We start from the raw sequence: 57671 nt of genomic DNA, 5'->3' as shown, positions 1-57671 counted from the left end.
CGGAAGAGACGCTGCAGGTGCTCAAGGAATATGTTGTCTCGATCAAGGGCCCGCTCACCACGCCGGTGGGCGGCGGCATCCGTTCGCTGAACGTCGCGCTGCGTCAGGAGTTGGACCTCTACGTGTGTTTGCGTCCGGTGCAGTATTTCAAGGGCGTGCCTTCGCCGGTGCGTGAGCCGGAGAAGACCAACATGGTGATCTTCCGCGAGAACTCAGAAGACATCTACGCGGGTATCGAATGGCCGGCTGAATCGGAGCAGGCGAAGAAGGTCATCAAGTTCCTGCGCGAAGAGATGGGCGTGAAGAAGATCCGCTTCCCGGATACGTCGGGGATCGGCATCAAGCCGGTGTCGCGTGAAGGTACGGAGCGTCTGGTGCGCAAGGCGATCCAGTACGCGATCGACAACGAACGCCGCTCGGTCACGCTGGTGCACAAGGGCAACATCATGAAGTTCACCGAAGGCGCGTTCCGCGACTACGGTTATGCGCTGGCGCAAAAGGAGTTCGCCGCGGAGCTGATCGACGGCGGCCCGTGGATGAAGATCAAGAATCCGAAGACCGGTGGCGACATCGTCCTGAAGGATGTGATCGCTGACGCGTTCCTGCAGCAGATCCTGCTGCGTCCGGCCGAGTACGACGTGATCGCCACGCTCAACCTGAACGGCGACTATGTGTCGGATGCCTTGGCCGCGCAGGTCGGCGGTATCGGCATCGCGCCGGGTGCGAACATGTCGGATTCGGTCGCGATGTTCGAAGCCACGCACGGCACCGCACCGAAGTACGCCGGCAAGGACTACGTGAACCCGGGTTCGGAAATTCTCTCGGCGGAAATGATGCTGCGCCACCTCGGCTGGACCGAGGCGGCGGATTTGATCATCAAGTCGATGGAAAAGTCGATTCTGCAAAAACGCGTTACGTACGACTTCGCGCGCTTGATGGAAGGCGCGACGCAGGTGTCGTGTTCGGGCTTTGGGCAGGTGCTGATCGAGAATATGTGAGCGGTTCGCGTTACGCTGATCCCGTTCATCTCTACAACCCCGGCGCCACGAGGCGGCCGGGGTTGTTTGTTTTTGGCTCGCAATGCTGCAAAAAGCCCAACCGCTGCCCGTTATATGGGATGTGCACCTGGTGAGCGCTACTAGCGGCCGACGTCCAAAAAAAGAAACCCGGCACGAAGCCGGGTTTCAAAGGACGGGTATCGACCAGTTTCAGGCAGGTGCCTGGATGTTCGATGCCTGTTTGCCTTTCGGGCCTTGCACGACCTCGAAGGTCACCTTTTGGCCTTCCTTGAGGGTCTTGAACCCATTCATCTGGATGGCCGAGAAGTGTGCAAACAGATCCTCACCACCTTCATCAGGCGTGATGAATCCGAAACCTTTTGCGTCATTGAACCATTTGACCGTACCAGTTGCCATTCCAACTTCCCCTGTAACTCATGTCACTACCACGAGCCCTCGAAAAGCTCGACGACCGCGCGAGCAGCCGCTCCCTCCTCACAAGCTCACCATCGGCATTTTTTCGAAATTATCGCGCAGTGAAAAAAGTGCCAGCTTGATTGTTGAGGCTCTTTATTCGAGTGTCAAGAAAATTTTGAGACGCCGTTGTCGCGTTGCAAACAGGCACTTTCCAGGGTTTTTCCCGCTTTCGTTATGTGCGGTTGCGCAAGCGGGCTGTCTTGAAAAGTCGCATAATCGACTCACATGCTGTTCTGCGGGTCGCACCGCCGGCAATGAGGCCGGGCGAGCCGTCAGCCAGCTACGGCAGGTTGTGCGATACTCGATCCGACTGCGGTGCAACACGACCGCAATGCATCACAGGATGGGGGCCGGCTCCGCAATCGGCTCGTCGATTTAACGCACGCATGACGGGGTAATCACCCATCAGGCGGTAGCGAACGGGCTCACCGGCCGGTCGGCCGGGTTTTGACAGGATTGCGGGCCTGTCCTAGTTGTTTAGAATGGGTGTATGGCGATTATCCCGGACAAGCAGGACGGCACCGTACTGGAGCGGCAGGAGAAAAAGCTCAAGCCGCCATCCATGTACAAGGTGGTGCTGCTGAATGACGACTTCACGCCAATGGAATTTGTCGTGATGGTCGTGCAGGAATATTTCAATAAAGATCGTGAAACCGCAACACAGGTCATGTTGAAGGTGCATCGCGAGGGCAGGGGAGTTTGTGGGGTCTATACGCGGGACATCGCGTCGACCAAAGTCGAGCAAGTCGTTACCCACGCACGGCAGGCCGGGCATCCGCTGCAGTGTGTGATGGAGGAAGCATGATTGCCCAGGAACTGGAAGTCAGCCTGCACATGGCGTTCATGGAAGCACGCCAGGCGCGGCACGAGTTCATAACGGTCGAACACCTCTTGCTGGCACTGTTGGACAATCCAACAGCGGCGGAAGTGTTGCGTGCATGCGCGGCCAATATCGAGGATCTGCGCCAGAACCTGCGCAACTTCATTCATGACAACACGCCGACCGTGCCTGGCACGGACGACGTCGACACGCAGCCCACGCTGGGTTTCCAGCGTGTGATCCAGCGCGCGATCATGCATGTGCAGTCCACCTCGAATGGCAAGAAGGAAGTGACCGGCGCGAACGTGCTGGTCGCGATCTTCGGCGAGAAGGATTCGCACGCGGTGTACTACCTGCAGCAGCAGGGCGTGACGCGCCTGGACGTGGTGAATTTCATCTCGCACGGCATCGCCAAGACGAGCAGCACGGACGCCGCGAAAGCGAGCGACGCGAATGCCGAGTCCGACGAAGCCGCCGCGCAGAAGGAAACCCCACTCGCGCAGTTCACCCAGAATCTGAACCAGATGGCGAAAGACGGCCGCATCGATCCGCTGATCGGGCGCGAGTCGGAAGTCGAGCGTGTGGTCCAGGTGCTGTGCCGCCGCCGCAAGAACAATCCGCTGCTAGTCGGTGAGGCCGGCGTCGGCAAGACGGCGATCGCCGAGGGTCTCGCGTGGCGCATTACGCGCGGCGAAGTGCCGGACATTCTCGCGGATGCGCAGGTGTATTCGCTCGACATGGGCGCATTGCTCGCCGGCACCAAGTATCGCGGCGACTTCGAACAGCGCCTGAAGACTGTCCTCAAGGAATTGAAGGAACGTCCGCACGCAATCCTGTTCATCGACGAAATTCATACGCTGATCGGCGCAGGCGCTGCGTCGGGCGGCACGCTGGACGCGTCGAACCTGCTCAAGCCGGCGTTGTCGTCGGGTACGCTCAAGTGCATCGGCGCGACCACGTTCACGGAATATCGCGGCATCTTCGAAAAAGACGCGGCATTGTCGCGCCGTTTCCAGAAGGTCGATGTGACCGAACCGACCGTCGAACAGACGGTGGCGATCCTGCGTGGCCTGAAGTCGCGTTTCGAAGAGCATCACGGCGTGAAGTATTCGTCGGGCGCGCTGTCGGCGGCGGCTGAGTTGTCGGCACGCTTCATCACGGATCGTCATCTGCCGGACAAGGCGATCGACGTGATCGACGAAGCAGGCGCAGCGCAACGCATCCTGCCGAAGTCGAAGCAGAAGAAGACTATCGGCAAGAACGAGATCGAGGAAATCATCTCGAAGATCGCCCGCGTCCCGCCGCAAAGCGTGTCGCAAGACGATCGCAGCAAGCTGCAAACGCTGGATCGCGATCTGAAGAGCGTAGTGTTCGGGCAAGACCCGGCGATCGACGCGCTGTCGGCCGCGATCAAGATGGCGCGTGCGGGTCTCGGCAAGCTGGACAAGCCGATCGGCGCGTTCCTGTTCTCCGGCCCCACGGGCGTCGGCAAAACGGAAGTGGCGAAGCAGCTGGCGTTCACGCTGGGCATCGAGCTGATCCGCTTCGACATGTCGGAATACATGGAGCGTCATGCGGTCAGCCGTTTGATCGGCGCGCCGCCGGGCTATGTCGGTTTTGACCAGGGCGGCCTGCTGACCGAAGCTGTCACGAAGAAGCCGCATTGCGTGCTGCTGCTCGACGAAATCGAGAAGGCGCATCCGGACATCTACAACGTGCTGCTGCAGGTCATGGACCACGGCACGCTGACGGACAACAACGGCCGCAAGGCGGATTTCCGCAACGTCATCATCATCATGACGACGAACGCGGGCGCCGAGGCGATGGGCAAGTCGGTGATCGGCTTCACGAATCGTCGGGAAACCGGCGACGAAATGGTCGACATCAAGCGCATGTTCACGCCTGAGTTCCGTAACCGTCTGGACGCAACGATCAGCTTCCGCTCGCTCGATGAGGAAATCATCATGCGCGTGGTCGACAAGTTCCTGATGCAGCTGGAAGATCAGTTGCACGAGAAGAAGGTCGATGCGCTCTTCACCGACGCGCTGCGCAAGCATCTCGCCAAGCACGGTTTCGATCCGTTGATGGGCGCGCGGCCGATGCAGCGTCTGATTCAGGACACGATCCGTCGTGCACTGGCCGACGAGTTGCTGTTCGGCAAGCTGATGAACGGCGGCCGCGTGTCGGTCGACGTGGATGCGGAAGACAAGGTGCAGTTGACCTTCGACGAACATCCGGCGCCGCGCAATCCGAATCCGGAAGCGGTGGAAATCGAGTAAGCGTACGCGGTAGTACTGACAAAAAACGGCGTGGACGAAGAGTCCACGCCGTTTTTTTTGCCGGCGTTATTGATCAAACGTGATCGGATTGTCCATGTAGGCATTCAGCTTTTGTCTTGCCCAAGGTTCCGGATTACCGATCGCGGAAACGATACCCGTCGTCGCGCCGCCGCCGAGTAGCACGGTGAAGATACCTCGCAACGGGAAGTCGCCGTACAAAGGGTTCGAAATGTCGAATGGTTCGGACCGGATGAACATGTCCTCAGCGGTGGCGCCCATGTATTGCTGAAACGCCGCTGGAAACTGCAACGCGAGAATGGTGGAATGCACGTTCTCGTAGTTAGAGCCGATTGCGGGATCGCCCAGCAGGCAACTGCCACCCGTTCCCCAGTGTTGGGAGTCGAAATTCGTCGCGACCGGATCGGTCGTGTTCGGAATGCGGCTCGCGGGCATCTGCCATGGCATCACCGGCAATTTGAGCGCGCGGCTCACTGCCTTGCAGAAATCGAAGTAGCGATTCCATTCGCGAGGACCGTAGCAGTAACCGTTCGCGTAGGCGCGTTCCGTGAAATCGTCGGCTTCGAAACGGTCGATCGCCAGGAAGTCGGGCGCATAAGGTGCGTTGTAGACGCCGAGGCTTGTCACAAAGTCCGCGGTCTGCTGCGCCATTTGCGCCGGATCGACGTCTTCCTGGTAGATCCATTCCGAGTAGCCGACACCCCAGAGATTGATCTGCCAGCCGAATGTCACGCTGGGCGCGACCGTGCGTGTCAGCCAATTCACCGCAAGGACGTAGCCGGCAATGGTCTCGGTGATGGCGCTGGGAATGACGGCGGTGATCGACCAGTGATCGAGCGCTTCCTGTAGCGGCTCGCGCACCGGCATCGGGTAGGTTGCTCCGTAGTTGGCCTGCTGGCACGCGCCGAGAAAATCAGGATTGACAATGAAACCTGCCGGGACCGGGTGATCGCTGTCGAGGGCCTCCGTCGCGATGTTGAGCGCCAGAATATAGTTGGCGAAACTGTGTGCGTGAGCGTCGGCATTGGCGAGGATCGTGGGCGTGTCACCGAGCGACAGATTGCAGGTGTACGAAACCATGACGGGCAGCACGGGCTGGATCCCGGCCAGCTGCGTTTCGACATTGCGAGCGAGCGTGATCGTCGCTCGCGTTTGCGGGTCGTCGGTCAGATAGACGGTCGAATCGCCGGCGCCGTCCGTGCCGGCGTAATCGAAGACCGAGGTCGCGCGTGCCGCGGCGAAGTCCGCCTGATTGCTCGGCGTCAGATCCGCGCAGCCACCGAAACACAGATAGGCGGGGAAGCCGCGCACATTGAGATTCGCTGATGCCTCGATCGTCACGTCAAGTTCAGCGCTCCCGCTGCCTGGCACGCTCAAGCGCGACGGTGCCTCGACCGCGTAGACGACGCCGGCAGACAGAAAATCGCTTGCGACCACCGTGTAGTCGCCCGGCTGGACCAAGGCCGAAAATGCAGTCTGTTGCGATTCTGCACTGACAGTCTGCAGATAGTTCATGCTGCCGCCAATCAGACGCAACTGGAGTTGCTGGTCGACTGACTGGGCAGCGGTGATACTGATCGCGACCTTGGTGTATCCCGTCGTATCGACATTCTTTGTCACCACCATGGAATTGCCGACGGATACCGTCTGCAGTGCGTTCGTCAGCGTGATGGCGGGCACGTTGAACGAATAGTCGACATTGTCGAGTGCGATGTTCTGAATCGACACGAGTGCCGTGCCCGATGGCGGCAGCATGCGCAGGGACGTGACGTAATTGGTGGGAGTGGTGAATAGAGCCAGGGTTTCGCCCGTTGCGCTGTCGGTCAATTCGACGTTAAGCGTCTCGGTTGATAAGCCCGACAGTGACCCGATCGAGATATCAAGCGCGCAATAGCGCTCGACGGGCGCGAACGTCACGCCGAGCGTGGCCGTTGCGCCAGCCACGACATCGATCGTGCTGCGGTCGATGACCAGCGGCGCGACGACGGTCTCATCACTTGTGCTCACACTGTCGCCCGTCACCACGTAGGTCCCTTGTTTGGCGGTGATGCTGCAAGTGGTCCCATAACAGAGGGACATTGTGCAGACCGCGTCCCCTTGTGTGAGGGTAACGATGGGCGGGATGTCGGCAAGCGCCGGATCTGGCGCAGGTGCGCACGTCACGGATACCGTGCCGCTGATGGCCGGTGCCTGGTCGGCGGCGAACACGAACGAGTCTAGCCAGGTCTCCGTGTCCGTTAATAGATCACCGTTCACGTCGATGGTGATCTGATCGGTCGGCTGCATCGTGTAGCTCGTCGTGTAGGCGATCGAAGCGTCGACGTCGAAGGTGCCGTCACCGATCTGCGAAGTGTCCGCGGTGATGTCGCCGATGACCCACGTGCCGTACGCTGGCTGGATAGCTGTGGCGTCAACATTGGCCGGCGAGTGAAAGTTGAACGCGAGGAACTGGTTGACAGTGACCGCACTACCGTCTTCATAGCGCAAGTTGGAAACGACGATCGTGCCATACCATTCATTAGCGCCCGGTCCAACGATTGCATCATATTCGATCTGCATGCTAGCTCCATTCAGTGTTAGTCCGGTGAACATCGATCGCCCGTGTGAGCAAGAAAAGAGTTCTAACCGGATTGATGGACCATCTAATTAATCTGGATGCCTAATTAAATCATTGAAAATGACGATAGGCTTTCAGTCTTTGGCCTCCTGCTCTTGCGTTGAAAGGATTGAAAACTGGAGTGGTAAGGCGGCCTATGTCAATTCGCTGCTGAGGCCGGTGAGATCGTTAGTGCTATTGATTGATTTATAAGTGCGGGGTATCAATGGCCAAATCGGATAACTCCGAATTTGATTTTGCCGCTCGCAAAGAGCGCGAGGGATGGTTGATTTGCAGAAGTGGGCCGTGCTGGATTGGGCTAATCCAGCACGGTTTCAGGCAAACGTATCTGCTTAATGCCTGCCCGTGCTGCCGAACCCACCAGCGCCGCGCTCGCTGGTTTCGAAGTCGTCGACGATATTGAACTCCGCCTGCACGACCGGCACGATCACCAGTTGCGCGAGGCGTTCCATCGGGTTCAGCACGAAGGTGGTCTCGCCACGGTTCCACGTCGAAATCATCAGTTGACCCTGGTAATCCGAATCTATCAGGCCGACCAGGTTGCCCAGTACGATCCCGTGCTTATGTCCCAAGCCCGAGCGCGGCAGGATCAACGCGGCATAGCCCGGATCGCCGACGTGAATCGCCAGACCCGTCGGCACCAAAGCGGTTTCGCCGGGTTTCAGCGTCAACGGTTCGTCGAGACACGCGCGCAGGTCGAGGCCCGCGCTGCCGGTGGTGGCGTAAGCCGGGAGCTGCTCGCGTATACGCGCGTCGAGGATCTTCAGGTCGAGTTTCATGCAGATTCGAAGGTTAAGAAATGGAGGCCGGGCGTTCGAGCTGGAACGCTTCGGCAAGAAGTTCATAGGAGCGCAAGCGGGCGCGGTAGCTGCCCGCCACGGTGAGCACGATCAGCTCGTCGGCGTCGAACTGTTCCTGCAGGGCATGCAGGCGCTCCGTGACCGCTTCCGGCGTACCGATGATGCTGCGCGGCTTTTCGCGATCGATCACCAGACGCTCGCGCTCGCCGTACTCCTGCGCGACGCCCTGTTCGATCGTCGGGATCGGTTCGTTCAGGCCATAGGCCATTTGCACGCGGCGCAGATCGACGGCTTTTTCCAGATCCGCCGCTTCCTGTTCAGTGTCCGCGCAAATCACGAACACGGCGGCCGCCAGATACGCTTGCTGCATATCCTGGCCGGCCTTGAAGCGCTCACGATACGCATGCGCGACCTGATGCCCGAAATGCGCGTTGATGAAGTGCGCAAACGCAAAGGGAATGCCGAGTTGCGCCGCCAGCAAGCCGCCGAATTCGCTCGACCCGAGCATCCACACTTGCGGACGCGTATCGATTTGCGGCTGCAGCAGCAAGCCGCTCGCAAGGTGATCGGCGGGCAAAGTGCCGTGCATCAGGCCGAGCAGATCGGCGACCTGCTGCGGGAAAATATCGCCGCGATTGTAGTCGCCGACAGCGACCGCTTGCGCCGTGCGCATGTCGCCGCCCGGCGCGCGCCCCACGCCCAGATCGATGCGCTTGGGGAACAGCGCTTCGAGCATCATGAATTGCTCGGCGACCTTGAACGGGCTGTAGTACGGCAGCATTACGCCGCCGGAGCCCAGTCGAATGTGTTGGGTCACGCTGCCGAGCCGCGCCAGCATCACCTCGGGGCAAGGGTTCGACACGCCGCGCAGGCCGTGATGCTCGGCGCACCAGTAACGCGTGTAGCCGAGGTCGTCGGCGAGCTGCGCGAGTTCGACCGTGGCGGCAATCGCGTCCGCCACCGAGTGCCCGGCGATCACGGGCGTTTGATCGAGTACGGATAGTCGCGTCATGTCAGTACCGCTCCAGATGATTCCATTCGCTAGTGCGACGCGCGGCGGCCGCAACGACGCGCCGCCCGCATGGCTCAGCGAATCAGACTTGTGTCGGGCAGACGCCTGGCGATCTCCGCGATCAGCGCGTGCGCGAGCGCCTGCTTGTCAGCGCGTGGCAACTTCGTCGCGCCGCTTGCTTCGAACAGAATCACTTCGTTGTCGTCGAGGCCGAAGGTTAGCGGCCCGAGATTGCCGATCAGAAGCGGCACATTTTTGCGCACACGCTTTTCTTCGCCGTGGATTTCGAGGTCGCCGCTTTCCGCCGCGAAGCCGACCGCGAACGGCGGATGCGGCAGTTTCGCCACCGAGGCGAGAATATCCGGATTTTCCACGAAGCTAAACGTGGGCAGCGCGCGCTCAGCGGTCTTCTTGATCTTGTGTTCGCTGGCGTGATCGACGCGCCAGTCGGCTACCGCGGCCACGCCGATGAAAATATCGGCGTCCGCGACCGAGCGCATCACGGCGTCATGCATCTGCTGGGCGGTTTGCACGTCCTGGCGGAATACGCCCCACGGCGTTTCCAGCGCGACGGGGCCGGCGATCAGATGCACCTCGGCGCCGGCCTGTTGCGCGGCGCGCGCCAGCGCGAAACCCATCTTGCCGCTGGAGCGGTTGGTGATGCCGCGTACCGGATCGAGCGGCTCGAACGTCGGCCCGGCGGTCAGCAGCACGCGCTTGCCGGCGAGGATTTTCGGCGCGAAGAACGAAGCGACGGCTTCGTAAGTGGCGGCGGCTTCGAGCATACGGCCGTCGCCGACTTCTCCACACGCTTGCGGACCCGAATCGGGTCCGAGCACTTCGATGCCGTCCGCGCGCAATTGCACGACGTTGCGCTGTGTCGCCGGGTTCTGCCACATTTGCCGGTTCATGGCCGGCACGACCAGCAGCGGACAATCGCGGGCGACGCACAGCGTCGACAACAGGTCGTCGGCCATGCCGTGCGCGAGTTTGGCGAGGAAATCGGTCGAGGCGGGCGCGATCACGATCGCATCCGCTTCACGCGACAGGTCGATATGCGCCATGTTGTTCGGCACGCGTCCGTCCCACTGGCTCGTGTAGACCGGACGGCCCGAGAGCGCTTGCATGGTGACGGGAGTGATGAACTGCGTGGCCGCTTCGGTCATGACGACCTGCACGGTCGCGCCGGCCTTGGTCAACAGACGCGTGAGTTCGGCGATCTTGTAGCAGGCAATGCCGCCCGTCATGCCGAGGACGAGGTGCTTTCCTGCGAGTTCTGCGGTTGCCAACGAAAGCCTCCGACAAAGCGTGGTGGCGGGCAGCGAGGCGGGGCATTGCATCTCCGCCGCCGCGCCTTTCAAACCGTGGTTGATGCGCGACCCTGAGCGCGAGCGCCTGCCGCCTTAGCGCGCGCTGCCGCGCACGCGCCGCAGCTCGTCGAGCACGAGCAGGACCGCGCCGATCGTGATCGCGCTGTCGGCGAGATTGAACGCCGGCCAGTGCCACGTGCGCACATGGAAATCGAGGAAGTCGATCACGTGGCCATAAGCGAGCCGGTCGATCACGTTGCCGAGCGCGCCACCGAGAATCAGCGCGAGCGCCGTGCAGAACATTTTCTGCCCGCCATGACGCTTGAGCAGGTAGCAGATCACCAGCGCGGCTACCACGCCGAGCGCGGTGAACGCCCAGCGTTGCCAGCCGCCCGCCATCGCGAGGAAACTGAATGCCGCACCGCGGTTGTACACGAGGATCAGGTTGAAAAACGACGTGACCTCATGCGCGACACCGTAGGCGAACACTTTCTGGACCGCGATTTTCGTCAGCTGATCGAACAGGATGACGATCAGCGCAACGCCGAGCCAGGGCGCCAGCGAACCGTTTGCAACAGATGTTTTCGACGCGGTTTTCGACATGGTTCTCGCCATTATGCCGCGCTCCTGATTTCACCGTTGCCGAACAGATTGCTGAAGCAGCGGCCGCACACCGTGGGATGTTCGGCGTTCGCGCCGACGTCCGCGCGGTAGTGCCAGCAGCGTTCGCACTTCAGATACTTCGAGGCGATGACTTCGACGCCTTCTTCCGCTTCGCTGTCGACCTTCACCACGCCCGCCGCCGACGTGATCAGCACGAACTTCAGGTCGTCGCCGAGGCTCGTGAGCGCGTCGTAGCGCGCGCCACTCGCGCGGATTTCGACTTCCGCCTGCAAGGACGAACCGATCAGGTTCGCCACGCGCGCTTCTTCCAGCGCCTTGGTCACGTCGCTGCGCGCGGCGCGCAGAAGCGTCCATTTGTCGAGCAGCGCGCCGGCGTCCGGCACGGCCGGGAATGCGTGATACGTCTCGGTGAAGATCGTTTCGCTGTTCGGCTGGAAGATCTTCCACGCTTCTTCGGCGGTGAACGACAGGAACGGCGCCATCAGACGCAGCAGGCCGTGCGCGATGTGATACAGCGCGGTCTGTGCCGAGCGGCGCGCGACAGAATCCGCGGCGGTCGTGTACAGACGGTCTTTCAGCACGTCCAGATAGAAACCACCGAGGTCTTCCGAGCAGAACGTCTGCAGCTTGGCGACCACCGGATGGAATTCGTACTTGTCGTAGTGCGAGAGGATGTCGTTTTGCAGATTCGCCGACAGCGCCACCGCATAGCGGTCGATCTCGAGCCAGTCTTCGACCGGACGCGCGTGTTGCGCGAAGTCGAAGTCCGACAGATTCGCGAGCAGGAAGCGCAGCGTGTTGCGGATACGGCGATAGCCTTCCGTCACACGCTTCAGGATTTCCTCCGAGATCGCCAGTTCGCCGGAATAGTCGGTCGACGCGATCCAAAGGCGGATGATTTCCGCGCCGAGGCGGTTCGCCACTTCATGCGGATCGATACCGTTGCCGAGCGACTTGCTCATCTTGCGGCCTTCGCCGTCCACGGTGAAACCGTGCGTGAGCAGCGCGTTATACGGCGGACGGCCGTCGAGCATCGAGGCGGTCAACAGCGACGAATGGAACCAGCCGCGATGCTGGTCCGAGCCTTCCAGATACAGGTCGGCCGGGAATTGCAGTTCGTCTTTATGCGAGCCGCGCAGCACGTGCCAGTGCGTGGTGCCCGAATCGAACCACACGTCCAGCGTGTCGCGGTTCTTCTCGTACATGTTGGCGTCGTCGCCGAGCAACTCGCGTGGGTCGAGTGTTTGCCAGGCTTCGATGCCGGCCTTTTCCACACGTTGGGCGACTTCCTCGAGCAACTCCAGCGTACGCGGATGCAGTTCGCCCGTTTCCTTGTGCACGAAGAAGGCCATCGGCACGCCCCATTGGCGTTGGCGCGACAGCGTCCAGTCCGGGCGGTTGGCGATCATGCTGAAGAGGCGCTGCTTGCCCCACGCCGGATAGAAGGCGGTGTTCTCGATGCCTTCGAGCGCGGTTTCGCGCAGCGTCTTGTCGGTATCGTTCGGCTTCACGTCCATGCCGGCGAACCATTGCGACGTCGCGCGGTAGATGATCGGCGTCTTGTGGCGCCAGCAGTGCATGTAGCTGTGCGTGTACTTCTCGGTGCGCATCAGCGAGCCGGCGCCTTGCAGCGCTTCGACGATCTGCGGGTTGGCCGCCCAGATCGACAGGCCGCCGAACAGCGCGAGCGATTCGATATAACGGCCGTCGCCCATCACCGGATTGATGATGTCCGAGTCCGCCATGCCGTGCGCCTTGCACGACACGAAGTCTTCCACGCCGTATGCCGGCGACGAGTGCACGATACCCGTACCCGTTTCGGTCGTGACGTAGTCGCCAAGATAGACCGGCGCCGTGCGCTTGTAGCCCGGATGCGCGGACGCGAGCGGGTGGTTGAAGCGCAGGTTGACGAGCTTTGCGCCCGGCGTGGTGGCGACGATCGTGCCTTCCAGGCCGTACAGCTTCAGGCAGGCCTCAACGCGCTCTTCGGCGAGGATAAGCAGGCCGCGCGGCGTGTCGACCAGCGCGTAGACGATCTCCGGATGCAGGTTCAGCGCCTGGTTGGCGGGGATGGTCCACGGCGTGGTCGTCCAGATGACGATGCCGCCTTCGTTGCGCGGCAGCGCATTCAAACCGAACGCCTGGGCGGTCTTTTCCGGCTCGGCGAAGCTGAACAGCACGTCGATGGTTGGATCGGTCTTGTCCTTGTATTCGACTTCCGCTTCGGCAAGCGCCGAGCCGCAGTCGAAACACCAGTTCACCGGCTTCAGGCCGCGGAACACGTAGCCTTTTTCCATGATCTTCGCGAGCGCGCGGATTTCGCCGGCTTCGTTCGTGAAGTTCATGGTCTTGTACGGATTGTCCCAGTCGCCGAGCACGCCCAGCCGGCGGAAGCCGACCTTCTGCTTCTCGATCTGCTCGGTTGCGTAGGCGCGCGCCTTCTGCATGACTTCAGCGGCCGGCAGCGACTTGCCGAACTGCTTTTCGATCTGGATTTCGATCGGCATGCCGTGGCAATCCCAGCCCGGCACGTAGACCGCGTCGAAGCCCGCCAGATTGCGCGCCTTGACGATCATGTCCTTCAGGATCTTGTTCACCGCGTGGCCGAGGTGGATGTCGCCGTTCGCATACGGCGGGCCGTCGTGCAGGATGAACTTCTTGCGGCCCTTGGAGGCAGCGCGGATCGTCTCGTAGACCTTGCGTTCCTGCCATTCCTTGACCCATTGCGGCTCGCGCTTGGGCAGGTCGCCGCGCATCGGGAACGGCGTGTCGAGCAGGTTGACCGGGTAACGTGACTGCGGTTTCGAATCGGCTTTCTTGTTGCTCATGATGAGGTCGCGGTGAATTCTTTCTATGCGCAGCAGGGCGCGGAATGCGCACGATGCGCGAGGGCGTTGAGCGCGCCCGGCAGGCATGTCGCGTGATCCACGGACGCCCTTCGATGCGCGCGGCGAGGGTCCACACACACGGCGCTTGAGCGCCTGCATGGACCACGGCGTTATCTAATTCGGTCGGTGGCCGAGGTGGCGAAGCCCGTGGAACGGCTGCCCGGCGTGCCGGCGCCGACGGCCGCGAACCACGCGCGCGCGTTGGCGACGTCGCGCGCAATGGCGGCGGTCAGCGTTTCGAGGTCGATGTACTTTTCCTCGTCGCGCAGCTTCTTCAGGAATTCGACGCGCACGAGTTTGCCATACGCGTCGCCGTGCCAGTCGAGCAGGTGAACTTCGAGCAGCACGCGGCCGGAATCGTCCACCGTGGGACGCAGGCCGAGGCTCGCGACGCCCGGCAACGGTTCGTCCGCCACGCCGTGCACGCGCACCACGAAAATGCCCGCGAGCGCCGGACGCTTGTGGGCGATCGGCAGATTGAGCGTGGGAAAGCCTAGATCGCGGCCGAGCTTCATGCCGTGCACGACGTGCCCGCTGATCAGATAATCGCGGCCCAGCGCGGCGCGCGCCGAATCGAGGTCGCCCGCCACCAGCGCGGCGCGCACGCCCGAGCTGGAAATGCGCGCGCCCGACGGATCGGCCACCGTGGCCATCTGCTCGACTTCGAAACCGTGTTGCTGCCCCGCAGCCTTGAGCGACGCGAAGTCGCCTGCGCGCTTCGAGCCGTAGCGGAAGTCGTCGCCGATCATCACCCAGCGCGCGTGCAGCCCGTTGACGATGATCCGCTCGACGAACGCGTCCGGCGACTGGCTCGCGAACGTGTGATTGAAGTGCTCGACCACCACCCGGTCGACGCCGTTGGTGCGCAGCGCCTCGAGCTTGTCGCGCAGCATGGCGATGCGCGGCGGCGCGCCCGCCGGGTTGAAGAACTCGCGCGGGTGCGGCTCGAAGGTCATCACGCAGACGGGCAGGCCGCGTGCATCGGCGGCCGCGCGCACGTGGGCGAGCAAAGCCTGATGGCCGCGGTGGACACCGTCGAAGTTGCCGATGGTCAGTGCGCAGGGCGCACGGCTTTCAGCATTGGGAAGACCGCGGAAGACTCTCACGATAGCGGGTTTGAGGTGGAGCGGGCGGGGTGCCGCAAAACAAACGATTATAAACGTTCAGCGCACTGGACGGCGGCGCGTCGCGGTTTCGATGTCCCCGAATGATAAAATCCGCGGATGAAAAAACTCGTCATCCTGATTTCCGGACGGGGAAGCAACATGGAAGCCATCGTTCGAGCCTGCTCGAACGAGGCCTGGCCGGCGCAAGTCGCCGCCGTGATTGCCAACCGTCCTGACGCCGCGGGCCTTGCGTTCGCGGCGTCGTACGGTATTGCCACGGCGGTGGTCGACCACCGCCAGTTTCCGGACCGCGACAGCTTCGACGCCGCGCTCGCCAGAGAAATCGATAGTTTCGCACCCGACCTGGTGGCGCTCGCTGGATTCATGCGGGTGCTGACAGCCGGTTTCGTCGATCATTACGCCGGGCGCATGCTGAACGTGCATCCGTCGCTGCTGCCGAGCTTTCCTGGCCTGAAAACCCATCAGCAGGCGCTCGACGCGGGCGTGCGGCTGCACGGTGCCTCCGTGCATTTTGTCACGTCGCAACTGGATCACGGGCCGATCGTCGCGCAATCGGCGGTTCCCGTGGAGACAGGCGACACCCCTGCCATGCTCGCCGAACGCGTGCTGGCAACCGAACACATCATTTATCCACGCGCGGTGCGCTGGTTCGTCGAAGGGCGTCTTGCTCTGGATGGCCTGCGTGTCACGCTTACGCCGCCGGAGCCGCAATGGCTCTTTGCCGGTCACACCGCCGGAGAGGGCGCATGAGATTGCATGGTTTTCTGATTGGACAAACTGAGACTTTGCTGGCTGAAGTCTTGAAACTGAATGGCCCGGCCGACGCCACCACGAGCCGGTTCTTCCGCGCGCACCCGAAGCTCGGGCACGGCGAACGCGGCGTGATCGCGGAGGCCGTCTTTGCGGTGCTGCGTCGCCGGATGGAATTCGCCCATCTGGCCGAAGGCGGCGCCGGCAGCCCGGCACGCCGCATGGCGTTGCTCGGCCTGATGCAGACGGCGGGGCGTAACGCGCTCAAGCCGTTCGTGTCGGAACAGGAGTTGAGCTGGCTCGAACACGTGTCGAAGATCGACCCGGAAAGCCTGCCGCTGCGGATTCGCCTGAATCTGCCCGACTGGATCTATCAGGCGCTCTCCAAGCGCTTCGAACCCGCCGAACTGGCGCAACTGGCCGCGGCGCTGAACTACCCGGCGCCGCTGGATCTGCGCGCGAACCCGATCAAGGCAAGCCGCGACGACGTGCTGAACGCGCTGTCGAAGGCCGGCATCGAGGGCGGCGCGACGCCGTTCGCGCCGTTCGGCGTGCGCGTGGTCGGCAAGCCGCCGCTCACCAAGCTCGACGCGTTCCAGCACGGCTGGGTCGAAGTACAGGACGAAGGCAGCCAGTTGTTGTGCTCGCTAGTCGCGCCCAAACGCGGCGAGATGATCGTCGATTTCTGCGCGGGCGCGGGCGGCAAGACGCTGGCGCTGGGCGCCGCGATGCGCTCCACCGGCCGGCTCTACGCTTTCGACATCTCCGAGCGGCGTCTCGCCAAGCTCAAGCCGCGCCTCGCGCGCAGCGGTTTGTCGAATGTGAATCCGGTGCTGATCGACAGTGAACACGACGCCAAGATCAAGCGCCTCGCGGGCAAGATCGACCGCGTGCTGGTCGACGCGCCTTGCAGCGGCTTGGGTACGCTGCGCCGTAACCCGGATCTGAAGTGGCGCCAGTCGCCGGAATCCGTCGCCGAACTGGCGCCGAAGCAGACGTCGATTCTGGCTAGCGCGGCGCGTCTGGTGAAGAAGGGCGGCCGCCTCGTGTACGCCACCTGCTCGATTCTGGAAGCCGAAAACGAAGCCGTGGTACAGAAGTTCCTCGCGGACCATCCGGATTTTGCTCTGGTGCCCGCGCGCGACGTGCTGGCCGAGCAGCGCATCGATCTGGAGATGGGCGATTACCTTTCGCTGTGGCCACACCGCCACGCAACCGACGGCTTCTTCGCCGCCGTGCTGGAACGCCAGAGCTAAGCGCAACAGGCTTTTGCCGGCGCGCGCGGGTTCGATTCGTGAACCCGCGGTGCGCCGGCGATTTCAGCGACATCATGCAAAACCGTCTTTTTCCTCATATGTTCAGCGACCTGGCGCGCGACTTCGGCCAGCCCGTAATGCTGTGGCAGGTCGGCGTGCTGCTCGGGACGCTCGCGATCGCGTGGCTGCTCGCGCGCGTGTTGCGCCGGGCGCTGGATCTGCGTCGCCAGACGCGTTACCAGACGCTGCGCTTTGGCGCGGAAAGCCTGAACCGCGCGTTCTTTCCGCTGATCGGCGCGACCCTCGTGTGGCTTGCGCGGTCGATCACCGGCCAGTTCATGCACACCGCGCTGCTCGATCTGGCTTTGGTGCCGCTCTTCGGCATCGGCTTGATTTACATCGTGTTTTTCTTCGCGCGACGGGTGTTCAGCCACGACGGCGAGACTCACCCGTTGCTGTTCCTCGTCGAGCGGATCGTCTCAACGGTGGTCTGGATCGGCATGGTGCTCACGGTAATGGGCATTCAGGACGATGTGATCACGTGGATGGCCGGCGTCCATTTCAGCGTCGCCAACGCGCATCTGACGCTGCTCTCGCTCATCTCGGGCCTGTTGTGGGTGTGCGTGACGATGATCGTCGCAATGTGGCTCGGTTCCACCTTCGAAGACCGCCTGATGCGCTCGAAGACGCTCGACGCCAACCTGAAGGTGGTGGTGGCGCGCGTCGGCCGGGCGGCGTTCGTGCTGGCGGCGATACTGATCAGCCTGTCGCTGGTCGGTATCGATATCACGGTGCTGGGCGTGTTCGGCGGCGCGCTGGGCGTCGGTCTCGGCTTCGGGCTGCAGAAGATCGCCAGCAACTACGTGTCGGGCTTCATCATCCTGATCGACCGGTCGCTGCGTATCGGCGACACGATCAACGTGGGCGGCCTGCAGGGCATGGTCACGCAGATCCGCACGCGCTACACGGTGGTGCGCGGGCTGGACGGCATCGAAACGCTGATTCCGAACGAAAAACTGATCACGGACGTGGTGCAGAACCAGTCGTCGTACCTGACGCGCGGCCATGCGAAGGCGGCCGTGCAGGTCGCGTACACGTCCGACATCGAGCAGGCCATGGCGCTGCTTGCCCAGGCCGCTCAGGACGTGCCGCGCGTGCTGCAGGAGCCGGCGCCGACAGCGTATCTGGCGAGTTTCGGCTCGGACGGCATCAACCTTGAACTGGGCTTCTGGATCGAGGACGCAGCTACCGGAACCTCGGGCGTGCGCTCGGCCGTCAATCGCAATATCTGGCGTCTGTTCTCCGAGCACGACATCTCGATTCCGGTCGCGCAACGCGAAGTGCGAATCGTCGGCAATATGGGCGACGCAATGCCGCAGCCGGTAACAATGACCTTCCCGGCTGCCAATCAGTCCGACAGCGCGCGCTGACGGGCACTTTAAGCGCGCCAGTGGGTCTCAAAACGACCTTCGGCGCGTTTCCTTCTATTGATGCCGCACAAAAAAACCCTATTTGTTACAAACACTTGGAACGGTTCAAGTAGAATGTCGTCCAATCCCGCTGTATGCTTTCACTTTCTTGACACGCGCATTTTGCGTGTGTCTCGTGTCTCTCGTTCTACAGGTAAATTGCCTTGTTGAATTCTTTGCTCGATTTCCTTGCCCACGGTCTGTTGCACTTCTCGTGGTGGCAACTTGTGCTGTACACGGCGATCGCGACGCACATCACGATCATTGGCGTGACGGTCTATCTGCATCGCTGCCAGGCGCACCGCGCGCTGGAGTTGCATCCGGTCGTCAGTCATTTTTTCCGTTTCTGGCTGTGGATGACCACGGGCATGTTGACCGGCCAGTGGGCCGCGATTCACCGTAAGCACCACGCCAAGTGCGAGACGGAAGAAGATCCGCACAGCCCGCAAACGCGCGGCATCTGGAAGGTGCTGCTCGAAGGCGCGGAACTCTATCGCGTTGAAGCAAAAAACGAAGAAACCATGCGCAAGTTCAGTCACGGTACGCCGAACGACTGGATGGAACGCAACGTCTACACCAAGTACCCGATCCTCGGCGTGAGCCTGATGATGGTGCTGAACGTCGCGCTGTTCGGCGTCGTCGGCCTGACGATCTGGGCCGTGCAGATGGTGTGGATCCCGTTCTGGGCTGCCGGCGTGGTCAACGGTCTCGCGCACTTCTGGGGCTACCGCAACTTCAACTCGTCGGATGCCAGCACCAACATCTTCCCGTGGGGCATCATCATCGGCGGCGAAGAGCTGCACAACAATCACCACACGTATGCGACGTCGGCCAAGCTGTCGAACAAGTGGTATGAGTTCGATATCGGCTGGATGTACATCCGCATCATGTCGGCATTCCGTCTCGCCAAGGTGAAGAAGGTGGCGCCCACGCCGCGTCTGACCACCGGCAAGATGGTGCTCGATCAGGATACGCTGCAAGCGGTGCTGGCCAACCGGTACGAAGTGATGGCGCGTTACGGCAAGGCGCTCAAGCGTGCCTATCGTCAGGAACTGGCGCATTTGAAGGAAGTCGGCGCGCGCGAGAAGTATCAGGTTATGCGCGGCGCGCGTAGCTGGTTCCACAAGGAAGAAGCGGGTCTTGACGAGCCGCAGAAACGCCAACTGCCGCAAATCTTCGCCAACAGCCAGAAGCTCAAGACTTATATCGACATGCGCAATGAGCTGGCGGCCATGTGGGAGCGCTCCAATGCATCGCGCGATCAGTTGCTGATCCAGTTGCAGGACTGGTGTCATCGCGCTGAGCAGAGCGGTATTAAAGCGCTGCAAGAGTTTGCGATGCGACTGCGTCGCTATGCCTGATAGCGAAATCCATTAAAATCTCAGTACGTCACAAAACCCCGCGTTGGCGGGGTTTTGCTTTTTGGGCCGCGGAAACTGCAACGACACGCGATTGACAGTCCGCCGCGGCAGAGCGAAGGCAGAGGAGATCATGGATCAGCAGGCGATCAGGACCGTCGAATACGACCGGCCGCAGGCGCAGGGCACGACCTGCGGGATCGGGCAGGCATGGGCGAAGGTGCCCGACATGCCGTCGGCGGAAGAGAAGGTGGCGCTGAAGGCACGTATCCGCGCATTGCTCGAGCGCGAGAAAGCGGTGCTCGTCGCGCACTATTATGTCGACGCGGAATTGCAGGAGCTAGCCGACGAGACCGGCGGCTGCGTGGCCGACTCGCTGGAGATGGCGCGCTTCGGGCGTGATCACGCGGCGCAAACGCTGGTCGTCGCGGGCGTGCGCTTCATGGGCGAGACAGCGAAAATCCTGAGTCCGGACAAGCGCATTCTGATGCCGGATCTCGACGCGACCTGTTCGCTCGATCTCGGCTGTCCGGTCGACGAATTCTCGGCTTTCTGCGACGCGCATCCGGATCGGACGGTGGTCGTGTATGCGAACACGAGCGCGGCGGTGAAGGCGCGCGCGGACTGGATGGTGACGTCGTCGATCGGGCTGGAGATCGTTGCCGATCTGCACGCACGCGGCGAAAAGATCATCTGGGCGCCGGACCGGCACCTCGGCAGCTATATCCAGAACAAGACCGGCGCGGACATGCTGCTATGGCAGGGTTCGTGTCTGGTGCACGACGAGTTCAAAGGCATCGAACTCGATCTGCTGCGCGCCGAATATCCGGGCGCGAAGGTGTTGGTGCATCCGGAGTCGCCTGCCAACGTGGTCGCGCAAGCGGACGTGGTGGGCTCGACCACGCAGTTGATCGACGCGGCGCAAAAACTCGACGCGACGCATTTCATCGTGGCGACCGATCTTGGCATTCTGCACAAGATGCAGCTCGCCGCACCCGGCAAGACCTTGATTGCCGCGCCTACAGCCGGCAATAGCGCCACCTGCAAGAGTTGCGCGCATTGCCCGTGGATGGCGATGAACGGCCTCGCGAATCTGGCCGATGTGCTCGAGCGCGGCCACAACGAAATTTTCGTCGATCGTGCGATCGGCGAGCGGGCGCGTCTGCCGATCGACCGGATGCTGGACTTCGCGGCGCGCCACAAGAAACGCGTGCAAGCGAGCGGCGATCTCGCGCGCGACACGCAACTGTATTCGAACGTGGGGGCAGCCTGATGAGCGTGGTAGAAAGCAACAAGCTCGAAGCGGTGTCGCCGCTGTTCGCTGAAATTCACGCGCAGTACGGCACGGCATTCGACGCCGCGTTGGCACGCAACGTATCCGATGCATTAGCCGAAGACGTTGGCGCGGGCGACCAGACAGGCCGCCTCGTGCCTGAAAACGACGTGCGCGACGCACGCATCATCGTGCGCGAAGATGCGGTGCTGTGCGGCGTGCCGTGGTTTGAAGCAGTGATGCGCCAGGTCGACCCGCGTATCGAAGTCCAGTGGCGCTATCGCGAAGGCGCGTTGATGACGGCCGACACAACAGTTTGCGAAATGCGCGGACCCGTTCGCGCGCTGTTGACCGCGGAACGCAACGCGCTGAACTTCTTGCAATTGCTGTCGGGTGTGGCGAGCGCAACGCGCCGCTATGTCGATGCCGTCGCGCATACGCGAACGCGCATTCTCGACACGCGCAAGACCTTGCCGGGCTTGCGGCTCGCGCAGAAGTACGCGGTGCGCGTAGGTGGTGGGGCGAATCAACGGCTCGCGCTGTACGACGGCATTCTCATCAAAGAAAACCACATTGCCGCGGCCGGCGGCGTGGGCGCAGCCATGGACGCGGCGTTGGCGTTGAATGCGGGCGTCTCGATCCAGATCGAAGTCGAGACGCTCGAGCAGTTGGAAACCGCGCTGGCTCATCGTGCGCAATCCATTCTGCTGGACAATTTTTCGTTCGATGCCATGCGCGAAGCGGTGCGCATCACAGCGGGGCGAGCGGTGCTGGAGGTATCGGGCGGCGTGAACTTCGATACGGTGCGTACGATTGCGGAAACCGGTGTCGATCGCGTGTCGATCGGCGCGCTGACCAAAGACGTGCGCGCAACGGATTACTCGATGCGGATCGTCTGACGCTCAAGCTCGCAATCAGTTGCATCCAATCGGACAAAAGGCCATCGCCGGATTATTTCGGCGATGGCCTTTTCGTTTCAGCTCGTCTCGATCACACGTTGCGGTTGCGCACGTGCTCCGGCGAGAGCACAGTCGGCAGCGCCTTGGGCAAGGTCGCCGGCCAGTCACGGCTGAAGTGCAGGCCGCGGCTCTCACGCCGCGAACGCGCGCCCTCGACGATCAGCGACGCCACGTCGACCAGATTGCGCAATTCGAGCAGGTCGCGGCTCACCTTGAAGTTCGCGTAGTACTCGTGGATCTCATCGCGCAGCAGGGCGAGCCGGTGCTTCGCTCGCGCGAGCCGCTTGTCGGTTCGTACGATACCGACGTAATTCCACATCAGCCGGCGCAGTTCGTCCCAGTTGTGGGCGACCACGACTTCTTCGTCCGGATCGGACACGCGGCTTTCGTCCCAATCGGGCAGCGGTGCGTGGACGGCGGCGCTAAACCCCTCTTCTTCGATAGCCTGCGCCGCGGAGCGTCCGATCACGAGGCACTCGAGCAGGGAGTTGCTGGCGAGCCGGTTCGCGCCGTGCAGGCCGGTGCAAGACGTTTCGCCCACCGCATAGAGGCCCGCGAGATCCGTGCGCCCCGCCAGATCGGTTACGACGCCACCACACGTGTAGTGCGCGGCCGGCACGACCGGAATCGCTTCCCTGGTGATGTCGATGCCGAATTCCTGGCAGCGCGCCAGAATCGTCGGAAAGTGTTCACGCAGGAATTCAGGCGGCTGATGGCTGATGTCGAGGTATACACAATCGATGCCGCGCTTCTTGATTTCGAAGTCGATCGCGCGCGCGACGATGTCGCGCGGTGCGAGTTCGGCGCGTTCGTCGTGGTTCGGCATGAAGCGGGTGCCGTCCGGCAGTTTGAGAATGCCACCTTCGCCGCGCACCGCTTCCGAAATCAGAAAGGACTTCGCGTACGGATGGAACAGGCAGGTCGGATGGAACTGGATGAACTCCATATTCGACACGCGGCAGCCGGCCCGCCATGCCATCGCGATGCCGTCGCCCGTCGCGGTGTCGGGATTCGTGGTGTAGAGATAGACTTTGCCCGCGCCGCCGGTGGCGAGCACGGTGTGAGGCGCCTCGATCGTCACGGTGCGCCCGCTTTGCAGATCGAGCGCGTACAGGCCGTGACAACGACGTCCCGGCAAGCCGAGGCGGTCGGACGTGATCAAGTCGATGGCGTAGTGATCTTCGAGCAGCGTGATGTTTGGGTGACGGCGCACCCGCTCGCTCAGCGTGGCGACCACGGCATGGCCCGTCGCATCGGCAGCATGAATGATCCGGCGATGGCTATGGCCGCCTTCGCGCGTCAGGTGGAAGCCGAGCTCGGCGGCGTCGTCTTTGGTGAACGGCACGCCTTGCGCGATCAGCCATTCGATCGCGGCACGCCCGTGTTCGACGATAAAGCGCGTTGCCGCTTCGTCGCACAGCCCGCCGCCGGCGATCAGTGTATCGCGCACGTGATTTTCGATGCTGTCTGCCGAATCCAGAACCGCGGCGATGCCGCCTTGCGCCCAGTCGCTCGCGCCTTCGGTCATCGATCGCTTGGCGACCACTGCCACCCGCCGGGTCTCCGCCAGATTGAGCGCGACGCTCAAACCAGCCAGACCGCTACCGACAATCGCCACATCGAATTCCATTGCCTACATCTCCGTCTTTTCGTTTTGCGGTGACGGCGTGCCATTCGCTCGCCGCTGAAACGAGAAAGGATACGCGCCGCGACGGATGAGGGAAAGCTGGCCGAACGACATAAGACTGTTCGCGTTGGCGAATAAGCAGAAGCAGAAACTCAAAAGTCGAAACAAAGGCGCAGTGAAAACAAAAAAGCCTCGCATGAATGCGAGGCTTTTTTGCATGTCTTTTGCCTTCGTCAGGCAGGAGCCAAGATTTATTTAATCTTGGTTTCCTTGTACTCAACGTGCTTACGGACGACCGGATCAAACTTCTTGATCAGCATCTTTTCCGGCATGTTGCGTTTGTTCTTCGTGGTCGTGTAGAAGTGACCCGTGCCTGCGGTCGATTCCAACTTGATCTTGTCGCGTGCGCCTTTCGCCATGATTTACTCCTTAGGCTTCACCGCGTGCGCGCAGATCTGCGAGCACAGCGTCGATACCGTTCTTGTCGATCAGGCGCAGGCCGGCGTTCGAAACGCGCAGACGCACCCAACGGTTTTCGCTTTCCACCCAAATGCGGCGGTTTTGCAGGTTCGGCAGGAACCGGCGCTTGGTTTTGTTGTTCGCGTGGGAAACGTTGTTGCCGCTCATCGGCGCTTTCCCAGTTACTTGGCATACGCGTGCCATGAGAGCACTCCTAATACGCTAATTCTGAGTTCGAACGCCGTGAAAGTTTCCCGAAAAGAGCCGCGCTGAAATTCAGGCACGTTTCCTTTCCGGAACGCCTTGGTGGCTTCGGAACAGGGGGGTTGGAAATAGGCAAACCGGAATTCTAGCAGAAAAAAAGCCGCAAAATCAAACCTTATTTGCGATGCCGGACACGGCGCAACGTCTGCGTGACCCTGGTTCATGCCGTGTCACGGCCAGCCGGCGCGGGCGAAGGAGTAGACGCTGTCGGCGCCGATCACCAGATGATCGACCAGTTGCACGTCAATCAGCGTAAGAGCGTCGCGCAGCGTGTGCGTCAAGCGGCAGTCACTTGCACTCGGCTGGACGGCGCCGGAGGGGTGATTATGCGCGACGATCAGGCTGGCCGCATTCAGGCTCAGCGCGCGCCGCACGATCTCGCGTGGATACACGGCCATGCGCGTGAGGGTGCCCTGCGCGCTTTCTTCGCAGCGTATCAGCCGATGCCGGGCGTCGAGGAAAAGCGACACGAAAACCTCCTGCGGACGGCCGCCGATCCGCAGGCGCAGGTAGTTTTCCACCGCTTCGGGCGAATTCATCAGCGAGCGTGAGCGCATTTTTTCGACCAGCGAGCGCCGCGCCATTTCCATGATGGCGAGCAGTTGCGCCTTTTTCGCCGGGCCGATGCCGCGCAGGCCGTCGAAATCCGTGTAGGTCGCGTCGAGCATCGCGCGCAGCGAGCCGAAACGGTCGAGCAACCCGCGCGCGACACTGAATACGTCGTGGTCGGGCAGGCCGGAGCCGAGAATCAGCACGATCATCTCGGTATCCGATAGCACGCCGGGCCCCTGTTCGAGCAGCCGCTCGCGCGGCATGTCGTTTTTAAGCCATTTGCCTCGCACGAGCGGCCGGGGCGCAAGCACGCTGCCGGCCGTTGCACTGGGCGTAGGCGGCTCAAATGAGGCCGCTTCAAAGGGCGGCTCGTCAAACATGGTGGCGTCATTTGCCATATATAGAGTGTCCTCCGCTTCGGGTTGGGGGCGCCACGGACGCAAGCCGCTGCCCGCTATGTGGCTTACAATAGACGCTTTGCGCACGGCACCCCGACGGTTTGCCACACGCGTCGACTGCGCCAGCGGCGCACGCGTGCAGCGCGCTTCGACTGAGCGAGCATTGCATGAGCATCATCGACATTTCCGAAGTGAAACCCGGTTCACACGTGACGCTTCACTACCGGCTTTCTCTCGCCGATGGCGCCGAAGTCATCAATACGTTTAACGACAAACCTGCCACGCTGCTGCTTGGCGCCGGCCAACTGGCGCCGCCGCTGGAAGATATTTTGCTGGGTTTGAAGGTCGGCCACCATTCGACCTTTCAGCTAGCGCCGGGCCAGGCATTCGGTCCCCGCAATCCGGAATTGATCCAGCGCGTGTCGCTGGCCACGCTGCGAGAAAACAGCATGATCGGCGAGGATTTTTCGCCGGGCGACCTGGTCGAATTCAACGCGCCAGGTGGCGGCCGCTACGCCGGCGTTCTGAAAGAAGTCGGCGAAACGTCGGCCCTGTTCGATTTCAACCACCCGCTTGCCGGCCAGGCGCTGGCGTTTGAAGTGAAAATCATCGGGATTCTGTAAACATGAGCATCACGGATACGACTCTTGCTGAAACCGAGATCCTGCTGGCGCAGCCGCGCGGGTTCTGCGCCGGTGTCGACCGGGCGATCGAGATCGTCGAGCGGGCTATCAAGCTGCACGGCTCGCCGATCTATGTGCGTCACGAAATCGTCCATAACGCATACGTCGTCGAGGATCTGCGCAAGAAGGGTGCGATCTTCATCGAGCGGCTGGAAGAAGTGCCGGCCGGCAATACGGTCATTTTCAGCGCGCATGGTGTGTCGAAGGCCGTGCGTTCGGAAGCGGAGTCGCGCGGGCTGCGCGTGTACGACGCCACGTGTCCGCTCGTGACCAAGGTGCATATCGAAGTCGCGAAGATGCGCCAGGACGGCTTCGACATCGTGATGATCGGTCACAAAGGCCATCCTGAAGTCGAAGGCACGATGGGCCAGGCGGGCGAGGGCATGCATCTGGTGGAAGACATCGAAGACGTGCAGGCCTTGCAACTGGCCGACCCCGAGCGGATCGCCTTCGTCACGCAAACCACGCTGTCGGTCGACGACGCCGCCGAGATCATCGGCGCGTTGAAGGCCAAATACCCGTCCATCCGCGAACCGAAGAAGCAGGACATCTGCTACGCCACGCAAAACCGCCAGGACGCGGTGAAGTTCATGGCGCCGCAGTGCGACGTCGTGATCGTGGTCGGCAGCCCGAATAGTTCGAACTCCAACCGGCTACGCGAGTTGGCCGAAAAACTCGGCGTGCCTGCCTATATGGTGGACTCGCCCGATCAGATCGATCCGGTCTGGGTCGCGGGCAAACGCCGCATCGGCGTGACGGCCGGCGCCTCGGCGCCAGAGGTGCTGGCGCAGGCGGTGATCGCCCGGCTGCGTGAGCTTGGCGTGCGCAACGTGCGCGCGCTGGACGGCATCGAGGAAAACATCGCGTTTCCGTTGCCGCGCGGGCTAGGTTTGCCCGCCTGACGATCCGCCGACTGCTGAAAGAAAAGCGCGCCTGAGGGCGCGCTTTTTTTATCTTCCAACTTCGGCAAGCTCCCGTGAAATAAAGTGCCAGATCACAAAAAAGCGCCGATTTTGGTGTCCTCTCGCACAAATATCTTTGAAATGTGATCCGGTTTTTTATAGATTTATAACTGATGCGTCCCCGTTTTATAAGACCTGAACGGGCTGCGCGGTTTTTTGACGCACTAAGATAGTGCGTGCGTCTCGATATTGCCGGAAACGTAATACTTAACGTGAAGCGCGGTGCAATCGGGCGTCACGGGAATTCGTCGCAACACTTGATGCCATTGGGTGCAACGCTGGTGCAACTGATGCACGAAAAATAATCGCAACCGGGTTGCGCCTGTCAGCGGATTTCGCTCTCAAAATAAGGTTGCAATGCAGGAAAACCCTGCCGGTTCAACAATATTGCCCGTCGCAAAATTGGAGTTACAATGCGCGCGTTCTCAAGGCCTTAGGGCCCCGAACAATAGTTTTTGGAAGGCGCAGGAGACCTACTTAATGCGAGTCAAATTTGCTTACGCCGTGTCCATCGCGGCCGCGGTTGCGATGTTGACCGCGTGCGGCAAGAAACAGGATGGCGAGGCGGGAGCGGGTGCGTCGGCGGCTACAGCTGCGGCGGCACCGGCGAGCGAAGCGACTATCGTCAAGATCGGTCATGCGGCCCCATTGACGGGACCCATTGCTCATCTCGGTAAAGACAATGAAAACGGCGCGCGTTTGGCGGTTGACGAAATCAACACGCAGGGTTTGACCATCGACGGCCACAAGATCCAGTTGGAGCTCGACGCCCAAGACGACGCCGCGGACCCGAAAACGGGAACGGCGGTCGCTGAAAAATTCGTCGACGATCATGTCGTCGCCGTGGTCGGCCACTTGAATTCGGGCGTTTCGATTCCGGCGTCCAAGATATATAGCGATGCCGGTATCGTGCAAATCTCGCCGTCGTCGACGAACCCGGGGTACACGCAACAAGGTTTCAAGACGACTTATCGTGTGGTCGCGACCGATGCCCAGCAGGGGCCGGCGCTTGCCAACTACGCAACGAAAGTGCTTAACGCGAAACGCATCGCGATCGTCGACGACTCGAGCGTCTACGGCAAAGGCTTGGCCGACGAGTTTGCGAAGGCGGCACAGGCGAGCGGGGCGAAGATCGTCGAGCGCGAAAGCACGAATGACAGGGCTACGGAGTTTCAAGCCGTCCTTAGAAAGATCAAGCGTGTTCAGCCGGACGTGATCATGTTCGGCGGCATGGACGCGACGGGCGGGCCGTTTACCAAACAGGCGGCGGCGCTCGGTATCAGGGCAAAAATCCTTGGCGGCGACGGTGTGTGTACCGACAAGGTGGGTGAGCTGGCGGGAACCGCCGTGCAAAACCTGGTCTGTTCGGAGGCAGGACTTGCGCTTTCGAAAATGGACAAGGGAGCGGACTTCGAAAAGAAGTACGTGGACCGCTTCCACACACCGGTGCAGATTTACGCGCCGTTCACGTATGACGCTGTGTACGTGATTGTCGATGCAATGAAGCGCGCTAATTCGATCGAGGCGCCCAAGGTGCTGGCTGCGATGCCGTCGACAGATTACAACGGGGTAATCGGTCACATCGCGTTCGACGACAAGGGTGATTTGAAAGAGGGCGCCATTACGCTTTACGACTTCAAGGACGGCAAAAAAGCAGTTCTCGACGTCGTGAAGATGTGATGACGGGACGTTCAGCCTGACGGCACCGAAACCACCCAACGGTGCCGTTTTTGCATCCGCTCAAGGCAAGCCCGCGACTGTCATCCAGTCGCCAAGGCGAACCGGCGGCGGATAACCCTTACCGGTCTTTTACATCAGTACCCGCAGTGCCGTTGAGATTGGCGTACCGCATCACCGCCCACCGGCTGATGAAGAACGCGAATCCAGTCGCACGGGCTAAGGAGCATTAAATGGATATTTTCATCCAGCAGGTCCTCAACGGGCTGGTGCTTGGCAGCGTTTACGCCATCATCGCACTGGGCTATACGATGGTTTACGGCATCTTGGGCATCATCAACTTCGCTCACGGCGATGTGTTGATGGTGGGCGCGATGGTTGCGCTCTCAGCCATAGGCGTGCTTCAGAACCACTTCCCCGGCCTCGGCAATGTGCCGACGCTCATCATCGCGCTGATCATTGCGGCCATTGTGTGCGCGGCGGTCGGCTACACGATCGAGCGCGTGGCCTACCGGCCGTTGCGTAAAGCGCCGCGTCTCGCGCCGCTGATCACCGCCATCGGCGTGTCGATCCTGCTGCAGACGCTGGCCATGATGATCTGGTCGCGCAACCCGCTGCCGTTCCCGCAGCTGTTGCCCACCGACCCGCTCAACGTGATCAAGGCCACCGACACGACGCCTGGCGCCGTGATTTCGATGACCGAAATCGTGATCATCGTGGTGGCGTTCCTCGTGATGGGCGGCTTGTTGTTGCTGGTGCACAAGACCAAGCTCGGCCGCGCCATGCGGGCAATCGCCGAGAACCCGGGCAATGCTTCGCTGATGGGCGTGAACCCGAACTTCGTGATCTCGGCCACCTTCATGATCGGCTCGGCGCTCGCCGCTCTGGCCGGCGTGATGATCGCGTCGGAATACGGCAACGCACACTTCTATATGGGCTTCATTCCCGGCCTGAAGGCCTTTACCGCGGCGGTGCTGGGCGGGATCGGCAATCTCGGCGGGGCGATGGTCGGCGGCGTGATTCTCGGCCTGATCGAACAGCTGGGCGCCGGCTATATCGGCAACCTCACCGGCGGTGTGTTCGGTAGTAACTATCAGGACGTGTTCGCCTTCATCGTGCTGATCATCGTGCTGGTGTTCCGTCCGTCGGGCCTGCTCGGCGAACGCGTTGCGGATCGCGCCTGATCCCTGGGAGAAAGCAAACATGACCTCAATTCAACCGATCGAGCCGTCCACGACGCTCATCCCTGAAAAGAACCTGACGAAGACGCTTACCGTCGGCATCATCACCGCGATCTTCGTGATCGCCGCGCCGATGATCATCGGCACGGCCGGCGGCAACTACTGGGTCCGCGTGCTCGACTTCGCGATGCTGTACGTGATGCTCGCGCTCGGCCTCAATGTGGTGGTCGGCTTCGCCGGCCTGCTGGATTTGGGCTACATCGCGTTCTACGCGGTCGGCGCCTACACGGCCGCGTTGCTGAGCTCGCCGCACCTCGCGTCGCAGTTCGAGTGGATCGCGCATCTCGCGCCGAATGGCCTGCACGTGCCGTTCCTGATCATCGTGCCCTGCGCGATGGGCGTCGCCGCGTTCTTCGGCGTGATTCTCGGCGCACCGACGCTGCGTCTGCGGGGCGACTACCTCGCCATCGTGACGTTGGGCTTCGGGGAAATCGTGCGGATCTTCCTGAACAACCTTGACCGCCCGGTGAACATCACGAACGGCCCGAAGGGGATCACGGCGATCGACCCGGTGCACGTCGGCGACTTCAGCCTCGCGCAGACGCATTCGCTGTTCGGCTTCCAGTTCCCGTCGGTGTACTCGTACTACTACCTGTTCGTGCTGGCCGCGCTGCTGGTGATCTGGGTGTGTACGCGCTTGCAGCACTCGCGTATCGGCCGTGCATGGGCCGCGATCCGCGAAGACGAAATCGCCGCCAAGGCGATGGGCATCAACACCCGTAACGTGAAGCTGTTGGCGTTCGCGATGGGCGCGTCGTTCGGCGGCCTGTCGGGCGCGATGTTCGGCTCGTTCCAGGGCTTCGTGTCGCCGGAATCGTTCACGCTGCCGGAGTCGATCGTGGTGCTGGCGTGCGTGGTGCTGGGCGGTATGGGCCATATCCCGGGCGTGATTCTCGGCGCGGTGCTGCTCGCGGTGCTGCCGGAATTCCTGCGCTCGACGATGGGTCCGCTGCAGAACATGATCTTCGGCCATGAAATCGTCGACACGGAAGTGATCCGTCAGCTGGTCTATGCACTCGCGATGGTGCTGATCATGCTGTACCGCTCCGAAGGCTTGTGGCCGTCGCCGAAGCACGAAGACAAGATCGCGAAACTGTCGAAGCGTAGCGGCAAGAAGCCGGTACGGGCCTAAAGCACCGAGGGAGAAAAAGATGAGCGATAACATTCGACTGTCGGTGAAGGGCGTCAACAAACGCTTCGGCGGTTTGCAGGCGCTGTCCGATGTCGGGCTTGAGATCAAGTCCGGCCAGATTTACGGATTGATCGGCCCGAACGGCGCCGGCAAGACGACCTTCTTCAACGTGATCACAGGCCTGTACACGCCGGATTCGGGCGAGTTCAAGCTCGACGGTACGCCGTACACGCCGACCGCCGTCTATCAGGTGGCGAAGGCGGGGATCGCGCGCACGTTCCAGAATATTCGTCTTTTTGGCGGCATGACCGCGCTGGAGAACGTGATGGTCGGGCGCCACGTTCGTACGAAGCACGGCCTGATCGGCGCGGTATTCCAGACGCCGGCCGAGCGCAAGGAAGAGCGTGAGATCAAGGAACGCGCGATCGAACTGCTGGAGTACGTCGGCATTGCGCAGTACGCGGACTACACGTCGCGCAACCTGTCGTACGGCCACCAGCGCCGTCTGGAAATCGCCCGCGCACTGGCAACGGATCCGAAGCTGCTCGCGCTCGACGAACCGGCCGCCGGCATGAACGCGACGGAAAAGGTCGAGCTGACCAAGCTGCTCGACAAAATTCGCAGCGACGGCAAGACGATCCTGCTGATCGAACACGACGTGAAACTCGTGATGGGTCTGTGCAACCAGATGACGGTGCTCGACTACGGCAAGGTGATTGCGCAAGGTCTGCCTCACGACGTGCAGAAGGATCCGAAGGTGATCGAAGCTTATCTGGGTGCGGGGGTCCACTAATGGCAACGGCAATGTTGAAAATCAAGGGCCTGCAGGTCAATTACGGCGGCATCCAGGCAGTCAAGGGGATCGACCTCGAGGTCGCACAGGGCGAACTGGTCACGCTGATCGGCGCGAACGGCGCGGGCAAGACCACGACGATGAAGGCGATCACGGGTCTGAAGCCGTACACGATCGGCGACATCGAGTACATGGGTGAGTCGATCAAGGGCGTGCCGCCGCATCTGCTGCTCAAGCGCGGTCTGGCGATGGTGCCGGAAGGCCGCGGCATCTTCGCGCGCATGTCGATCGTCGAGAACATGCAGATGGGCGCCTATCTGCGTACGGATACGGACGGCATCAAGGCAGACGTCGATCGTATGTTCGGCTTCTTCCCGCGTCTGAAGGAGCGCGCGACGCAATACGCGGGCACGCTCTCGGGCGGCGAACAGCAGATGCTGGCGATGGCGCGCGCGATCATCTCGCGTCCCAAGCTGTTGCTGCTGGACGAGCCGTCGATGGGTCTGTCGCCGATCATGGTCGAGAAGATCTTCGAAGTGGTGCGGGCGATTTCGGCTGAAGGCATGACCGTGCTGCTGGTCGAGCAGAACGCGCGTCTGGCGTTGCAGGCGGCGAATCGCGGCTACGTGATGGACTCGGGCCTCGTGACGATGTCGGGTGACGCGAAGCAGATGCTGGATGATCCGAAGGTGCGGGCGGCTTATTTGGGTGAATAAGCCCGAATAGTTTGCTCTGCCTATGAATAAAGGCCGCATGCGTGAACCACGCATGCGGCCTTTTCTATTCGACGTGCCGCTTTAAACAGCGGGCACAGGATCGGCCAACTCACCCAGACGCTTGCCGAGACTGACCACCGCATCGGCGCGATAACCGAGCGCCTCGTAAAACGCGCGGACGTCGGCCTTCGCGGACAACACCTGCAGATTCAGCTTCGGACAGCCACGCTCCGTCAGCGCGTTTTCGACATGCGCGACGAGGCGCGTGCCGATCCCATGACGACGCAGCGACTCATCCACCGCGAGCGAATACAGCCAGCCGCGGTGGCCGTCGTAGCCGCCCATCACCGTGCCGACGATCCGCTCGCCGAGCACCGCGACAAAGAACAGTTCCGGTTGCGTCGCCAGCTTGTTGGCGATCGACAGATGCGGGTTGCGCTGCGGCCTCGTGACGTCCCGATACTCTGGGAAGGCCTCCTGCCACAGTGCGACCACGGCATCGGTGTCGCCCGCTTCGAAGCGGCGGATCGATAGCGTTGCGCTCGTCGTCATACGCGCGGTCCCGTTCGATTACAGCGAGTCGAGAATCGAACGCAGCATCGTCATCATCTGGTCGATTTCTTCGTTCGTCACGTTCAGCGCTGGCATGAAGCGCAGCAGATTCGGGCGCGCCGCGTTCAGCAGCAGGCCGTCGGGCTGCATGTCGCGCGCCTTTTCCACGATCTGGTTGCCGATGTCCTTGCCGAGCAGCAGCGCGCGCAGCAGCCCTTCACCGCGCTCGCCCAGGAAGCCGCGTTCCTCCGACAACTCCAGCAGCTTCGAGCGCAGATACTCGCCGCGCGCCCGCACGCCTTCGAGGAAACCCGGCGCCGTGAGTTGCGAGATCACCGAGTAGCCGACCGCGGTCATCAGCGGATTGCCGTTATAGGTGCCGCCCTGATCGCCCGCTTCGAACACCGCGATATCCGCTTTCGCGAGCAGCGCCGCGAGCGGCACGCCGCCACCGATGCCTTTGCCGAGCGTCATGATGTCCGGCTCGATGCCCGACAGTTCATACGCGAACAGCGTGCCGGCACGGCCGCATCCGCTTTGAACTTCGTCGACGATCAGCAGCAGGTTGTGCTTTTTGGTCAGCTCGCGCAGTTGCTGCATGAACTCGCGCGTGGCGGGTATTACGCCGCCTTCGCCCTGAATCGGTTCGAGCATGACCGCAACGGTCTTCGCGGTGATGAGCTTCTCCACCGACGCGATGTCGTTCAGATCCGCCTTCGGGAAGCCCGGCACTTGTGGTGCGTAGATCGTGTCCCAGCCCGGCTTGCCGCTCGCCGACATGGTGGCGAGCGTGCGGCCGTGGAAGCTGTGATCGAACGTGATGATCTCGAACGCGCCGTCCTTGAACTTCTTGCCCCACTTGCGCGCGAGCTTGATCGCGCCTTCGTTGGCTTCGGCGCCGCTGTTCGCGAAGAACACCTTGTCGAAGCAGCTATGTTGCGTGAGCAGGCCGGCGAGTTGCGCCATCGGCTGGTTGTAGAAGGCCGGCGACGGATTGATCAGCAATTGCGCCTGCTTGTTCAGCGCTTCGATCATGCCGTCGTTGCAATGGCCGAGACTGTTGACCGCCCAGCCCTGGATGAAGTCCAGATATCGCTTGCCGTTATTGTCGTAGAGCCACGAGCCTTTGCCGTGCGTGAAAACGATTTCGGGCCGGTTCGTGATGTACATCAGCGACTCGATCGGATATTCATTGAAATTCATGACGGCAGGCTCCAGACAGCGGGGGTGAAGGGTGGATGAAGATTGGCCAACTACAAAACCAGGGGCCGGAAAAACAGAAAAGCCACGGCATGCCGTGGCTTTCATGATTCGAACAGCTTGCGCCTTTGTATGGCGCGAATCCGTGACGAAGCCAGCGGCGTCCCTAGGGGAGCGGCGAGCGGCGACGTCGAAGTTCGGATTGGATGCGGTTCATGCGCGAAAGAATACGACAAGGAAAGCGCTGGTGTAAACCATGAATTTGCGTTGGAGGGATATTTTTTGTCCGTCCCGCGAGTTCATGTTGCTTGCCGATTATGAGATGTCCGGCTGACTAAAATACGACGGCAGTCCTCTAGACCGCCTGTCCGACGGGCAGGACGGCCCGCAACGAACACCATGAACAGTCGCCGGAAATGCAAATGGGCGCTCAGTTGAGCGCCCATTCTGAATCAGGAAGCCGGGGGTCCGCCCACCCGAAGGTAGCTGCCGACGCTGATCCCGACTTATCGCTGACAATTCTAAAAGCCGAGGAGGCGGACGTCAATGGACCATCTGACAGACCAGGAAATTTCAGCAGTCGCAACGCTGCTTTCCGGAGAACGCCTGGGTACTTTTCACGCGCTGGCGGGCACGACTCGCGCGGCCGTTGCGCTTCATCAACAGATGCTGCAACTCGCCGGGGCGTTGATGAGTGTGACGGCGGTCGTGGAAATCGCACTGCGCAATGCGGTGTGTGACAGGCTGAGCGATCACTTTGGCGTAGACGGCTGGTTGCGTCGTCCGCCAGCGCCTTTTGCCTGGAAAATTGAGGAACGAGGCAAGATCGAAGCGGCGGTTCGTGGTGCACAACGTGCAGCGTATGCAAAGCTGAAACCTGCCGACAAACGCGCACTCGATCAAGCCGCGTTCCGTCGCGGCGTGCCGCCGGCACTGGACCATGAGTATCGGGTCGATGCGCGGCAAAAAGCGATCGCTGTTCGAAGTGGTCAAGTGATTACCCAACTCACGATGTACTTCTGGAAGCGCCTTTTTTCCCGCGATTACGAACAGACGCTATGGAAACCAGCGCTAAAGCCAATTTTCCCGGAACAAGCGGATCGACCGGTCCGCGGTTGCCATTCGACTGGAGCGGATCTATCAGACCCGCAATCGCGTCGCACATCATGAACCGGTGTATGGCCACAGGCTGTTCGACACCCTGGACGCCGTGGATTTTCTGGCTTCGAATCTGGGCACGGCTGGCGGCGATGGCCGCACCGCATTGCATAAAATGCTGCAATCCGAGCATGCCGCGCTTGAGAATCAGGCACACGTGCTTCAGCTCGGAATCGAGACATGCGCCGGTGCGAACCGTCAATGCGCGAAGCGCGGCCATTTGCATAGCCGCGCTTCCAGAAATGCGCATAGCGAACATCGACGCACCCACGCCGATGCCTCTCCCATCAAACCGCGTTCGCCAGATCCGCTGCGCTCGTAAACGAATCCGCGTAGAACTCGTCTTCCGGCAAACCATGGTGCTGCGTGAAATCGCGCTGCGCCGACTCGACCATCACCGGCGCGCCGCACGCATACACCTGGTACGCCGACAGATCCGGCAAGTCCTCAATCACCGCGCGATGCACGAAGCCGACGCGGCCCGTCCATGCGTCGCTCGCGTCCGGCTCCGACAGCACCGGCACGAACTTGAAGTTCGGAATCTCGCGCGCCCATTGCTCGGCCAACTCGAGCAGATACAGATCCTTCTTGCGACGCGCGCCCCAGTAGAGCGTCATCGGCCGGTCCAGGTTCTTGAACACCGCGTGCTCGACAATCGCCTTCAGCGGCGCGAAGCCCGTACCCGAGGCGAGCAGCACGATCGGCTTGTCCGAGTCTTCGCGCAGGAAGAACGTGCCGAGCGGCGCTTCGAAGCGCAGGATGTCGCGCTCCTTCATGGTGTTGAACACGTGATCGGTGAAGGCGCCGCCGGGCATGTGACGGATGTGCAATTCGATCGGCCCTTCCGCGTGCGGCGCATTCGCCATCGAATAGCTGCGGCGCTTGCCATCTTTCAGAATGAATTCGAGGTACTGGCCGGCGAGATATTGCAGACGCTCGTTGGCGGGCAATTGCAGCTTCAGCACGACGACGTCGTCGGCCTTGCGCTCGATCGCGTTCACGCGGCACGGCAGTTTCTTGACCTGCACGTCGCCGACACCGGCCACTTCGCGGATGTCCACTTCGAGATCGGTGCAGGCGGTCGCGCAGCAGAAGAGCGCCATGCCGCGCGTCTTTTCGTCGTTCGACAAAGCCGACGACGAATGCGGACGCTGCTCGATTTCCCCGCTGACCACCGTGCCCTTGCACGAACCGCAAGCGCCATTCTTGCAGCCGTACGGCAGGCCGATGCCCTGGCGCAAGGCGGCGCTCAGTACCGGTTCGTCCTGTTCTACCTGAAACTGCCGGCCGCTTTGCCGGAGCGTGACGTTAAATGCCATAAAGTGTTCGAAATCGAAAAGTCGGTAATCGTTATCGGACCCGCGTTATCGGACCCGCCGTGTCAACTGCGCGGCACCTGCCGCGCGTGACGGCTACAATGCGTCCACCATGAAAGCGACACGAAACTTCCGCCGGCCGCGCGTGTTAATCGTAGGTTGCGGCGATGTCGGCATGCGCTGCGTGCCTTTGCTGCGGCCGCGCGCGCATGTCTTCGCGTTGACCAGCCACGCCGGGCGCTGCGCCGAATTGCGCGCTGCGGGCGTCACGCCGCTGGTCGGCGATCTGGATGTGCGCCGCAGCCTGAAACGGCTCGCGGGCCTCGCGCCGACGGTGCTGCATCTCGCCCCGCCGCAGAAGACCGGCGACGACGACCGCCGTACTCGCGCCTTGCTCGCTACGCTGGGCGCGCGCCGCGATTCAGCGCGAGCCGCCGTGGCGCCTACGGTTCCGCCGATAGGGCGGTTGCGCCACCTTCGTGCCTCGTGGGCGGAATCTGGAACAGCCGATATTGTACCCGACGGGGTGCGCCGGACCGCCGGTTCGCGCGCACCCGTACGCCTCGTGTACGCGAGCACGACGGGCGTCTACGGCGACTGTGGCGGTGCGTGGATCGACGAGACGCGCGTGACGCAAGCAACCAATGCGCGCGCCAAGCGCCGTGTCTCGGCCGAACGGCAATTGCGGCGTGCGACCGCGCGCGGCAGCGTCGCGGCGAGCATCGCGCGGATTCCGGGCATCTATGCGGGCAACCGCCTGCCGCTCGCGCGGCTCGAAAAGCGCACGCCGGCCTTGATCGATGCCGACGACGTCTACACCAACCACATTCACGCCGACGATCTGGCCGCGATCCTGGTGCGCCTCGCCACGCACGGGCGGCCGGGGCGCGTGATTCACGCGTCCGACGACTCGTCGCTGAAAATGGGTCAGTACTTCGACGAGGTCGCCGATGCTTTCGGCCTCGCGCGTGCGCCACGCATTACGCGCGCCGAAGCGGAGTCGCAGATCGACGCGACCTTGCTGTCTTTCATGCGTGAATCGAGGCGGCTCGTGAACCGGCGCCTCAAAGAGGAATTGCGCATGCGCTTGCGGTATCCAAGCGTCGAAGATTTTCTGCGTGAAGGCGTGAAGGCGTGAAGGGCCGCCCACTCGCGGCCCGCTACACGACCAAAGCAGCACCATCAAACCGCTTCGCTTCGACCTTCTCGCGCGGTCAAAAACCCGGTCAAAAGCGCGGCAAAAGGCCGTCTCTCCAGGCCCCGCCCGGAAAATCCCACCCGCGCCGCGCTCCACTGCATCAGCGCGGCGCGGCCTCGCCAGGCCTACGTCAGCGCGGGCAGTGCTTCCAGCAACAGGAAACACAGCATCGCGCCGATCAATGCGCCGATCAGGTTCGGATGATATTTGTGCCGCAGCCGCATCATGACCAGCAACCCGCCGATCAGGACTAGTCCGACGCACACAAAAGCAATCATCACCGCCGAAATCTGGAAACTGTCGTGGATGACCATGGCGCCCCTCCTTGAACCCTTTGTAGTCTTTGTTTAAACGAGTATAGGGCGAGGTGTAAGGAAGATCATGCTGCGACGCAGCGTTCGAGCAGGCGCTGCGCGCGCTATGTGTGCAGCCGCGCATGCGTTTTCCTGCTGCATCAAGAGCTTAAAGGGGCACTACCGGTTTACCCGCACCGTAGAGATCCGAGGCTGGTTTCGTCGAGCCATTGCCACGCGCCTGGCGCAAGCGTTTCGGGCAAAGCAAGTCCGCCGATCCGCTCGCGATGCAGCGCCTCGCAACGGTTGCCGGCTGCGGCGATCATCCGCTTGACCTGGTGATACTTGCCTTCCATCACGGTGAGCGCGAGCGTGTGATCGCCGCGCGCCTCTGCTCCGACTGCTGCAATCGGTTTGGGCTCGCCGTGCAGCAGCACGCCGTCGCGCAGTGCGCTCAATTGCGCGTCGTCGATCGGATGACGCGTGGTCGCCACATAGACCTTCGGCACCTTGCGTTTCGGCGACGTGAACAGATGCACGAATTTGCCGTCGTCGGAGAGCAGCAGCAGGCCGGTCGTGTCCTGATCGAGGCGTCCCACGCATTGCACGCCGCGCTCGGCGAACTGCGGCGGCAACAGGCTGAACACGCTCAGATGATGCTGCGGATCGCGCGAACACTCATAGCCCGCCGGCTTGTTCAGGAGCAGATAAGCGTGCTCGCGATACGGCCAGACGACGCCGTCCACGCTGAAGGAGAAGGTGGTGTCGCTGGTGGGGAAATCGGCGTCGGCATCGGTGCAGACAGCGCCGCCGATGCTCACGCGCGCGTCGGCGATCAGCGCGCGGCATTGACGGCGCGAGCCGAAACCTTGAGTGAAGAGAATGCTTTCGAGATCCATGGCGAGCGAAGAATAACACCGCAAGAAGCGGAGCGCCCCGTGGCGCGAGTCGGACCACGATGAACTCCTTCATATCCCCGTCGCAGGAGCTCATTGATGCGCGCTACATCCTCAACATCGACCGCGCCCCGACTGCCGCCCGCCTTTCAGCGGCTCGCGTGGTCGAACCTCGTCGCGCAATCCGCCGAGCAGATCAGCCTTGCCGCCGCGCCGCTCGTCGCGGTGTTCGCACTCGGCGCCGACGCACGCGACACCGGTCTGCTGCAAACCGCGCAGACGCTGCCGTTCCTGTTGCTGTCGATACCGCTCGGCGTCTGGGCCGACCGTCGCTCGCGCCGCACGTTGATGACACTCGCCGAAAGCGTGCGCGTGATCGCCATGCTGTGCGTGCTGCTGCTCGTCATGACTCATGCGCTGAGCTTGCCACTGCTCGCCGCGCTCGGCTTCATCGCCGCGACCGGTACGGTGGCTTACAACGTCGCGGCGCCCTCGCTGGTGCCCACGCTCGTGCCGCGCGAAGCGTACGCCAGCGCGAACGGCCGGCTGGAACTTGCGCGCAGCGTGGCGTATTCCGCGGGGCCGGCGCTCGGCGGGCTGCTGGTCGGCTGGATCGGCGCGGGGTGGGCGTATGGCTGCGCGGCCGCGCTGTCGGCGTTGGCTGTCGCGTTGCTGGCGGGCTTGCGCGAACCGCCGCGCACTGCAGTGCCGCAACGTCACTTCATGCTGGAGCTGCGCGACGGGACGCGTTTCGTGCTGCGCGACGCGTTGCTGCGCCCGATGCTCGCGACCGCAGTGTTTTTCAACCTCGGCTTCTTCGTGCTGCAGGCGGTGTATGTGCCGTACGCGGTGCATCGGCTGGGTTTGAGCGCGTCGGCAGTCGGCGTGACGCTTGGCGCTTACGGTGTCGGTATGGTATGCGGCGCGCTCTCCGCGCCCGCCATCGCGCGACGCCTCGCATTCGGCCGCGTGCTGATCATCGGGCCGTCGTGCGGACTGCTCGCGTCGCTTGTGATGGTGGCGACACTCGTTGCGCCGTCGTTCTGGCTGGCAATGCTGAGCTTCTTCCTGCTTGGCGCCGGACCGATTCTGTGGGTGGTCGGCTCGACCACGCTGCGCCAGGCCATCACGCCCCAACGGATGATGGGACGCGTCTCCGCGCTCAACAGCACCGCCACCTACGGCGCGCGGCCGCTCGGCGCATTGCTCGGCGCGGCGATCAGCGCGCGGTGGGGCATGGACGCGTGTCTGGTCGCGGCGGCGGCCGCCTTCCTCGTGCAGGCGCTGATCATCGTCATGTCGCCGGCGGCGCGGCTTGCTGGCATTCCGGAGCAAAGCGCAGCGGCTTGCTGAAAACAGATTTTCACGAAGCCGCGCCCGTGAGCGATTGAGATGCGTCGTCTAAACGCGGTTCGTCAGTGAAAACCCTCGAAAATGAAAATGAATTTTTTTCTGCGAGATTTCCGTGTAAATATACTTTCATTCATTTTCATTACGCCCAAGCACCGCGTCCTCGCTCGCATGATTCATCAACCGTCCGTTGCTTCCGATTCCGCCGAGCAGGCCATCGCCGCGCGTATCGCCGCGGCCATGCCAACCCTCACGCCGATTCATCGGCGCATGGGCGACTACGTGCTGGCCAATCTGTTTCGCGCGGCGACCATGCGTATCGACGAACTGGCCAGCGTGGTCGGCGCGTCGGTGGCGACGGCGAATCGCTTTGCCCGCGCGCTCGGTTTCGACGGCTATCCGCAGTTTCGTGAGGCGCTGGTGCGCGGCTTCGAGGCGACACTCGCACCGGTCGAGCGCTTGCGCAGTGCGCAGGAGTCGTTCGCAGCCGGCGACGACGTGGTCGACGCCTCACTCGAACAGGCCGCCAACAATCTGCACGCTACCCGCACGGCGATCGACAGCGCCGCGGCCGAAGCCGCCGTCGAAGCGATCATCGCCGCACGCCGCGTGTTCGTGCTCGGCTTCGGCGCCAGCGCGTTTCTCGCGGGTCTGATGGAACACGGCCTGATGCCGTATCACGACAACGTGCAGTCGCTCGCGCTGATGGGCGGACCGTCGCATGCCGCGCGGCGTCTGTTTGCTTCCAATGAGGGCGATCTCGTCATCGGCATCGCTTTCCCGCGTTACGTCGAAGACACGATCGAACTCGCGCATCGCGCGGCAGGCCGTGGCGCCCGCGTGCTCGCGCTCACCGACAGTCCGCGTTCGCCGCTCGCGCAGTTCGCCGACATCTCGCTCTACATCCGCGCGGACCGGCGGCTCGCGGCGAATGCCGATTCGGCGGTGCTCGCCGTGATCGAAGCGCTGTGCGACGCGGTGGCGTATCGGGCCAAACGCTCGGTAAAGGCCGCCGCCGAAGTCAGCGAATTCCTGCTGCCGTGGCTCGTCGACCCGCAAGCCGAGGCTGCCGGCACGAGCGCGCGGCCCGCGCGCGGCGCGACGCGAACCACCCGAACTTCCCGCACTCCTCGCACTACGAAAACCAAACGATGAACTCCAACGCAGTCATTGCCATTCATGGCGGGGCAGGGACGATCCTGCGCTCGTCGATGTCGGCTAGCGCCGAAGCCGAATACCATGCCGCCTTGCACGCGGTGCTGAGCGCCGGCCAGCGCGTGCTCGCCGAGGGCGGCAGCGCGCTCGATGCCGTCAGCGAAGCCGTGCGCCTGCTCGAAGACTGTCCGCTCTTCAACGCGGGCCGCGGCGCGGTCTACACGGCGGCCGGCACGCACGAACTCGACGCGGCGATCATGGACGGCAGCACGCTCGACGCCGGCGCGATCTGCTGCGTGAAGCGCGTGCGCAATCCGATTCTGGCGGCGCGCCGCGTGCTCGAACGCAGCGAGCATGTGCTGTTCACTGGCGAAGGCGCGGAAGCGTTCGCGGCCGCGCAAGGACTCGAATTCGCCGAGCCGGAGTATTTCCATACCGAAGCGCGCCATCGTCAATGGCTGATCGCGCGTGGGCAACAGCGCGCCATGCTCGATCACGACGGCGCCACGCTCGCTGCCGCGCCTTCGTCGAACGATGACGATCCCACGCCGCATGAACCGATCGATCCGAACCGCAAGTTTGGCACCGTCGGCGCGGTCGCGCTCGATCAGCACGGCCATGTGGCGGCAGCGACATCGACGGGCGGCGTCACCAACAAGCAGGCCGGCCGGGTCGGCGATACGCCGCTGATCGGCGCGGGCTGCTATGCGGATGACGCGACCTGCGCGGTCTCGACCACCGGCTCGGGCGAAATGTTCATGCGCATGGTTGCGGCCTACGACGTCGCCGCGCAAATGGCCTACCGCAACGTGTCGTTGCAGGAAGCGGCCGACGACGTGGTGATGAACCGCCTGCCGAAGATCGACGGACGCGGTGGCCTGATTGCCGTCGATGCGCGCGGCAACGTCACGCTGCCGTTCAATACCGAAGGCATGTATCGCGGTTTTGCGCGGCTCGGCGAAACGCCGGTGACGGCGATTTACCGCTAGTCAGTCTGGCCGCTCACAGCTTGAACCCCCGTTAGCCGCGTTCGAATTCAAAGGAACCACCGTGCCGACTTCATCGCACACCGCCCGTCCGCTTATCGAAACCTTGCCGCCGCAACGCGTGCTCGCCGTCGACGATTTATCGGTCGCCTTCCGCAGCGGCGACACCACCTTCAACGCGGTGCGCAATCTGTCGCTGACGGTCGAGCGCGGCGAGACGCTGGCGATCGTCGGCGAATCGGGTTCGGGCAAATCGGTAACCTCGCTCGCGTTGATGCGGCTGATCGAGCACGGCGGTGGGCGCCTTGCCGGCGGCAGCATCGCTTTCCGGCGCCGCGACGGCAGCGTGCTCGACCTCGCAAAAGCGTCGTCCGGCACGATGCGTTCGATTCGCGGCGCCGACATCGCGATGATCTTTCAGGAGCCGATGACCTCGCTCAATCCGGTCTTCACGGTGGGCGATCAGATCAGCGAGGCGATCGCCTTGCATCAGGGCAAGAACCGCTCCGCCGCGCATGCCGAGACGCTGCGCCTGCTCGAACTCGTGCGCATTCCGGAAGCGCGGCGCGTGGCGGCGCGTTTTCCGCATCAACTGTCGGGCGGCATGCGTCAGCGCGTGATGATCGCAATGGCCCTGTCGTGCAAGCCAGCGTTGCTGATCGCCGACGAGCCGACCACCGCGCTCGACGTGACGATCCAGGCGCAGATCCTGCAATTGATTCGCGGCCTGCAGGACGAGATGAACATGGGCGTGATCTTCATTACGCACGACATGGGTGTAGTCGCCGAAGTGGCCGATCGCGTGCTGGTGATGTATCGCGGCGAGAAGGTGGAAGAGGGCGCGTCCGACGCGTTGTTCGCCGCGCCGTCGCATCCTTATACGAAGGCGTTGCTCGCTGCGGTGCCGCGACTCGGCGCGATGCAAGGCACCGATCAGCCTGCCAGGTTCCCGATCCTGACCGTCGAGCAGGCGAGTCTGAGCGGCGCGGACCAGGCCGTGCGTCCTGCTGCCGCCGTCGCCGAAGAAACGCAGCCGCTGGTGCAGGAAACCACGCCGCCGATTCTGCGGGTTCGCGATCTGGTCACGCGCTTTCCGGTCAAGAGCGGATTGTTCGGCCGCGTGACGGGCCGCGTGCACGCGGTGGAAAAAGTCAGCTTCGATTTGCGGCCTGGCGAAACGCTCGCGCTGGTCGGCGAATCGGGTTGCGGCAAATCGACCACGGGCCGCTCGCTGCTGCGTCTCGTCGAAAGTCAAAGCGGGTCGATCGAATTCAACGGCAAGGAAATCAGTTCGCTGACGGGGCCCGCATTGCAATCGCTGCGGCGCGATATCCAGTTCATTTTCCAGGACCCGTTTGCCTCGCTGAATCCGCGCCTGACGGTCGGCTTCTCGATCATGGAGCCGCTGCTCGTGCACGGCGTCGCGCAAGGCGCCGAAGCGCAGGCGCGCGTGGCGTGGCTGCTCGAAAAAGTCGGCTTGCCGCCCGAAGCCGCGCGGCGTTATCCGCACGAATTCTCCGGCGGTCAACGGCAACGCATCGCGATTGCACGCGCGCTGGCGTTGAACCCCAAAGTCGTGATCGCCGACGAATCCGTATCCGCACTCGACGTCTCGGTACAAGCGCAGATCGTCAACCTCATGCTCGATTTGCAGCGTGAACTCGGCGTCGCCTATCTGTTCATTTCGCACGACATGGCCGTGGTCGAACGTGTCAGTCATCGCGTCGCGGTGATGTATCTCGGCCAGATCGTCGAAATCGGTCCACGCCGCGCGGTGTTCGAAGCGCCGCAGCATCCGTACACGCGCAAGCTGATGGGCGCGGTGCCGGTCGCCGATCCGGCGCGCCGTCACGCGAAACGCATGCTCGCCGCCGATGAGATTCCTAGCCCGATCCGCGCGCTCAATGATGAACCGATCGTGGCGCCGCTCATTGCAGTCGGACCGGATCATTTCGTCGCCCAGCATCGTGTGGGCGGTGCGTACTAAAAACCTAAAGCAACACGCTTCTTCTCGCAGCATCACAACCTGTTTTCATTTCGCAGCCTGGAGCCAACCTCATGAACCTGCTGGTCCCGTCTTCTCCGTTTCGTTTGCGCGCGCTGGTCAGCGGCGGCGCGGTGGTGTTCGCGATGCTCGCGGGCAATGCGGCGCACGCCGACACCACGGCCGTGATGGCCGTCGCCTCGACCTTCACGACGCTCGATCCGTACGATGCCAACGACACGCTCTCGCAAGCCGTCGCCAAGTCGTTCTATCAGGGGTTGTTCGGCTTCGACAAGGACATGAAGCTGGTCAACGTGCTGGCCGATAGCTACGAAGCCAGCCCGGATGCGAAGGTCTACACGTTCAAGCTGCGCCACGGCGTGAAGTTCCAGGACGGCACCGACTTCAACGCCGCCGCGGTAAAGGCGAACTTCGACCGCGTCACCGATCCGGCGAACAAGCTCAAGCGCTACAACATGTTCAACCGCATCGAGAAGACCGAAGTGGTCGATCCGTACACGGTGAAGATCACGCTGAAGGCGCCGTTCTCGGCGTTCGTCAATGTGCTGGCGCATCCGTCGGCGGTGATGATTTCGCCGGACGCGCTGAAGAAGTACGGCAAGGACATCGCGTTCCATCCGGTCGGCACGGGTCCGTTCGAACTGGTGAAGTGGGATCCGGCGGGCGATCTGACGGTGAAGAAGTTCGCCGGCTACTGGAAGAAGGGCTACCCGAAGGTCGACGCGATCGACTGGAAGCCGGTGGTCGACAACAACACGCGCGCCGCGTTGATGCGGACCGGCGAAGCGGATTTCGCGTTCCAGGTGCCCTTCGAACAGGCGGCGCAATTGCAGTCGAGCCCGAAGGTCGATCTGATCGCGTCGCCATCGATTATTCAGCGCTATATCAGCCTGAATGTGAACCAGAAGCCGTTCGACAATCCGAAGGTGCGTGAAGCGCTGAACTACGCGGTCAACAAGGACGCACTCACCAAGGTCGTGTTCGCCGGTTACGCGACGCCGGCCGACGGCGTGGTGCCGCAAGGCGTCGACTACGCGGTGAAGCAGGGTCCGTGGCCGTACGATCCGGCCAAGGCGCGCGCGTTGCTGAAGGAAGCGGGTTATCCGAACGGTTTCGAAACCACGCTGTGGTCCGCTTATAACTACTCGACCGCGCAGAAGGTGATCCAGTTCGTGCAGCAGCAACTCGCGCAAGTGGGCATCAAGGCGCAGGTCGAAGCGCTCGAGGCGGGTCAACGCGTCGCCAAGGTGGAAAGTGCGCAGGACGCCGCGACGGCGCCGGTCCGTATGTACTACGCGGGCTGGTCGTCGTCGACGGGCGAAGCCGATTGGGCGATCACGCCGCTGCTCGCATCGGTCTCGTTCCCGCCGAAGATGGTCAACACGGCGTACTACAAGAACGACACCGTTGACAGCGATCTGAAGCAGGCGCTCGAAACCACCGACCGTGCGAAGAAAGCCGAGCTCTACACCGACGCACAAAAACGCATCTGGGCCGATGCCCCGTGGATCTTCCTCGTCAAGGAGAAGGTGGTGTACGCGCGCAGCAAGCGTCTGTCGGGTGCTTATGTCGCGCCGGACGGTTCGTTCAATTTCGACGAGATCGCGATCAAGTAATGAGCTGACCGTGCGCGCCGGCGTGTCGTTTCATTGGCACGCCGCACTGCACGGTCGCCTTGCCGCCGCACAAGATCTTTCGTTGCCCGCATCATTGCCGGATTGGATGTCATGCTGAACTTCCTCGTCAAACGTCTCTTTGGCCTGCTGCCGACGCTCTTCATCGTCGCCGTGCTGGTGTTCCTGTTCGTGCATCTGTTGCCGGGCGATCCTGCGCGGCTCGCCGCCGGTCCCGAAGCGGACGAGGCGACGGTCGCTTTGGTGCGCGCCGACCTCGGCCTGAACAAGCCGATGCCGCAGCAATTCGCCAGCTTCTTCATGAAGATCGCGCACGGCGACTTCGGCATCTCGACGCGCAGCAAGCGCCCGGTCAGCGAGGAAATCGGCGAGCGGTTCATGCCAACGCTGCTGCTCACGCTCGCCAGCATGGTGTGGGCGGTCGTGCTGGGCATGGGCATCGGCATCGTCTCGGCCGTGTGGCGCAACCGCTGGCCCGACCGGCTCGGCATGACGCTCGCGGTATCGGGCATTTCGTTTCCCGCATTCGCGCTCGGCATGCTGCTGATGGAGATTTTTTCGGTGAAGCTCGGCTGGCTGCCTATCGTTGGCGATGGTTCGTGGCAGAGCTACGTGTTGCCGTCGCTCACGCTCGGCGCGGCCGTCGCGGCGGTGATGGCGCGCTTCACCCGCGCGTCGTTCGTCGAAGTGATGAACGAAGACTTCGTGCGGACCGCGCGCGCCAAGGGCGTGCCCGAACGCCTCGTGATCGTTAAACACTGTCTGCGCAACGCGATGATTCCCGTCATCACGATGATGGGTCTCCAGTTCGGCTTTCTGCTGGGCGGATCGATCGTGGTCGAAGTGGTGTTCAACTGGCCGGGCCTCGGGCGCCTGCTGGTGGACGCGGTGTCGATGCGCGACTATCCGGTGATTCAGGCTGAAGTACTGCTGTTCTCGCTGGAATTCATCATCATCAATCTGGTCGTGGACGTGCTATACGCCGTGATCAACCCGACCATTCGTTTCAAGTGAGGCCCGCATGAGCACGACCGCCACCGAGCCGACCGCGGCGCAAGCCGCCAAAGCAGAACGCGCGATCCGCACGCCGTGGAGCGAGTTCTGGCGCAAATTCCGTAAGCAGCACGTGGCGCTCGGCGCCGGCATCTTCGTGCTGCTATTGATTGCGGTCGCGATCGCCGCGCCGCATATCGTGCCGTACGATCCGGAGAATTTCTTCGACTACGACGCGTTGAATGCCGGGCCGTCCGCGGCGCACTGGTTCGGCGTGGATTCGCTGGGCCGCGATATTTTCAGCCGCATTCTGGCGGGCTCGCGTATTTCGCTCGAAGCGGGCTTTCTGTCCGTTGCAATCGGCGCGGTGATCGGCACGTTTTTCGGCTTGCTGGCCGGCTACTATGAAGGCTGGTGGGATCGCATCACGATGCGCGTCGCCGACGTGCTGTTCGCCTTTCCCGGCATTCTGCTGGCCATCGGCGTGGTGGCGATTCTCGGCAACGGCATGATCAACGTGATCTGCGCGGTCGCGATTTTCAGCATTCCGGCGTTCGCACGGCTCGTGCGCGGCAATACGCTGATGCTCAAGCAGCTCACGTATATCGAGGCGGCGCGCAGCATCGGCGCGTCGGATTGGACGATCATCGTGCGGCACATTCTGCCGGGGACGATTTCGTCGGTGGTGGTGTACTTCACGATGCGTATCGGCACCTCGATCATCACCGCGGCGAGTTTGTCGTTTCTCGGGCTCGGCGCGCAACCGCCGATGCCGGAGTGGGGCGCCATGCTCAATGAAGCGCGTGCCGACATGGTCACGGCGCCGCATATCGCGCTGTTTCCGAGTCTGGCGATCTTCCTGACCGTGCTGGCGTTCAACCTGCTCGGAGACGGTTTGCGCGATGCGCTCGATCCGAAGCTCGACCGGCCATGAATTCGACTGAGTTTCAAAAGGCTCCGCATATCGGCACGTTGCCGGCGGGCTCGCTCGGCACGATTGCCGATGTGCAGGGCGTGACGATCGGACATTGCACGCTCGATCAGGGTGCCGTGCAAACCGGCGTGACCGTGATTCGTCCGCATGACGGCGATCCGTTTCTCGCGAAGGTGCCGGCGGCGGCGTCGATGATCAACGGGTTTGGCAAGAGCATCGGGCTCGTGCAAGTCGAGGAACTCGGCACGCTGGAGACGCCGATCGCGTTGACCAATACGTTCGGCGTTGCCGCCGTCGCGCAGGCGCAGATTCGCGCGGCCGTGCGCGCGAATCCGCAGATTGGGCGCGAGTGGTCGACTGTCAATCCATTGGTGTTCGAATGCAATGACGGGTATCTGAACGATATCCAGGCACTGGCCGTCACCGCGCAGCATTTCGACGATGCGTATGCAGCCGCCAGCGCGGATGTCGCAAGTGGATCGGTGGGCGCGGGCCGGGGCATGTCGTGTTTCGATCTGAAGGGCGGCATCGGCAATGCGTCGCGCGTGGTGAGCGTAGCGAGCCGTAGCTATACCGTCGGCGCACTCGTGCTGGCGAACTTCGGACGCCTGCCGATGCTGACCATCGACGGCGCGCCGCTCGGCCGTGTGCTGGCCGAACGTGCAGCCAAAGCGGCCAAAGCGGCGACAGCGCCGGCGACAAAACCCGAACAAGGCTCGATCATCATGATCGTCGCCACCGACGCGCCGCTCGACGCGCGCCAGCTCAAGCGTCTGTCATTGCGCGCGGCGGCGGGTCTCGCGCGCACCGGCTCGGTGTACGGCCACGGCAGCGGCGATATCGCACTCGCGTTTTCGACGGCCTATACCGTGCCGTGTGGCGCCGACTTCATCGCGCTCCCGCCGCTCGTCGCCGACGAGCGTCTGGACCCGCTCTTTCGCGCATGCGCAGACAGCGTCGAGCAGGCGATTCTCGATGCGTTGTGGAGCGCTGCGTCCGTGACTGGGCGCGACGGCCATCGACGTCTATCGCTGCGTGACAGCGTCCCCGATCTCGCCCAACTACTCAAACCCACTCCCTGATGAAAGTCCTCATTTCCACCGACATCGAAGGCATTGCCGGTGTGTTTCATCCTGAGCAAACGCGCGCGGGCAACGGCGAATACGAAGCGGCGCGCCGCTGGATGACGCTCGATGCCAACGCCGCGATCGAAGGCGCCTTCGCCGGCGGCGCGACGCAGGTATGGGTCAACGACTCTCACGGCGGCTTTCGCAATCTGCTGCCCGACCTGCTCGACGAGCGCGCCCAGGTGGTGCTCGGCAAACCGCGCACGCTCGGCATGATGGCCGGGCTCGAATACGGCGCGACGCTGGTCTTCATGATCGGCTATCACGCGATGTCACAAACGCGCGGCATCCTCGCGCATACCATCAACAGCTTTGCCTTCGCACGCGTGTTGCTGAATGGCGTCGAGGTCGGCGAGGCGGGCGTGTATGGCGCGCTGGCGGAAGAATATGGTGCACAGGTCGCGCTTTTATCCGGCGACGACGTCTTCGCCGAAGAAACCGCGCCGCGTTTTCCGGGCGCGCGATTTGTCGTCACCAAGAGCGCGACGGGGCATGCGAGCGGTGTCACGCAATCGCCGGCGAACGCGCGCGCTGCAATCGAAACCGCTGCGCGTGAGGTGATTCAGCAGCATCTCGCCAAAGGACGCGCACGAGAATCCACACGCGTCGAAGCGAAGCCCGTGGAATGCGAACTGCGCGTGCAAACCAGTGCGCTCGCCGATCTGTTCTGCCAATGGCCGACGCTCACGCGCGTCGATGCGGTCACGCTGCGCTTTAGCGCGGCGTCGGCGGAGCATGCGGTGCGCATGCTGAATTGCCTGTCGGCGATGTCGTTCATGCTGCGCTGATCGCGCGGCAACGGGCCGTCTTCCATGCGCGGCCATTTCACCACGCTTACAGCGGCGCCGTGACGGCACGTTTCGTGAGGAAGCGTTACTCTCCTGCATTCCGGAGGCAGCGTCTTTCTCACTGAGCGGAGTACAGCATGGGTAAGCAGACTATCGCGGATTATCTGGCCAAAACACTGGCGGCGGCGGACATCGAGCGAATCTGGGGCGTGACGGGCGACAGCCTGAACGGCCTGTCGGATAGCTTGCAACGCCTCGGTTCGATTCGCTGGATGCACACGCGCCACGAAGAAGTAGCCGCCTTCGCGGCCGGCGCCGATGCTGCCGCGACCGGCAAGCTCGCCGTCTGCGCGGGCAGTTGTGGTCCCGGCAATCTGCACCTGATCAACGGTCTGTATGACTGTCATCGCAACCATCAGCCTGTGCTCGCGATTGCCGCGCATATTCCGTCCTCGGAAATCGGCCTTGGCTACTTTCAGGAAACCCATCCGCAAGAGCTGTTCAAGGAGTGCAGTCATTACGTCGAGTTGGTGACGAATCCGTCGCAGTTTCCGCGCGTGCTGGCGCGCGCCATGCGCACCGCGATCGAAGAGCGCGGCGTTGCCGTGATCGTGCTGCCGGGCGATGTCGCGTTGGGCGATGCGCCCGAGGAAACGCCGGCGTGGGCCGGCACGCTGGAGCGTTCCACGGTGGTGCCGTCCGACGCGGATCTCGACCGGCTCGCCGATCTGCTCAACCAGGCGGGCGGCGTGACGCTGCTGTGCGGCAGCGGTTGCGCAGGCGCGCACGATGAAGTGGTCGCCTTCGCCGATCAACTCGCCGCGCCGACCGTGCATGCGCTGCGCGGCAAACAATACGTGGAGTGGGACAACCCGTTCGATGTCGGCATGACCGGGCTGATCGGCTTCAGCTCCGGCTATCACGCGATGATGTCGTGCGACACACTCGTGATGCTCGGCACCGATTTCCCGTATCGCAATTTCTATCCATCGCACGGCAACGTGGTGCAGATCGACCGGCGCGGCTCGGCACTCGGCAAGCGCGCGCCGTTGAAGCTCGGTCTGGTCGGCGATGTGAAGGCGACGTTGCAGGCGCTGACGCCGAGGCTCAAGCGCAAGACCGACCGGCGCTTCCTCGAGAATGCGCGCAAGCACTACGCGAACGCGCGCAAGGACCTCGACGACCTCGCGCGGCCGTCCGATCCGGGGCGCGCCATCCATCCGCAATACCTCACCAGCATCGTCGACAAAGTTGCGAACGAAGACGCGGTGTTCTCCGTCGACGTCGGCACGCCGACGCTCTGGGCAGCGCGTTATCTGACCATGAATGGCAAGCGCACGCTGCACGGCTCGTTCAATCACGGCTCGATGGCGAACGCGATGCCGCAGGCCTTGGGCGCGCAGGCAGCGGAGCCGGGCCGCCAGGTGATTTCGCTATCGGGCGACGGCGGCCTGTCGATGCTGCTCGGCGACCTGCTCACCGCGCGTCAGCTCAATCTGCCGATCAAGGTCGTGGTGTTCAACAACAGCACGCTTGGCTTCGTCGCGATGGAGATGAAGGCGGGAGGTTATCTCGAGGCCGGCACCGATCTGGCCACGACCGACTTCTCGGCGATCGCGCGCGGCGCGGGAATCTACGGTGTCCGAATCGAACTGTCGGAGAATATCGAACCGGCATTGCGCGAGGCATTCGCGCATCCGGGTCCGGCGGTGATCGACGTGGTGACCGCGAAGCACGAACTCGCGATGCCGCCGAAGATCCAGTGGGCGCAGGCCAAGGGCTTCAGCCTGTATATGCTGCGGGCTGTGCTGAACGGCCGCGGCGACGAGGTCGTCGAACTGGCGACGACCAATCTGCGTTGAATCGGGTTGAAGCGTATGGGCGGGTTGCACCGGCGTATGCGCGATGGCATTCGCGCATACGCCTGAACGGGACTACTGCTGCCGGCTCAATTCGCGCGCGGCGCGATCGATCACATCGGCGATCGCGCCCGCGTGCGACACGGGCGCCAGGTGGCTCGACGCCATTGGCACGATCTTGGCGCCCATCCGGTCGGCCATGAATTTTTCCACTTCCGGCGACACGGCCCGGTCCCGCGTCGTGAGCACATACCACGACGGTTTTTCCTTCCAGGCGACCTGGCTGACCGTTTCATTGAAGGCGCTCGCGGCGATCGGCACCTGCGCGGTGGCCAGCACGCGCGTCAGATTCTCGGGGACATCCGCGGCGAAGTCGGCGTGGTATTTCGTGCGATCGAGCCAGAGGAAGCCGCTCGAATCCTTCATGATGCCCTCGCCCGCGGGCGCCGGCGCGGCGCGCTTCATCAGATCCATGGTCGACTCGTGCAGGTCCGGCGCGATCGCCGCGACATACACGAGGCCGGCGACGTTCGGCGCGTTCGCGCCCGCCTCGGTAATCACGACGCCGCCCCACGAATGCCCCACCAGAATGGTCGGGCCGTTCTGACGCGCGAGGACGCGGCGGGTCGCGGCGACATCGTCGGCGAGGGAGGTGAGCGGATTCTGCACCGAGCTCACGTGATAGCCCTTCTGCTGCAATTTGGCGACCACGCCGTTCCAGCTCGATCCGTCGACGAACGCGCCGTGCACCAGCACGACGTTGCGCACCGGGCCGGTCATGGGCGCGGCGGGCGGCGGCGCGGCGGCGGCCTTGGCAGGCGGCGCGGCAGGCGCCATGCTCGGTGCCATGGGTGCCGGCGCCGGCGCCGGCGCTTCGGGCGCGCTTGCCTCCGTGCCTGACTCGTCGGCCGGCTCGGGCGCGGGCGCCATGCTCGGCGCCATGGTGGGCGCAGGCGCGGGCGTCGCGGCGGGCGCGGTGGTTTGAGCGAGCGCGGCGGCCCCCGTGAAGCAGAGACACAAAGCAGCGGCGCAAAGCAAACGTTTGGGCGACATGTTGAATCTCCGAAGGCTGAAAGCTCGACTAGGGCAACATACAGAAGCCCTGCGCCAGTGACAATCACTATCCTCGCCGTTAAGTGCGGCGCAGAACCAAGCGCGGGTTGCTCCCAGTATTTAGGCTTTATCGGCCACGGTAAAATTTCAGGTTCTGCCGGGCCGGACCACAAGTCCGGTCGGGTGATCGATATCCATACACTGGGGCGCAATGTTGAATAGTGCACAGCAGCAAGACGGCCTGAAGCGCGGGCTCAAGAATCGCCATATCCAGCTGATCGCGCTGGGCGGCGCGATCGGCACCGGCTTGTTTCTCGGCTCCGCCAGCGTGTTGCAGGCAGCCGGACCGTCGATGATTCTCGGCTACGCGATCGGCGGCATCATCGCCTTCATGATCATGCGGCAATTGGGCGAAATGGTGGCACAGGAGCCGGTGGCGGGTTCGTTCAGCCACTTCGCGTACAAATATTGGGGCGACTTTCCCGGCTTTCTGTCTGGCTGGAACTACTGGGTGCTGTACGTGCTCGTGAGTATGGCTGAGTTGACCGCCGTCGGCACCTATGTGCATTACTGGTGGCCCGGCGTGCCGACGTGGGTGTCGGCGCTGGTGTGCTTCGCTTTGATCAACGCGATCAATCTCGCGAACGTCAAAGCCTACGGCGAAACAGAGTTCTGGTTCGCGATCATCAAGGTCGTGGCGGTGATCGGCATGATCGTGTTCGGCGGCTATCTGCTGATCAGCGGCCACGGCGGGCCGCAAGCTTCGATCTCGAATCTTTGGGCCCATGGCGGCTTTTTCCCGCACGGGTTTCATGGTCTGTTCATGATGCTCGCGGTCATCATGTTTTCATTCGGCGGACTGGAGTTGATCGGCATTACGGCGGCGGAAGCCGACGAGCCGCAGAAGAGCATTCCGAAGGCCGTGAATCAGGTGATCTACCGGATTCTGATTTTCTACATCTGCTCGCTGGCGGTGTTGCTGTCGTTGTATCCGTGGAATGAAGTGGCGGCCGGCGGCAGTCCGTTCGTGATGATCTTCTCGCAGATCGGTTCGACGCTGACCGCGAACGTCCTCAACGTGGTGGTGTTGACCGCGGCGCTGTCGGTGTACAACAGCGGCGTGTATGCGAACAGCCGCATGCTGTACGGCCTCGCGGAGCAGGGCAATGCGCCGCGCGCGCTGATGAAGGTCGACCGGCGCGGCGTGCCGTATATGGCGATCGGGTTGTCGGCGCTCGCCACATTCACGTGTGTGATCGTCAATTACCTGATTCCGGCCGAAGCGCTCGGCTTGCTGATGGCGTTGGTGGTAGCGGCGCTGGTGCTCAACTGGGCGTTGATCAGCCTGACGCATCTGAAGTCGCGCAAGGCGATGGTCGCGGCGGGCGAGACGCTCGTGTTCAAGTCGTTCTGGTTCCCGGTCAGTAACTGGATCTGCCTTGCGTTCATGGCGCTGATCCTCGTGATTCTGGCGATGACGCCGGGTCTGTCGGTGTCGGTGTGGCTCGTGCCGGCGTGGCTGGTGGTGATGTGGGGCGGGTATGTATTCAAGCGCCGACGCGCGGCTGTGCAGTGCAGGGTGGGACGCGGGTGGTGGGGCGCTAAGTCATCTCGAATGGCGTGGGACGCGATATTTGCGCTCACGCCGTTTTGAGGGCGCTGAGGTTTTAGGCGGGCCAGAAACAACAAACCCCGCAAGCAGCATGCGCTGGCGGGGTTCGAGGAAATGCTGAAACGGCGGTACTTCGAATTCTTTGGTGCCCAGGGCCGGAATCGAACCGGCACGCCTTGCGGCGGGGGATTTTGAGTCCCCTGCGTCTACCAATTTCACCACCTGGGCAGGTCTTGCAGCGCACGCGTCGGAAGCTGGCGCGCGGCGAAGACGCAGATTATGGCCGAAAATTGGACGACGGGCAAGCCGGTTGCTTTCACCCGCTTCAAGGCCTTCAAACTGTGCGGGAAAATCGTTCGCGGGTGTGCTGTCCGAGGTAGCGATCGAACACCATCGCAATGTTGCGCACCAGCATGCGTCCGGCCAGCCGCACTTCGAGCTTGTCCGCTTCGAGCGACACCAGGCCGTCCTGCTCGAAGCCGCGCAAACGCTTCAGCTCCGGCTCGAATGTCTCGGCGAAGCGGATGCCATAAGCCGCTTCGAACTCGTCGAAGCGCAATTCCAGGTTGCACATCAGTTGCGTGATCACGTCGCGGCGCAGACGGTCGTCGGCGGAAAGGCGCACGCCGCGTGTGAGCGCAAGCTTGCCCGCATCGATCGCCGCGGCATAGCCCGGCAGATCCTTGACGTTCTGCGCGTACACGTCGCCGACCTTGCCGATCGACGACGCGCCGAAGCCGATCAGATCGCATTCCGCCCGCGTGCTATAGCCCTGGAAATTGCGGTGCAAGGTTCGCTGCGCTTGCGCGCGCGCGAGTTCGTCGGTGGGCAGCGCGAAGTGATCCATGCCGATGTACACATAGCCCGCGCCCGTCAGACGTTCGACTACTCGCTGCAGGATCGCGAGTCGCACTTCAGGTGAAGGCAGCATGGCAGGGTCCATCTGACGTTGCATCTTGAAGAGCTGCGGCATGTGCGCATAGGCAAACACCGAGAGACGATCGGGCGCGAGCGCGAGCATCGTGTCGAGCGTACGGCTGAAGCTCTCGACCGTTTGATGCGGCAGCCCGTAAATCAGATCGACACCGATCGAGTGAAAGCCGGTGTCGCGCGCGGCCTGCATCACCGAGGCGGTCATCTCGAGCGGCTGAATGCGGTTGATCGCCTGCTGCACGAGCGGATCGAAGTCCTGCACGCCGAGGCTCAGCCGGTTGAACCCCAGCTTGCGCAAATGCGCGATGGTCTCGGGGGATGCTTCGCGCGGATCGACTTCGATCGAATATTCGGCTTCGGCATCGGGCAGCAGCGTGAAGTGCTCGCGCGTGGCGGCCATCAGCTCGGCCGTTTCGTCGTGCGACAAAAAGGTCGGCGTGCCGCCGCCCCAATGCAATTGCGACACCGGACGCCGCGTGTCGAAACATGCCGCCTGCAAAGCCATTTCGCGTTTCAATCGATCGAGGTACGGACGCGCATGGGCGCGATTTTTCGTGGCGACCTTATTGCAACCGCAGTAGAAGCACACGGTGTCGCAAAACGGAATGTGGAAATACAGCGAGAGTTCCGTGGCCGACGCGCCCGTGTCGGCGGCAGCGCGAAAATAGTCGGCGGGATCGAAATCGTCGCGGAACTGCAGTGCGGTCGGATAGGACGTATACCGTGGGCCGTTCGCGCTGTATTTGGCGAGCAGGTCGGGGCGGAACAGCGTGTTGGCGATGGACATGAAGGACTCGAAGGCTGGCTGGCGGCCATCGGGGAAGAGGGGACCGCCGCGGTTCGCGCGACCGGATCGGCCCGCGCGGACGCCTCTTGCGTTTGGCCTTTAAGATCTTTCGAGTTTACGCGAGTGACCTTTCGCCCGATTGCGTAAAAAGGTCGCACGGAATGCGGTGGCACAATGCGGGTCTGATAATGCGTTGCCCGTTTTCGGGTCCAGGAAAAATGTCGTGAGTGATGTGCCGAACAGCGCCGTGAAGCGCGAGTCTCCGTTCCAAGTGGCGGGTCACGCGTGCCGCCCCGATTGCGGCGCGTGCTGTATTGCGCCGTCGATTTCGAGTCCGATTCCGGGCATGCCGAACGGCAAGCCGGCGGGCGTACGTTGCGCGCAGCTCGGCGACGATCTGCGCTGCGCGATCTTCGGTCAGCCGGAGCGGCCGGCGTGCTGTTCCGGTCTGCAACCGCAGATGGAAATGTGCGGCACGAACCGCGGCGAGGCGCTCGCGTGGCTCACGCAGCTTGAAATGCAAACTCAACCGCACGCGCAACCGGTGGCTCGCTGCTAACGCGCGCAAGCGAATCGCCGCAAACCGCAAACCACGAGCCGAAAACAAACAACGCAATCGCATGCCCGATCAGGTTTCCACAGGAGATTTCGCATGACTCGACCCGCTGCGCCGGCCCGGCGCCGCTTCCTGCTTGCTGCGCTGACAGGCTGTAGCGCGCTCGGCATTACCGTTTCGCTCGCGGCCTGCGCGACGTCGACTTTTCCGTTCATCCCTTCGCACTACACGTTCTCGCAGCAGCAGGTGCAGGACGCGGTGCAGCGTAAATTCCCGTATCAGCGCACGGTCTCGCAAGTGTTCGATGTCGCGCTGACCCATCCGGTGGTCGGATTGCTGCCGGACGTGAACCGCGTCTCGGTGAAGCTCGATGCACGCCTCGTGAGTCCCTTCATGCCGCAGCCGGTCGACGGCGTGTTTACGCTCTCGAGCGAACTGGCCTACGACGCCGCCAGCAAATCGGTCGTGCTCAAGTCGCCGAACGTCGACAATGTCAGTGTGAGCGGGCAGGCGCAGGCCTACACGCAGCAGATCAACGCCGCGGCGGCAGTGCTCGCCACGCAGTTGCTGACCAACTATCCGATCTACACCTTCAAGCCCGAACAACTGCAATTTGCCGGAGTGAATTACGAACCCGGTACAATCACCATCCTTACAAACGGCATACGCGTGCAAATCGTCGAAAAATGACGCGGCGCGCGGCCGGCAGGGCCGCGCGCTTTACGTGCCGGCCCTGTCGTTGCGCCT

The 57671-nt window shown here is 62.6% G+C and carries 50 protein-coding genes and 1 tRNA gene (1 of these 51 running past the window's edge); 31 read left to right on the top strand and 20 right to left on the bottom strand.

The window, feature by feature from the left end; all coding sequences use genetic code 11:
* On the top strand, positions 1-998 hold the 3' portion of the coding sequence (gene icd, locus PQR32_RS15005; protein ID WP_012434132.1) for an NADP-dependent isocitrate dehydrogenase. Its footprint begins 259 nt before the window's first position; only the last 998 of its 1257 coding nucleotides appear in the window; the start codon falls outside the window, past its left edge; the stop codon is at positions 996-998.
* Between the two features lie 210 nt (positions 999-1208).
* Here the strand turns inward: icd and PQR32_RS15000 are convergent, their stop codons facing one another.
* Complete coding sequence (locus PQR32_RS15000; RefSeq protein ID WP_007180614.1) at positions 1209-1415, bottom strand: cold-shock protein; 207 nt, start codon at positions 1413-1415, stop codon at positions 1209-1211.
* 550 nt (positions 1416-1965) lie between these two features.
* On the opposite strand from PQR32_RS15000, the gene clpS reads away from it, so the two are divergent.
* On the top strand, positions 1966-2280 hold the full coding sequence (clpS, locus tag PQR32_RS14995) for an ATP-dependent Clp protease adapter ClpS (RefSeq protein ID WP_012434130.1): 315 nt from the start codon (positions 1966-1968) through the stop codon (positions 2278-2280).
* Complete coding sequence (clpA, locus tag PQR32_RS14990; protein WP_012434129.1) at positions 2277-4574, top strand: ATP-dependent Clp protease ATP-binding subunit ClpA; 2298 nt, start codon at positions 2277-2279, stop codon at positions 4572-4574. Before clpS ends, clpA begins: the two co-directional genes overlap by 4 nt.
* Before the next feature lie 66 nt (positions 4575-4640).
* Here the strand turns inward: clpA and PQR32_RS14985 are convergent, their stop codons facing one another.
* The 7 genes from PQR32_RS14985 to PQR32_RS14955 form a co-directional block, all read right to left on the bottom strand.
* Positions 4641-7151, bottom strand: a complete 2511-nt coding sequence (locus PQR32_RS14985; protein ID WP_408227889.1) for a hypothetical protein — start codon at positions 7149-7151, stop codon at positions 4641-4643.
* 390 nt (positions 7152-7541) lie between these two features.
* Entirely contained in the window at positions 7542-7988 is a 447-nt protein-coding gene (dut, locus tag PQR32_RS14980; RefSeq protein ID WP_408227886.1) for a dUTP diphosphatase, read from the bottom strand.
* Positions 7989-8001: 13 nt separating this feature from the next.
* Entirely contained in the window at positions 8002-9021 is a 1020-nt protein-coding gene (locus PQR32_RS14975) for an LLM class flavin-dependent oxidoreductase (protein ID WP_408227883.1), read from the bottom strand.
* A 74-nt stretch (positions 9022-9095) separates the two neighbouring features.
* On the bottom strand, positions 9096-10310 hold the full coding sequence (gene coaBC, locus PQR32_RS14970) for a bifunctional phosphopantothenoylcysteine decarboxylase/phosphopantothenate--cysteine ligase CoaBC (protein WP_408227880.1): 1215 nt from the start codon (positions 10308-10310) through the stop codon (positions 9096-9098).
* 114 nt (positions 10311-10424) lie between these two features.
* Positions 10425-10934, bottom strand: a complete 510-nt coding sequence (gene lspA, locus PQR32_RS14965) for a signal peptidase II (RefSeq protein ID WP_408227877.1) — start codon at positions 10932-10934, stop codon at positions 10425-10427.
* Between the two features lie 11 nt (positions 10935-10945).
* Positions 10946-13783: an isoleucine--tRNA ligase gene (ileS, locus tag PQR32_RS14960; protein WP_408227874.1), complete on the bottom strand. Its 2838-nt coding sequence runs from the start codon at positions 13781-13783 to the stop codon at positions 10946-10948.
* Between the two features lie 170 nt (positions 13784-13953).
* Positions 13954-14949: a bifunctional riboflavin kinase/FAD synthetase gene (locus PQR32_RS14955; RefSeq protein ID WP_408227871.1), complete on the bottom strand. Its 996-nt coding sequence runs from the start codon at positions 14947-14949 to the stop codon at positions 13954-13956.
* A gap of 117 nt (positions 14950-15066) precedes the next feature.
* On the opposite strand from PQR32_RS14955, the gene purN reads away from it, so the two are divergent.
* From purN to nadC, 6 genes are all read left to right on the top strand, one after another.
* On the top strand, positions 15067-15720 hold the full coding sequence (gene purN, locus PQR32_RS14950) for a phosphoribosylglycinamide formyltransferase (protein ID WP_408227868.1): 654 nt from the start codon (positions 15067-15069) through the stop codon (positions 15718-15720).
* Positions 15717-16976: an RsmB/NOP family class I SAM-dependent RNA methyltransferase gene (locus PQR32_RS14945; RefSeq protein WP_408213901.1), complete on the top strand. Its 1260-nt coding sequence runs from the start codon at positions 15717-15719 to the stop codon at positions 16974-16976. The genes purN and PQR32_RS14945 overlap by 4 nt, the downstream gene beginning before the upstream one ends.
* A gap of 74 nt (positions 16977-17050) precedes the next feature.
* Entirely contained in the window at positions 17051-18406 is a 1356-nt protein-coding gene (locus PQR32_RS14940) for a mechanosensitive ion channel family protein (protein WP_408227865.1), read from the top strand.
* 203 nt (positions 18407-18609) lie between these two features.
* Positions 18610-19806, top strand: a complete 1197-nt coding sequence (locus PQR32_RS14935) for a DesA family fatty acid desaturase (protein WP_408213906.1) — start codon at positions 18610-18612, stop codon at positions 19804-19806.
* A 130-nt stretch (positions 19807-19936) separates the two neighbouring features.
* On the top strand, positions 19937-21076 hold the full coding sequence (gene nadA, locus PQR32_RS14930) for a quinolinate synthase NadA (protein ID WP_012434117.1): 1140 nt from the start codon (positions 19937-19939) through the stop codon (positions 21074-21076).
* Entirely contained in the window at positions 21076-21975 is a 900-nt protein-coding gene (gene nadC / locus PQR32_RS14925) for a carboxylating nicotinate-nucleotide diphosphorylase (protein ID WP_408227860.1), read from the top strand. Before nadA ends, nadC begins: the two co-directional genes overlap by 1 nt.
* Before the next feature lie 91 nt (positions 21976-22066).
* Here the strand turns inward: nadC and nadB are convergent, their stop codons facing one another.
* The 4 genes from nadB to radC all read right to left on the bottom strand — a co-directional run bounded on the left by nadB (position 22067) and on the right by radC (position 25335).
* Positions 22067-23665 carry an L-aspartate oxidase gene (gene nadB / locus PQR32_RS14920; protein WP_408227857.1) on the bottom strand — a complete coding sequence of 533 codons (1599 nt, stop codon included), beginning with the start codon at positions 23663-23665 and terminating at the stop codon, positions 22067-22069.
* A 248-nt stretch (positions 23666-23913) separates the two neighbouring features.
* The gene (gene rpmG / locus PQR32_RS14915; protein WP_007180630.1) at positions 23914-24081 is read right to left on the bottom strand and encodes a 50S ribosomal protein L33; all 168 of its coding nucleotides are present in this window, start codon (positions 24079-24081) and stop codon (positions 23914-23916) included.
* A gap of 10 nt (positions 24082-24091) precedes the next feature.
* On the bottom strand, positions 24092-24325 hold the full coding sequence (rpmB, locus tag PQR32_RS14910) for a 50S ribosomal protein L28 (protein ID WP_007180631.1): 234 nt from the start codon (positions 24323-24325) through the stop codon (positions 24092-24094).
* A 230-nt stretch (positions 24326-24555) separates the two neighbouring features.
* Positions 24556-25335 carry a RadC family protein gene (gene radC / locus PQR32_RS14905; protein WP_408227854.1) on the bottom strand — a complete coding sequence of 260 codons (780 nt, stop codon included), beginning with the start codon at positions 25333-25335 and terminating at the stop codon, positions 24556-24558.
* Between the two features lie 167 nt (positions 25336-25502).
* On the opposite strand from radC, the gene PQR32_RS14900 reads away from it, so the two are divergent.
* From PQR32_RS14900 to PQR32_RS14870, 7 genes are all read left to right on the top strand, one after another.
* Positions 25503-25958 (top strand): FKBP-type peptidyl-prolyl cis-trans isomerase, encoded by a 456-nt coding sequence (locus tag PQR32_RS14900; RefSeq protein ID WP_075302429.1) that lies wholly within the window; start codon positions 25503-25505, stop codon positions 25956-25958.
* A 2-nt stretch (positions 25959-25960) separates the two neighbouring features.
* Positions 25961-26920 (top strand): 4-hydroxy-3-methylbut-2-enyl diphosphate reductase, encoded by a 960-nt coding sequence (ispH, locus tag PQR32_RS14895; RefSeq protein WP_408227851.1) that lies wholly within the window; start codon positions 25961-25963, stop codon positions 26918-26920.
* A gap of 540 nt (positions 26921-27460) precedes the next feature.
* The gene (locus tag PQR32_RS14890) at positions 27461-28660 is read left to right on the top strand and encodes a branched-chain amino acid ABC transporter substrate-binding protein (RefSeq protein ID WP_408228240.1); all 1200 of its coding nucleotides are present in this window, start codon (positions 27461-27463) and stop codon (positions 28658-28660) included.
* A gap of 230 nt (positions 28661-28890) precedes the next feature.
* Entirely contained in the window at positions 28891-29841 is a 951-nt protein-coding gene (locus tag PQR32_RS14885) for a branched-chain amino acid ABC transporter permease (RefSeq protein ID WP_012434109.1), read from the top strand.
* Positions 29842-29860: 19 nt separating this feature from the next.
* Positions 29861-31030 (top strand): ABC transporter permease subunit, encoded by a 1170-nt coding sequence (locus PQR32_RS14880; RefSeq protein ID WP_408227848.1) that lies wholly within the window; start codon positions 29861-29863, stop codon positions 31028-31030.
* Between the two features lie 19 nt (positions 31031-31049).
* Complete coding sequence (locus tag PQR32_RS14875) at positions 31050-31823, top strand: ABC transporter ATP-binding protein (protein WP_408227845.1); 774 nt, start codon at positions 31050-31052, stop codon at positions 31821-31823.
* The gene (locus tag PQR32_RS14870; protein WP_408227842.1) at positions 31823-32539 is read left to right on the top strand and encodes an ABC transporter ATP-binding protein; all 717 of its coding nucleotides are present in this window, start codon (positions 31823-31825) and stop codon (positions 32537-32539) included. Before PQR32_RS14875 ends, PQR32_RS14870 begins: the two co-directional genes overlap by 1 nt.
* Before the next feature lie 81 nt (positions 32540-32620).
* On the opposite strand, the gene PQR32_RS14865 is transcribed toward PQR32_RS14870, so the two are convergent.
* Positions 32621-33091 carry a GNAT family acetyltransferase gene (locus PQR32_RS14865; RefSeq protein WP_408227839.1) on the bottom strand — a complete coding sequence of 157 codons (471 nt, stop codon included), beginning with the start codon at positions 33089-33091 and terminating at the stop codon, positions 32621-32623.
* An 18-nt stretch (positions 33092-33109) separates the two neighbouring features.
* The gene (locus tag PQR32_RS14860) at positions 33110-34294 is read right to left on the bottom strand and encodes an acetylornithine transaminase (protein WP_408227836.1); all 1185 of its coding nucleotides are present in this window, start codon (positions 34292-34294) and stop codon (positions 33110-33112) included.
* 543 nt (positions 34295-34837) lie between these two features.
* Here PQR32_RS14860 and PQR32_RS14855 point away from each other — a divergent pair.
* Positions 34838-35461, top strand: a complete 624-nt coding sequence (locus PQR32_RS14855; protein ID WP_408227833.1) for a hypothetical protein — start codon at positions 34838-34840, stop codon at positions 35459-35461.
* 275 nt (positions 35462-35736) lie between these two features.
* Here PQR32_RS14855 and PQR32_RS14850 read toward each other — a convergent pair whose 3' ends face one another.
* Entirely contained in the window at positions 35737-36768 is a 1032-nt protein-coding gene (locus PQR32_RS14850) for a CDP-6-deoxy-delta-3,4-glucoseen reductase (protein ID WP_408227830.1), read from the bottom strand.
* 109 nt (positions 36769-36877) lie between these two features.
* Here PQR32_RS14850 and PQR32_RS14845 point away from each other — a divergent pair, with 109 nt between their 5' ends.
* Positions 36878-37903, top strand: coding sequence for a Rossmann-fold NAD(P)-binding domain-containing protein (locus PQR32_RS14845; protein WP_408227827.1), 1026 nt, complete (start codon positions 36878-36880; stop codon positions 37901-37903).
* A 185-nt stretch (positions 37904-38088) separates the two neighbouring features.
* Here PQR32_RS14845 and PQR32_RS14840 read toward each other — a convergent pair whose 3' ends face one another.
* Positions 38089-38277, bottom strand: a complete 189-nt coding sequence (locus PQR32_RS14840; RefSeq protein ID WP_408227824.1) for a hypothetical protein — start codon at positions 38275-38277, stop codon at positions 38089-38091.
* A gap of 167 nt (positions 38278-38444) precedes the next feature.
* Complete coding sequence (locus tag PQR32_RS14835) at positions 38445-39155, bottom strand: pseudouridine synthase (protein WP_408227821.1); 711 nt, start codon at positions 39153-39155, stop codon at positions 38445-38447.
* A 96-nt stretch (positions 39156-39251) separates the two neighbouring features.
* Between PQR32_RS14835 and PQR32_RS14830 the strand changes: the two genes are divergently transcribed.
* The 10 genes from PQR32_RS14830 (at position 39252) to poxB (ending at position 51986) form a co-directional block, all read left to right on the top strand.
* Positions 39252-40505, top strand: coding sequence for an MFS transporter (locus tag PQR32_RS14830; RefSeq protein ID WP_408227818.1), 1254 nt, complete (start codon positions 39252-39254; stop codon positions 40503-40505).
* A gap of 168 nt (positions 40506-40673) precedes the next feature.
* Positions 40674-41657: a MurR/RpiR family transcriptional regulator gene (locus PQR32_RS14825; protein ID WP_408227815.1), complete on the top strand. Its 984-nt coding sequence runs from the start codon at positions 40674-40676 to the stop codon at positions 41655-41657.
* Positions 41654-42646, top strand: a complete 993-nt coding sequence (locus PQR32_RS14820; protein WP_408227813.1) for an isoaspartyl peptidase/L-asparaginase family protein — start codon at positions 41654-41656, stop codon at positions 42644-42646. The genes PQR32_RS14825 and PQR32_RS14820 overlap by 4 nt, the downstream gene beginning before the upstream one ends.
* Positions 42647-42707: 61 nt before the next feature.
* Positions 42708-44630 (top strand): dipeptide ABC transporter ATP-binding protein, encoded by a 1923-nt coding sequence (locus tag PQR32_RS14815; protein WP_408227810.1) that lies wholly within the window; start codon positions 42708-42710, stop codon positions 44628-44630.
* Between the two features lie 71 nt (positions 44631-44701).
* On the top strand, positions 44702-46264 hold the full coding sequence (gene gsiB / locus PQR32_RS14810; RefSeq protein WP_408227807.1) for a glutathione ABC transporter substrate-binding protein GsiB: 1563 nt from the start codon (positions 44702-44704) through the stop codon (positions 46262-46264).
* Positions 46265-46375: 111 nt separating this feature from the next.
* Positions 46376-47296, top strand: a complete 921-nt coding sequence (gene gsiC, locus PQR32_RS14805) for a glutathione ABC transporter permease GsiC (RefSeq protein WP_408227804.1) — start codon at positions 46376-46378, stop codon at positions 47294-47296.
* Between the two features lie 7 nt (positions 47297-47303).
* A complete protein-coding gene (gene gsiD / locus PQR32_RS14800; protein WP_408227801.1) occupies positions 47304-48209 on the top strand; it encodes a glutathione ABC transporter permease GsiD in 906 nt (301 codons plus the stop codon).
* Positions 48206-49291, top strand: a complete 1086-nt coding sequence (locus PQR32_RS14795) for a DmpA family aminopeptidase (RefSeq protein ID WP_408227798.1) — start codon at positions 48206-48208, stop codon at positions 49289-49291. Before gsiD ends, PQR32_RS14795 begins: the two co-directional genes overlap by 4 nt.
* Entirely contained in the window at positions 49291-50124 is an 834-nt protein-coding gene (locus PQR32_RS14790; protein ID WP_408227795.1) for a M55 family metallopeptidase, read from the top strand. Before PQR32_RS14795 ends, PQR32_RS14790 begins: the two co-directional genes overlap by 1 nt.
* 137 nt (positions 50125-50261) lie before the next feature.
* Entirely contained in the window at positions 50262-51986 is a 1725-nt protein-coding gene (poxB, locus tag PQR32_RS14785) for a ubiquinone-dependent pyruvate dehydrogenase (RefSeq protein WP_408227792.1), read from the top strand.
* Between the two features lie 72 nt (positions 51987-52058).
* Here poxB and PQR32_RS14780 read toward each other — a convergent pair whose 3' ends face one another.
* On the bottom strand, positions 52059-53036 hold the full coding sequence (locus tag PQR32_RS14780; RefSeq protein ID WP_408227789.1) for an alpha/beta fold hydrolase: 978 nt from the start codon (positions 53034-53036) through the stop codon (positions 52059-52061).
* A gap of 214 nt (positions 53037-53250) precedes the next feature.
* On the opposite strand from PQR32_RS14780, the gene PQR32_RS14775 reads away from it, so the two are divergent.
* Entirely contained in the window at positions 53251-54690 is a 1440-nt protein-coding gene (locus PQR32_RS14775) for an amino acid permease (protein ID WP_408228237.1), read from the top strand.
* 101 nt (positions 54691-54791) lie between these two features.
* Here PQR32_RS14775 and PQR32_RS14770 read toward each other — a convergent pair.
* Positions 54792-54876 (bottom strand) — tRNA-Leu (locus tag PQR32_RS14770).
* Between the two features lie 106 nt (positions 54877-54982).
* Positions 54983-56368 carry an oxygen-independent coproporphyrinogen III oxidase gene (hemN, locus tag PQR32_RS14765; RefSeq protein WP_408227786.1) on the bottom strand — a complete coding sequence of 462 codons (1386 nt, stop codon included), beginning with the start codon at positions 56366-56368 and terminating at the stop codon, positions 54983-54985.
* A 223-nt stretch (positions 56369-56591) separates the two neighbouring features.
* Between hemN and PQR32_RS14760 the strand changes: the two genes are divergently transcribed.
* Positions 56592-56927: a YkgJ family cysteine cluster protein gene (locus PQR32_RS14760; RefSeq protein ID WP_408227783.1), complete on the top strand. Its 336-nt coding sequence runs from the start codon at positions 56592-56594 to the stop codon at positions 56925-56927.
* A 93-nt stretch (positions 56928-57020) separates the two neighbouring features.
* Positions 57021-57614: a DUF1439 domain-containing protein gene (locus tag PQR32_RS14755; protein ID WP_408227780.1), complete on the top strand. Its 594-nt coding sequence runs from the start codon at positions 57021-57023 to the stop codon at positions 57612-57614.
* The last annotated feature ends 57 nt before the right edge of the window (positions 57615-57671 follow it).

Origin of the sequence: Paraburkholderia dipogonis (assembly GCF_046027395.1) — a bacterium.
In the GTDB taxonomy this organism is placed as follows: Bacteria; Pseudomonadota; Gammaproteobacteria; order Burkholderiales; family Burkholderiaceae; genus Paraburkholderia; species Paraburkholderia dipogonis_A.
Note: the sequence above shows the minus strand (reverse complement) of the source record. Positions and strands in the feature narration are given on the sequence as shown.

Excerpts from the sequence above, each read along its gene's own strand:
- PQR32_RS14865 (WP_408227839.1), bottom strand. The coding sequence starts at position 33,091 with ATGACGACGAGCGCAACGCTATCGATCCGCCGCTTCGAAGCGGGCGAC.
- PQR32_RS14885 (WP_012434109.1), top strand. The coding sequence starts at position 28,891 with ATGGATATTTTCATCCAGCAGGTCCTCAACGGGCTGGTGCTTGGCAGC.
- PQR32_RS14900 (WP_075302429.1), top strand. The coding sequence starts at position 25,503 with ATGAGCATCATCGACATTTCCGAAGTGAAACCCGGTTCACACGTGACG.
- hemN (WP_408227786.1), bottom strand. The coding sequence starts at position 56,368 with ATGTCCATCGCCAACACGCTGTTCCGCCCCGACCTGCTCGCCAAATAC.
- poxB (WP_408227792.1), top strand. The coding sequence starts at position 50,262 with ATGGGTAAGCAGACTATCGCGGATTATCTGGCCAAAACACTGGCGGCG.
- nadB (WP_408227857.1), bottom strand. The coding sequence starts at position 23,665 with ATGGAATTCGATGTGGCGATTGTCGGTAGCGGTCTGGCTGGTTTGAGC.
- PQR32_RS14830 (WP_408227818.1), top strand. The coding sequence starts at position 39,252 with ATGCGCGCTACATCCTCAACATCGACCGCGCCCCGACTGCCGCCCGCC.
- PQR32_RS14825 (WP_408227815.1), top strand. The coding sequence starts at position 40,674 with ATGATTCATCAACCGTCCGTTGCTTCCGATTCCGCCGAGCAGGCCATC.
- PQR32_RS14880 (WP_408227848.1), top strand. The coding sequence starts at position 29,861 with ATGACCTCAATTCAACCGATCGAGCCGTCCACGACGCTCATCCCTGAA.
- nadC (WP_408227860.1), top strand. The coding sequence starts at position 21,076 with ATGAGCGTGGTAGAAAGCAACAAGCTCGAAGCGGTGTCGCCGCTGTTC.
- PQR32_RS14875 (WP_408227845.1), top strand. The coding sequence starts at position 31,050 with ATGAGCGATAACATTCGACTGTCGGTGAAGGGCGTCAACAAACGCTTC.
- ispH (WP_408227851.1), top strand. The coding sequence starts at position 25,961 with ATGAGCATCACGGATACGACTCTTGCTGAAACCGAGATCCTGCTGGCG.
- PQR32_RS14790 (WP_408227795.1), top strand. The coding sequence starts at position 49,291 with ATGAAAGTCCTCATTTCCACCGACATCGAAGGCATTGCCGGTGTGTTT.
- dut (WP_408227886.1), bottom strand. The coding sequence starts at position 7,988 with ATGAAACTCGACCTGAAGATCCTCGACGCGCGTATACGCGAGCAGCTC.
- PQR32_RS14855 (WP_408227833.1), top strand. The coding sequence starts at position 34,838 with ATGGACCATCTGACAGACCAGGAAATTTCAGCAGTCGCAACGCTGCTT.
- PQR32_RS14945 (WP_408213901.1), top strand. The coding sequence starts at position 15,717 with ATGAGATTGCATGGTTTTCTGATTGGACAAACTGAGACTTTGCTGGCT.
- rpmB (WP_007180631.1), bottom strand. The coding sequence starts at position 24,325 with ATGGCACGCGTATGCCAAGTAACTGGGAAAGCGCCGATGAGCGGCAAC.
- PQR32_RS14845 (WP_408227827.1), top strand. The coding sequence starts at position 36,878 with ATGAAAGCGACACGAAACTTCCGCCGGCCGCGCGTGTTAATCGTAGGT.
- PQR32_RS14850 (WP_408227830.1), bottom strand. The coding sequence starts at position 36,768 with ATGGCATTTAACGTCACGCTCCGGCAAAGCGGCCGGCAGTTTCAGGTA.
- gsiD (WP_408227801.1), top strand. The coding sequence starts at position 47,304 with ATGAGCACGACCGCCACCGAGCCGACCGCGGCGCAAGCCGCCAAAGCA.
- PQR32_RS14870 (WP_408227842.1), top strand. The coding sequence starts at position 31,823 with ATGGCAACGGCAATGTTGAAAATCAAGGGCCTGCAGGTCAATTACGGC.
- gsiB (WP_408227807.1), top strand. The coding sequence starts at position 44,702 with ATGAACCTGCTGGTCCCGTCTTCTCCGTTTCGTTTGCGCGCGCTGGTC.
- PQR32_RS14975 (WP_408227883.1), bottom strand. The coding sequence starts at position 9,021 with ATGACGCGACTATCCGTACTCGATCAAACGCCCGTGATCGCCGGGCAC.
- rpmG (WP_007180630.1), bottom strand. The coding sequence starts at position 24,081 with ATGGCGAAAGGCGCACGCGACAAGATCAAGTTGGAATCGACCGCAGGC.
- PQR32_RS14795 (WP_408227798.1), top strand. The coding sequence starts at position 48,206 with ATGAATTCGACTGAGTTTCAAAAGGCTCCGCATATCGGCACGTTGCCG.
- lspA (WP_408227877.1), bottom strand. The coding sequence starts at position 10,934 with ATGTCGAAAACCGCGTCGAAAACATCTGTTGCAAACGGTTCGCTGGCG.
- purN (WP_408227868.1), top strand. The coding sequence starts at position 15,067 with ATGAAAAAACTCGTCATCCTGATTTCCGGACGGGGAAGCAACATGGAA.
- PQR32_RS14835 (WP_408227821.1), bottom strand. The coding sequence starts at position 39,155 with ATGGATCTCGAAAGCATTCTCTTCACTCAAGGTTTCGGCTCGCGCCGT.
- PQR32_RS14890 (WP_408228240.1), top strand. The coding sequence starts at position 27,461 with ATGCGAGTCAAATTTGCTTACGCCGTGTCCATCGCGGCCGCGGTTGCG.
- PQR32_RS14820 (WP_408227813.1), top strand. The coding sequence starts at position 41,654 with ATGAACTCCAACGCAGTCATTGCCATTCATGGCGGGGCAGGGACGATC.
- gsiC (WP_408227804.1), top strand. The coding sequence starts at position 46,376 with ATGCTGAACTTCCTCGTCAAACGTCTCTTTGGCCTGCTGCCGACGCTC.
- PQR32_RS14985 (WP_408227889.1), bottom strand. The coding sequence starts at position 7,151 with ATGCAGATCGAATATGATGCAATCGTTGGACCGGGCGCTAATGAATGG.
- ileS (WP_408227874.1), bottom strand. The coding sequence starts at position 13,783 with ATGAGCAACAAGAAAGCCGATTCGAAACCGCAGTCACGTTACCCGGTC.
- radC (WP_408227854.1), bottom strand. The coding sequence starts at position 25,335 with ATGGCAAATGACGCCACCATGTTTGACGAGCCGCCCTTTGAAGCGGCC.
- clpA (WP_012434129.1), top strand. The coding sequence starts at position 2,277 with ATGATTGCCCAGGAACTGGAAGTCAGCCTGCACATGGCGTTCATGGAA.
- PQR32_RS15000 (WP_007180614.1), bottom strand. The coding sequence starts at position 1,415 with ATGGCAACTGGTACGGTCAAATGGTTCAATGACGCAAAAGGTTTCGGA.
- nadA (WP_012434117.1), top strand. The coding sequence starts at position 19,937 with ATGGATCAGCAGGCGATCAGGACCGTCGAATACGACCGGCCGCAGGCG.
- PQR32_RS14840 (WP_408227824.1), bottom strand. The coding sequence starts at position 38,277 with ATGGTCATCCACGACAGTTTCCAGATTTCGGCGGTGATGATTGCTTTT.
- PQR32_RS14940 (WP_408227865.1), top strand. The coding sequence starts at position 17,051 with ATGCAAAACCGTCTTTTTCCTCATATGTTCAGCGACCTGGCGCGCGAC.
- PQR32_RS14780 (WP_408227789.1), bottom strand. The coding sequence starts at position 53,036 with ATGTCGCCCAAACGTTTGCTTTGCGCCGCTGCTTTGTGTCTCTGCTTC.
- clpS (WP_012434130.1), top strand. The coding sequence starts at position 1,966 with ATGGCGATTATCCCGGACAAGCAGGACGGCACCGTACTGGAGCGGCAG.
- PQR32_RS14755 (WP_408227780.1), top strand. The coding sequence starts at position 57,021 with ATGACTCGACCCGCTGCGCCGGCCCGGCGCCGCTTCCTGCTTGCTGCG.
- PQR32_RS14860 (WP_408227836.1), bottom strand. The coding sequence starts at position 34,294 with ATGAATTTCAATGAATATCCGATCGAGTCGCTGATGTACATCACGAAC.